The following is a 43,077-nucleotide window of genomic DNA, read 5'->3' as shown; positions in this document are numbered from 1 at the left end:
CTATCCCGGCAACACCACGAGAGCGGAGCAGGCCGGAGGAATAATCCAGCCCGCTCACAGCGTCCTCGCTGTGTGTGTTTCTTCAAAGGAACCTCGTCCGATCAGCCACACTGGGCCGACCGTACGGGGTATCAACATATCTGGCGTTGACTTTTGGCACACTGTTGAGTTCTCAAGGAACGGACGCTTCCTTCGAAACCGTTTCACCGGTTTCTCCGGGCGCTTCCCTTCGGTGTCTCCGACTTTATCAGAATTCTCTGGGCCGGATTCCCACCCGCCTTCCGGGCTCACCCGGCACGCTGAGTGCTCGGGGTTCCCCTCTGGCGGAGCCGTAAACGTACTGGAGCGGGGCTCCTGGATGCAAATCGGGGAGCCCCGCTCGTGGCTCAGCGCCGGTCAGGCGCTGAGCCGGCGTCAGACCTCAACGACCACAGGGAGGATCATCGGGCGCCGGCGGTAGCTGTCGGACACCCACTTGCCCACCGAGCGGCGCACCAGCTGCTGCAGCTGGTGGGGCTCGGCGACGCCGTCCGAGGCCGATTTGGCCAGGGACTCCTCGATCTTCGGGATGACCGCGGCGAAGGCCGAGTCCTCGATGCCGGAGCCCCGCGCCTGGATGTGCGGGCCGCCCACGATCTTGCCGGTCGTGCTGTCGACGACCACGAAGACCGAGATGATGCCCTCCTCGCCGAGGATGCGGCGGTCCTTGAGCGAGGTCTCGGTGACGTCTCCGACCGAGAGGCCGTCGACGTACACATAGCCCGCCTGCACCTTGCCGACGATCCTCGCGACGCCGTCGACCAGGTCGACCACCACCCCGTCCTCGGCGATGACGCAGCGGTTCTTGGGCACGCCGGTCAGCGCGCCCAGTTCGGCGTTGGCGCGCAGATGCCGCCATTCGCCGTGCACCGGCATCAGGTTCCGGGGCTTGCAGATGTTGTAGAAGTACAGCAGCTCCCCGGCCGAGGCGTGCCCGGAGACATGGACCTTGGCGTTGCCCTTGTGGACGACGTTGGCGCCCCACCGGCTCAGGCCGTTGATCACGCGGTAGACGGCGTTCTCATTGCCCGGGATGAGGGAGGACGCGAGGATCACCGTGTCGCCCTGGACGATGCGGATCTGGTGATCGCGGTTGGCCATCCTGGACAGCGCGGCCATCGGCTCGCCCTGGGAGCCCGTGCAGACGAGGACGATCTCGTCGTCGGGCAGGTCGTCGAGGGCCTTCACATCGACGACGAGCCCGGCCGGGACCCGCAGATAGCCCAGGTCGCGGGCGATGCCCATGTTGCGGACCATCGAGCGGCCGACGAAGGCGACTCGCCTCCCGTACTCGTGGGCCGCGTCGAGGATCTGCTGGATGCGGTGGACGTGGCTGGCGAAGCTCGCGACGATGATCCGCTTCTGGGCGTCCGCGAAGACCTGGCGCAGCACGCCGGAGATGTCGCGCTCGGGCGGGACGAAGCCGGGGACCTCGGCGTTCGTGGAGTCGGAGAGCAGGAGGTCGATGCCTTCCTCTCCCAGCTTCGCGAAGGCGGGCAGGTCCGTGAGGCGGCCGTCGAGCGGCAGCTGGTCCATCTTGAAGTCGCCGGTGTGCACGGCCATGCCGGCCGGGGTGCGGATGGCGACGGCGAGGGCGTCGGGGATGGAGTGGTTCACCGCCACGAACTCGCAGTCGAAGGGGCCGATGCGCTCGCGCCGGCCCTCCTCCACCTCGAGCGTGTACGGGCGGATGCGGTGCTCCTGGAGCTTCGCCTCGATCAGGGCGAGGGTCAGCTTGGAGCCGATCAGCGGGATGTCCGGCTTCTCGCGGAGCAGGAACGGGACGCCGCCGATGTGATCCTCGTGGCCGTGCGTGAGCACGATGCCGTCGATGTCGTCGAGCCGGTCCCGGATGCAGGTGAAGTCCGGCAGGATCAAGTCGACTCCGGGCTGCTCCTCCTCGGGGAAGAGCACTCCGCAGTCGACGATCAGCAGCCGGCCGCCGTACTCGAAGACCGTCATGTTGCGGCCGATCTCGCCGAGCCCGCCGAGCGGGATGACGCGCAGTCCCCCCTGGGGGAGCTTCGGCGGAGGGCCGAGTTCAGGATGCGGATGGCTCAAAAGACTCTCCTCACCACACACGCCACGTGCCCCCCTGGGGCACATGGCGCGCGTGACATTCGTGCACTTGCTTGATGTGTCTGTATGTAGTTGTGAAGTACGAAGGTGTGAAAAGCGCGCGTCTGGTTACAGCTGTACCCCGCCGGCAGCCAGATCGCGCTTGAGCTGTTCCGTTTCCTCGGCGGTGAGCTCGACGAGCGGCAGCCGCAGCGGCCCGGCCGGCAGGCCCTGGAGGGCGAGCGCGGCCTTCGTCGTGATGACGCCCTGGGTGCGGAACATCCCGGTGAAGACCGGGAGGAGCTTCTGGTGGATTTCGGTGGCCTTGGCGACATCGCCCGCCAGATGGGCCTCGAGCAGCGCGCGCAGCTCCGGGGTGACGAGGTGGCCGACCACGGAGACGAAGCCGATGGCGCCGACGGACAGCAGCGGCAGGTTGAGCATGTCGTCGCCGGAGTACCAGGCCAGGCCGGACCGGGCGATGGCCCAGCTCGCGCGGCCGAGGTCGCCCTTGGCGTCCTTGTTGGCGATGATGCGCGGGTGCTCGGCGAGCCGGACGATGGTCTCGGTGCTGATCGGCACGCCGCTGCGGCCGGGGATGTCGTAGAGCATGACCGGCAGCTCGGTGGCGTCGGCGATGGCCGTGAAGTGCCGCAGGAGCCCCTCCTGCGGAGGCTTGCTGTAGTACGGCGTGACCGCCAGGAGGCCATGGGCGCCGGCCTGCTCGGCGGCGCGGGCGAGTTCGACGCTGTGCCGGGTGTCGTTGGTGCCCGCTCCGGCCACGACGTGGGCACGGTCGCCGACCGCTTCCACCACGGCTCGTACGAGCTCGGCTTTCTCCGCATCGCTGGTGGTGGGGGACTCGCCGGTGGTGCCGTTGACGACCAGGCCGTCATTGCCGGCGTCCACCAGATGGGCGGCGAGTCGCTGAGCGCCGTCGAGGTCGAGCGCGCCGTCAGCGGTGAATGGCGTGACCATGGCGGTCAGCACCCGCCCGAAAGGGGTCTGCGATGTGGATGTCGGTGCCATGGGTCCCACGCTACTCGTAGCGCGCCTCGCGGTGCTCGCTCGGGGCGGCGACCGGGGCGGCGGCATGGGACCCGGCACTGCCTGCTCGGGGGTTCAGGCAGTGCCGGATCCGTTTGTTCAGCCTAGATGAACTTCACGAAACGTCGCAATACGGACACCTCGGGGGCGTGACCCGTCCGGGGAGTGTCCGGTTTCCGCCCCGAGGAACGGCGCGAACGGCGCTACGGGGCGACGCGCCCATTGGCGTTGAAGGCGGCGTAGGTGAGCGGCATCAGCTCGGCCCAGATCGCCTCCATCTTCTCGCCGACCATCTCGATCTCCCGCTGCGGGAAGGAGGGCACGGCGGCCTGCTCATGCTGGGTGCGCAGGCCGAGGAAGTGCATCAGCGACCGCGCGTTGCACGTGGCGTACATGGAGGAGAACAGGCCGACGGGCAGGACCGAGCGGGCCACCTCTCGGGCCACGCCGGCCGCCAGCATCTCCTGGTACGCCTCGTAGGCGTGGCGGTAGGCGTCCTCCATCACCCGGCCGGTCAGCTCCTGCTGCGCCTGGGTGCCCTCCACGAACTCGTACTTGCCCGGGCGGCCCCGCTGGACCAGCTTGCGGGCCTCCCCGGGGACGTAGAAGACCGGCTGGAGCTCGCGGTAGCGGCCGGACTCCTCGTTGTACGACCAGCCCACGCGGTGCCGCATGAACTCCCGGAAGACGAAGATCGGGGCGTTGATGAAGAAGGTCATCGAGTTGTGCTCGAAGGGGCTGCCGTGCCGGTCCCGCATCAGGAAGTTGATCAGCCCCTTGGAACGCTCCGGGTCCTTGGTGAGCTCCTCGAGGGACTGCTCACCGGCCGTGGACACCCGGGCGGCCCACAGGACGTCGGAGTCGGCCGCGCTGTGCTTGACCAGCTCGACGGTCACATCGCTGCGGAAGCTGGCCTTCTCGCTCTCGGCGGGGGTCTCGGTCACCGGCGGGTCCTTCCATCTCTCATCGCTCGGGGCGCGCCCAGCTTACGGGCCCCCACCGACATCCCCTCCGGCCAGGTGGCAGCGGCGAAAATGTTGACTGAAGTCGCCGAAATAGGGCACCTCGCCCCTCGTTCACACGTCCTACTGACAGAAGCACAGAAGTGCCCACGTTCGAGGTTCCAAGGAGAAGCCCCCATATGTTCCGCCGGCGCGAGCCCGTGCCCTTCGCCTTCATCGCCGAAGCCGACCGGTTCCGCAGCAACGTCACCCCGCCGCCCCGCCCCCGCGCCACCCCGTCGCAGATAGCGGGCCGCACCCTCATCGGCCTGACGATCATCGCCGGGTTCGTGGGGTCGCTGCTGTTCGGGCTGCCCGCGCTCGAGACCGGGCCGCGGACCACCCACCAGGTGCAGCAGTCGGAGGCGTCCAACGGGCACTGAGCCCCTGGGATAGCCTCACCCACCACAGGCCCATCCGGACGTGTGTGTGAGTGAGGACCATCCGTGCCCCTGCCCTTCCTGACAGCGGACCGCGCCCTTGACGAAGACGGACCGGCGGCCGCCGCGGCCCCCCTCCCGTACGAGGACCCCGGCCGCCGGCGCCGCCCGTACCGGCCGGGCCCCTGGAGGGTCGGCGGAGCCGCGCTCCTGCTGCTGCTCGCCTCGTATGTGCTGTTCTCCGCGATGATCATCGCGTTCGCGGGGTCGGTCCCCGCCGCGGGTATCTGCGTGGCGGCCGCCGTGCTGGTGATCCTGGGCGCCGTCCGGCTTGTGCGGACGGGGGTGTGGATGGACGAGGAGGGGCTCCGGCTGACGGGCCTGCTCTCGGCCACGACGGTGCGCTGGCCGGAGGTCGCGGCGATACGCACCGTCCAGCAGCCGGTGCGGTGGCTGGGACTGCCGCGCAGCGTCCAGGGCCAGGCGGTGCTCGTCGAGCGGGCGGGCGGCGGGGCCCCGACGGTGGCCCTCACCGACCACAGCGCCGACTTCCTCGGCCGTCCCGAGGCCTTCCGCATGGCGGCCGACGCGATCGAGGGCTGGGCGGACCGGTACCGCTGAGACCGGACCGCTCTCGCCCACTGCGCCGCCCGCCCGCTGCCCCGCTCGCCGTCCGGGCCCGCGGGTCAGGGGGCCGGCGGTTCGCCCCCGGCGCGGCGGTCCCGGCGCGGCGGTCCCGGTCAGCCCCGGGACCGCACCGGCCGTCCGTCGTGCAGGGCGATGGCGCGCTGCATCGCCTTGCGGGCGCGCGCCGTGTCCCGCGCGTCGTGATACGCGACGGCCAGCCGGAACCACGAGCGCCAGTCGTCCGGCGACTCCTCCGTCTCGGCCCGCCGCTTGGCGAACACCGCGTCCGCCGAGTCCCGGTCGATCCGCCCGCCGGGCGTCCGTACCAGCTCGTCGACCGGAAGGCCGCCCTCGGCCTCCAGCTCCCGGGCCAGCCGGTCCGCGCTGCGCGCGAAGACCGTCGTCTTCCACAGGAACCAGAAGCCGATGAGCGGCAGCACCAGCACGGCCACGCCGAAGGCCACGGTCACCGGTGTGCCCTGCTCGATGAGCATGAGGCCCCGGCTGCCGACCAGGACGAAGTACACGACCAGGACGGCCGCGAGGACGAAATACGTGATCTTTGCGCGCACCGCTGTGTCTCAGTCCAGATCGAGGAAGTGTTCCAGCCCGAGCGTCAGGCCGGGGGCGGACACCACGCGCCGCACCCCCAGCAGCACGCCGGGCATGAAGCTGCTGTGATGCGTCGAGTCGTGCCGGATGGTGAGGGTCTCGCCCTCGCCGCCGAGCAGCACCTCCTGGTGGGCCAGGAGCCCGCGCAGCCGCACCGAGTGCACCGGCACCCCGTCCACATCGGCGCCGCGCGCGCCGTCCAGGGCCGTGCTCGTGGCGTCCGGCTGCGGGGCGCAGCCCGCCTGCTCCCGGGCCTCCGCGATCAGCTGCGCGGTGCGCGTGGCGGTACCCGAGGGGGCGTCCGCCTTGTTCGGGTGGTGCAGCTCGATGACCTCGACCGACTCGAAGAAGCGGGCGGCCTGCCGGGCGAACCGCATGGTCAGCACGGCGCCGATGGAGAAGTTCGGCGCGATGAGGGCGCCGGTGCCGGGGACGGCGTCCAGCCATCCGCGCAGCCGCGCCAGCCGCTCGTCCGTCCAGCCGGTGGTGCCCACGACGCCGTGGATGCCGTGGCGGACGCAGAAGTCGAGATTGCCCATGACCGACTCGGGGTCGGTCAGCTCCACCGCGACCTCGGCGCCGGCCTCGACCATCGTCTCCAGCTTGTCGCCCCGGCCGAGCGCGGCGACCAGCTCCATGTCCTCGGCGGCCTCCACGGCTCGTACGGCCTCGGAACCGATCCGGCCCTTGGCGCCGAGAACGGCCACGCGCAGCTTGCTCATCGTTCGAATCCCTCGTGTCGTCCGCTGGTGTGCGGCGGGCCCGGCCGGTCGGCGGGCCCGGCTAGGCGACTGCCTCGTGCAGGCGCGCCGCCTGCTTGTCCTTCAGCGGTCCGATGACGGACAGCGAAGGACGCTGTCCCAGTACATCGCGGGCCACCTCGCGCACCTCGTCCGGGGTGACGGCGGCCATGCGGGCGAGCATGTCGTCCACCGACATCTGGTCGCCCCAGCACAGCTCGCTCTTGCCGATGCGGTTCATCAGCGCGCCGGTGTCCTCCAGGCCCAGCACCGTGGAGCCCCTCAGCTGGCCCACCGCGCGCCGCAGCTCCTCGTCGGTGAGCCCGTGCTCGGCGACGTGGCCCAGTTCGTCGCGGCAGATCTTCAGGACGTCCGCCGCCTGGCTCGGGCGGCAGCCCGCGTACACCCCGAACAGACCGCAGTCGGCGAAGGACGAGGTGTAGGAGTAGACGCTGTAGGCGAGCCCGCGCTTCTCGCGGACCTCCTGGAACAGGCGGGAGCTCATGCCACCGCCGAGCGCCGTGTTGAGGACGCCGAGCGCCCAGCGCCGGTCGTCGGTGCGCGCGATCCCGGGCATGCCGAGGACGACATGGGCCTGCTCGGTCTTGCGCCCCTGCACCTCGACGCGCCCGGCCGCGCGGATGGTGCGGGAGCCGTCGCGCGGGGCGACGGGCACCGCGTCCGTACGGGACAGCGCGCCCGCCTTGTCGAACGCCTTGCGCACCTGCCGGACGACCGCGGCGTGGTCCACATTGCCCGCGGCGGCGACCACCAGGTGGGTGGGGTCGTAGTGCTTCTTGTAGAAGCGCGCGATCTGGTCGCGGCCGAGGCCGTTGACGGTGTCGACGGTGCCGAGGACCGGGCGGCCGAGGGGGGTGTCGCCGAGCATGGTGTGCGCGAACAGGTCGTGCACACAGTCACCCGGGTCGTCCTCGGTCATGGCGATCTCTTCCAGGACGACGCCGCGCTCGGCCTCCACGTCCGCGGCGTCGATCAGCGAGCCGGTCAGCATGTCGCAGACGACGTCGATGGCCAGCGGCAGATCGGTGTCGAGCACCCGCGCGTAGTAGCAGGTGTACTCCTTCGCGGTGAAGGCGTTCATCTCGCCGCCGACCGCGTCGATGGCGGAGGAGATGTCGAGCGCGCTGCGCCGCCGGGTGCCCTTGAAGAGCAGGTGCTCCAGGTAGTGGGTGGCGCCGTTGAGCGCCGGGGTCTCGTCGCGGGATCCGACGTGCGCCCAGATGCCGAAGGTGGCCGAGCGCACCGACGGCAGCGTTTCGGTGACGACGCGCAGGCCCCCGGGGAGCGTGGTCCTGCGGACCGTGCCGATTCCGTTCTCACCCTTGAGAAGCGTTTGGGTACGGGCTACGGCCCGCCCCTCCGAGGAGGGGCGGGCCGTAGCCGCGTGAGCACGGGACGTCACTGGGAAGCTTCGTCCTTCGACTCGTCCTTGGCGTCGTCCTTCGCCGCGTCCGCGCCCTCCTCGTCCTCGATGACGGGGATGAGCGAGAGCTTGCCGCGCTGGTCGATCTCGGCGATCTCGACCTGGACCTTGGCGCCGACCTTGAGCACGTCCTCCACGTTCTCCACGCGCTTGCCGCCGGCGAGCTTGCGGATCTGCGAGATGTGCAGCAGGCCGTCCTTGCCCGGGAGCAGGGACACGAAGGCACCGAAGGTGGTGGTCTTCACCACCGTGCCCAGGTAGCGCTCGCCGACCTCGGGCATCGTCGGGTTGGCGATGCCGTTGATGGTGGCGCGGGCGGCCTCGGCGGCCGGGCCGTCGGCGGCACCGATGTAGATGGTGCCGTCGTCCTCGATGGTGATCTCGGCGCCGGTGTCCTCCTGGATCTGGTTGATCATCTTGCCCTTGGGGCCGATGACCTCACCGATCTTGTCCACCGGGATCTTGACCGTGATGATCCGCGGCGCGTTCGGCGACATCTCGTCCGGCCGGTCGATGGCCTCCATCATCACGTCGAGGATGTGCAGCCGGGCGTCGCGGGCCTGCTTGAGGGCCGCGGCCAGCACGGACGCCGGGATGCCGTCCAGCTTGGTGTCCAGCTGGAGGGCGGTCACGAACTCCTTGGTGCCGGCGACCTTGAAGTCCATGTCGCCGAAGGCGTCCTCCGCACCGAGGATGTCGGTGAGGGTGACGTAGTGGGTCTCGCCGTCGATCTCCTGGGAGATCAGGCCCATGGCGATGCCGGCGACCGGGGCCTTCAGCGGCACACCGGCGTTCAGCAGCGACATGGTCGAGGCGCAGACCGACCCCATGGAGGTCGAGCCGTTGGAGCCGAGCGCCTCGGAGACCTGGCGGATGGCGTACGGGAACTCCTCGCGGGACGGCAGCACCGGGATCAGCGCCCGCTCGGCCAGCGCGCCGTGGCCGATCTCGCGGCGCTTCGGGGAGCCGACGCGGCCGGTCTCACCGGTGGAGTACGGCGGGAAGTTGTAGTTGTGCATGTAGCGCTTGCGGGTCTCCGGCGACAGCGTGTCCAGCTGCTGCTCCATGCGGAGCATGTTCAGCGTGGTGACGCCCAGGATCTGGGTCTCGCCGCGCTCGAACAGCGCCGAGCCGTGGACCCGCGGGATCGCCTCGACCTCGGCGGCCAGCGTACGGATGTCCGTGACGCCGCGGCCGTCGATGCGCTTCTTCTCCTTGATGACGCGCTCGCGCACCAGGGCCTTGGTCAGCGACCGGTACGCGGCGGAGATCTCCTTCTCGCGCCCTTCGAACTGCGGCAGCAGCTTCTCGGCGGCCAGGCCCTTGACGCGGTCCAGCTCGGCCTCGCGCTCCTGCTTGCCCGCGATGGTCAGCGCCTGGGCGAGTTCGTCGCGGACGGCGGCGGTGAGCGCCTCCAGGACGTCGTCCTGGTAGTCGAGGAAGATCGGGAACTCGGCCGTGGGCTTGGCGGCCTTGGCGGCCAGGTCCGACTGGGCCTTGCAGAGCACCTTGATGAAGGGCTTCGCGGCCTCGAGGCCGGCGGCCACGACCTCCTCGGTCGGCGCCTCGACGCCGTCCTTGACCAGCTGGATGGTCTTCTCGGTGGCCTCGGCCTCGACCATCATGATCGCGACGTCGCCGTCCTCGAGGACACGGCCGGCCACGACCATGTCGAAGACGGCGTCCTCCAGCTCGGAGTGGGTCGGGAAGGCCACCCACTGGCCCTTGATCAGGGCGACCCGGGTGCCGCCGATCGGCCCGGAGAAGGGCAGGCCGGCCAGCTGCGTGGAGCAGGAGGCGGCGTTGATCGCGACCACGTCGTAGAGGTGGTCGGGGTTGAGCGCCATGATCGTCTCGACGATCTGGATCTCGTTGCGCAGGCCCTTCTTGAAGGACGGGCGCAGCGGGCGGTCGATCAGCCGGCAGGTGAGGATCGCGTCCTCGGAGGGGCGGCCCTCACGGCGGAAGAACGAGCCGGGGATGCGCCCGGCGGCGTACATCCGCTCTTCGACGTCGACGGTCAGCGGGAAGAAGTCCAGCTGGTCCTTGGGGTTCTTGGATGCGGTGGTGGCCGACAGCACCATGGTGTCGTCGTCCAGGTAGGCCACGGCGGAGCCGGCGGCCTGACGGGCCAGGCGGCCCGTCTCGAAGCGGATGGTGCGGGTGCCGAAGGCGCCGTTGTCGATGACGGCCTCGGCGTAGTGGGTCTCGTTCTCCACCAGGAAAATCTCCTCTTCTGCGTCCCTCGTCCGTGTGACGGGGGACGGTGGTGGAGCAGCGCCCCTGGCGTTGAGCCGGCGGCCGGGCCGGTCTTCGATCGAAGCCACCGGAATTGCCAGTTCCGGGAGCCACTACCGAGGACCGGCTCTCAGGGCGCCGGCGCCACGGGAATGAGGCGCTCCTCCTCGTTCGTTATGACGTTGTTGGGACCAGACTACAAAGCTTCGCCCGTCCTCACGACGGCTGTGGATTCCGGTGGGGACGGCGCGCGGGGCGCGCTAGCCGCGGTCGGTCCCGGTGGCGTAGCGCGCCGCGCGGGTTCGGCGGCACGTACGGCAAAGGGAGCGGTCCCCTGTCCCGGGAACCGCTCCCTACCACGGCGTCTTACTTGGCGCCCGCCGCACCGCGGCGGATGCCCAGGCGCTCGACGAGCGCACGGAAGCGCGTGATGTCCTTCTTCGCCAGGTACTGCAGCAGGCGGCGGCGCTGGCCGACCAGGAGCAGCAGACCACGGCGGGAGTGGTGGTCGTGCTTGTGGGTCTTGAGGTGCTCGGTCAGGTCGGAGATGCGGCGCGAGAGCAGCGCGACCTGGACCTCGGGGGAACCGGTGTCGCCCTCCTTGGTGGCGAACTCGGCCATGATCTGCTTCTTCGTAGCGGCGTCGAGCGACACGCGGTACTCCTTCAGGGTTCTTCGGCCACCGAGTGCCCCTGGTCTGTGTCTCAGGGGAGCTTCCATGACTCGGGAGGCGGGGTCCGCTGGGCGCTGTCTCCAGAGTGCTCGTACGAGACTCCGGGGGCGCGTACACAAACGGCCGTCACACAGCGTACCAGCCGTCGGCCACCCTCCTGACCGGCTGGTCGGGCCGCGCCGGTCGAGGGGCGCGTCACCCGCTGGTCAGGCTGCGCTTCCTCCGCGGATCAGGCCGCTGGGCACGCTGGCCAGGCCTCGCGTCAGCCGCCGGTCTGGCCTCGCGTCATCCGCTGGTCAGGCTGCGCGCGGAGCTGTAGACGTCCAGCACGGCCAGGGTCAGCGGGACCAGGGAGAGCAGCAGCGCGCTCTCGGCCAGGTCGGAGAAGCGGCCCCAGAACGGGGACAGCCCCTTCTTGGGAATGATCAGCGCGATGCCGGTGATCAGCGCGGCTCCCGCCGTGACCGAGGCGGCCAGCCAGATCGTACGGACGTCCAGCGGGCCACTGTCGTGCTGGACCAGCAGCTTGAACATGGCGTCGCCGGGCGGGTTCAGGGACAGCCCGAGGACGAGCAGGCCCAGCGCGATCAGGCCCGCGGCCAGGACGGAGGCGACCTGGGCGGTGTAGCGGAAGAGCCGGGCGCGCAGCAGCATCGCGAGGCCGGAGGTCAGGGCGAGCACCTGGCCCCAGACGTTGTCGGAGAAGCCGAGCACGGCCGCGGCGCCCACGACGACGGCGGAGCAGCCGCCGACCAGGCCGAGCAGCATCTCGTGGCCGCGGCGGGCCTGGGCGGCGATGCGGTCGGCGTCCACGGGCTCCGGGGCGGGCCCGGACCCGGGGTCGAGGTCGTCGTCCTCGGCCGCCGAGCGCGGCGCGGCGTAGCCGATGGGCAGCCGGGCGACGCGCGCCGACAGGCCCGGCAGGAACGCGACGGCGCCGATCGCGACGGCGGCGCAGACCGCGGCGGTCTCGGTGGGGCTGACCTCGGTGAGGATCGCGCAGAAGGTGGCGAGGGTGCCGACCGTGGAGGCGAAGACCGCGGCGACGAACGGGGCGTCGCCGGTCGGCATGGCGACCACCAGGGCGACCGAGACGACGAGGACGGCCACGCAGCCGAGCAGGAACTGGAGTCGGCCGACGCCCTCGCCCCGGTCGAGGGCGAGCAGCCCCGAGCCCGCGATCATGGCGTGCGGGAGGGCGGCCAGGCCCAGCGCGATCGCGGAGGCGCGGTCCTCGTAGACCCGTGCCCGCACCCCCGACAGGGCCGTCAGCAGCACCGCGACGGCGGCGGCGATGATGCCCGGCAGACCGTGCATGTCGTGCTTGAGGGGGTCGGCGAACCAGAGCACGAAGCCCATGAGGATCAGCAGCAGCGAGCCGCCGAACAGCCCGAACGCGCGCAGGAACCGGTCGCTCCACAGGGTCCGGTCGCGGGTGACGGCCGAGGCGATCGCGTCCGACACGTCGTCGTAGACGGCGGGCGGCAGCGATTCGGCGAAGGGGCGCAGGGACAGCAGCTCGCCGTCGAGCACCTGCTGGGCGGCCAGCGTCAGCGCGCCGTCCAGGACGGTGCCGTCGCGGCGTACGAGGTGGTAACCGGTCGGGGCGCCCACGGGCTGGGTCTGGCCGGTCAGACGGAGGATCTCGGGGTAGACGTCGGCGACCGCGATGTCCTCCGGAAGAGCCACATCGATCCGACTGTCAGGTGCGACCACGGTCACCCTGCAGAAGCCGGTCGTGGCGGACGTACTCACCTTTAAGGCCCCCTGTTCGCTTCGCTGCGGCGCCGGTACCAGGCGTGCGGCGGCCACCCTACCGGGGCCTGACAGCTCATACGTCGGTAGGATCGCCGTCTCGCAGAGGGAGTCCGTCGCCACGGGGGTGCCGGAGAGGAACTGTTCATCTGCGACGAGGGGTTGAGGGAACCGGTGAGCCAGGTCGTCGTCAAGCGCCAACCGCGGGCTCTCCCGCCCGAGGTGCCGAGCGAGGAACTCCGCCTCGAAGCGCCCCCTGAGCTGCCGCGAGGCCAGCAAGAGGGCGTGCTGATGCAGCTGCTGCCGACGCTGGGCATGGCCTCCTCGATGGTCTACTTCTTCATGCCCGGCGCCGCGCCCATGATGAAGATCATGGGCGTGATGATGATGTTCTCCACGCTCGGCATGACGGTGGCGATGTTCATCCGGCACCGGCAGGGCTCGCAGGGCCAGATGGCCGACATGCGCCGCGACTACCTCAAGTACCTGGCACAGACCCGGCGCACGGTACGGCGCACGGCGCGGGCCCAGCGCGACGCGCAGTTCTATCTGCACCCCTCCCCCGACCAGCTGTGGTCGATCGTGGCCGAGGGCAGCCGGGTGTGGGAACGGCGGACGAGCGACAACGACTTCGGGCAGATCCGGATCGGGCTCGGCTCCCAGCAGCTGTCCACCCCGCTGATCGCCCCCGACACGGCCGCGGTCGACGAGCTGGAGCCGCTGACGGCGGGCGCGATGCAGAAGTTCCTGGCGACCCAGGGGTCGCTGGACCACATGCCGATGGCCGTGTCGCTGCGCGCCTTCTACCACGTGACGATCTCCGGGGAGCCGGATTCCGTACGGGGCGCGGCGCGCGCGCTCGTCGCCCAGCTGGTCACCCTCCACTCGCCCGAGGACCTGGTCATCGCGGTGGTCGCGCCGCGCAGCGCGACGCCCTACTGGGACTGGACGAAGTGGCTGCCGCATCTGCAGGTGCCCGGCGCGATCGACGGTGCGGGCGCGCGGCGGCTGTTCAGCGACTCCCTCGCGGAGCTGGAGGAGCTGCTCAAGGGTCGGCTGGAGGGCCGGTCCCGGTTCAGCAAGGACGCCCAGCCGCTGCTCGACCAGCCGCATGTGGTGGTCGTGCTGGACGGCGGGATGGTGCCCCCGGAGTCGGCGTTCGCGGCGCAGGAGGGCCTGCAGGGCGTCACCGTCATCGAGGTGGTGCCGGGCGACCTCGACGAGCTGCGCGGCGGCCTCTCGGTGATCGTACGGCCGGGCAAGCTGGAGCTGCTGTCGCAGGTCGCGGTGTACGACGGGGTCCCGGACGTGCTGTCGCTCGAGGCCGCGGACGCGCTCGCCCGGCAGCTGGCGCCGCTGCGCATGGGTGGGGGCGACGACGACGAACCGCTGCTGGCCAACCTGGACTTCACCGACCTGCTCGGGCTCGGCGACGCGGCCTCGGTGGACGTCTCGCGGACCTGGCGGCCGCGGTCGCTGGCCGAGCGGCTGCGGGTGCCGATCGGGGTCGGCGAGGACGGCTCGCCGGTGATGCTGGACCTCAAGGAGGCGGCGCAGGACGGCATGGGCCCGCACGGTCTGTGCGTCGGCGCCACCGGCTCGGGCAAGTCCGAGCTGCTGCGCACCCTGGTGCTGGGGCTCGCGGTCACCCACTCCTCCGAGACGCTGAACTTCGTCCTGGCGGACTTCAAGGGTGGCGCGACCTTCGCGGGGATGTCGCAGTTGCCGCATGTCGCGGCGGTCATCACCAACCTCGCGGACGACCTCACGCTGGTCGACCGCATGCGCGACTCGATCACCGGTGAGCTGCAGCGCCGTCAGGAGCTGCTGCGCGCGGCCGGCAATTACGCCAACATCCACGACTACGAGAAGGCGCGGGCGGCCGGCGCCCCGCTGGAGCCCGTGGCCTCCCTCGTCCTGGTGATCGACGAGTTCAGCGAGCTGCTGACGGCCAAGCCCGACTTCATCGACATGTTCATCCAGATCGGCCGCATCGGCCGCTCCCTGGGCGTGCACCTGCTGCTGGCCTCGCAGCGGCTGGAGGAGGGCCGGCTGCGCGGCCTGGAGACGTACCTCTCGTACCGGATCGGTCTGCGGACCTTCTCGGCCGCCGAGTCCCGTACGGCGCTGGGCGTGCCGGACGCGTACCACCTCCCGTCCGTCCCCGGCTCCGGCTACCTGAAGTTCGGCACGGACGAGATGACCCGCTTCAAGGCGGCCTACGTGTCGGGCGTGTACCGGACCGGCGCTGCCCCCGCCGACTTCGACGGCACCTCGCTGCCCATCGAGCGCCGGCCGGTGCTCTTCACCGCCGCGCCCGTCCCGGTGACGTACACCACCCCGGACCCGGCCGCGCTGACCACCCCGGCCCGCCAGGAGGACGACGCGCTCGCCGACACGGTCCTGGACGTCATCGTCCGCCGCCTGGAGGGCCAGGGCGCCCCGGCCCACCAGGTCTGGCTGCCGCCGCTGGACGAGGCCCCCTCGCTGGACCAGCTGCTGCCGCCGCTGTCCCCGGTCGAGGGCCGCGGCCTCACCGCGCCCGAATACCCGCGCCTGGGCAACCTCGTCGTCCCGCTCGGCCTCATCGACAAGCCCTTCGAGCAGCGGCGTGACGTGCTCTACCGCGACTTCTCGGGCGCCGCGGGCCACATGCTGGTGGTCGGCGGCCCGCAGTCCGGCAAGTCCACGCTGATGCGCACCCTCATCTCGGCCTTCGCGCTCACCCACACCCCGGCCGAGGTCCAGTTCTACGGCCTGGACTTCGGCGGCGGCGGCATGAGCGCCATCGCCGACCTGCCGCACGTCGGCGGCGTCGCCTCCCGGCTCGACCCCGAGCGGGTGCGGCGCACCATCGCCGAGGTGGCCGGCATCCTGGCCCGGCGCGAGGAGTACTTCCGCGCCAAGAACATCGACTCGATCGCCACCTACCGGCGCCAGCGGTCCCGCGGCGAGCACGCGGACCAGGGCTGGGGCGACGTCTTCCTGATCATCGACGGCTGGGCCAACTTCCGGCAGGAGTACGACATGCTGGAAGGGGTCGTGGCCGACATCGCCAGCCGCGGCCTCGGCTACGGCATCCACGTCGTGGTCACGGCCTCCCGCAACATGGAGGTCCGCGCCGCGCTGAAGGACCAGCTCCTCAACCGCCTCGAGCTGCGCCTCGGCGACACCATGGACTCCGAGTTCGACCGCAAGGTCGCCGCGAACGTGCCCGTGGGCGTCCCCGGCCGCGGCCAGCTCCCCGAGAAGCTGCACTTCATGGGCGCCCAGCCGCGTATCGACTCGGGCAGCGACCCCGACGAGATGACCGACGCCAGCGGCGAGCTGATCCGCGCGGTCCGCACCAACTGGAACGGCCCCCACGCCCCTCGCGTCCGGCTCCTCCCCCGTCGGCTGCGCGCCGAGGACCTGCCCAAGGGCTTCGAATTCCCCCAGCAGGGCATCGCGATCGGCATCGACGAGACCAACCTCGAACCGGTCTTCGTCGACTTCGAGTCCGACCCCTTCTTCCTCATCTTCGGCGAGAGCGAATCCGGCAAGACCTCCCTGCTGCGGCTCATCGCCAAGCAGATCACCGAACGGTACGGCCCGGACGAGGCGAAGATCGTGGTCGGCGACTACCGCCGCTCACTGCTCGACGTCATCCCGGACACCCACCTCCTGGAGTACGCGCCGATCGCCTCGGCCCTCCAGGTCCACACCACCGCCCTCAACGGCCTCATGGAACGCCGCGCCCCCAAGCCGGACATCACCCCCCAGCAGCTGCGCGACCGCAGCTGGTGGAGCGGCCCCCAGTTCTTCGTCATCATCGACGACTACGAACTCGTCTCCACCAGCAGCGGCAACCCCATGGCCGTCCTCACCGACAACCTCCCCTTCGCCCGCGACGTCGGCATGCGCTTCATCATCGCCCGCAACTCCGCCGGCGCCTCCCGCTCGATGTTCGAGTCCTTCATGCAGCGCATCAAGGAACTCGGCGCCCAGGGCGTCATGCTCTCCGGCGACCCCACAGAAGGCGACCTCCTCGGCGGCGTCCGCCCCCGCCCCATGCCCCCGGGCCGCGGCTTCTTCGTCTCCCGCAAGCGGGGGACGCCGCTGGTGCAGCTGGGCTGGCTGCCGGACCAGTAGGCCGGCCTCTCCGACCACCCACAGACCTCTGCCCCGGGCCGCCCGGCCCGGGGCAGAGGTCTTTTTGTTCGGCGACACGCTCCTTCGACTGCCTCCACTCTCAGTCAACTACCTTATGCTGCTGGTTACTTACGACTTTGATACAACACGCATGCCTGGGGAGAGAAGCGTGTCTTTTGAACAAGAGTGGAAGGGACTTCGGGCCGAAGCGACGACGCGCATGCGTCTCAATGAAGCCGGCAAGACATCACCCGCCACTGCGTCCGGCGACCTCATCGTGTACCGAGACGATCTCGGACGGGTCGGCCACGAGGCGTTCTTACTCCATGACCGCTTGAAGAAGGCCGGAGACATGACCCGGGGGGCCAAGGACGACGGCTCGACGGCCAAGGCAGCGAGCGTGCTGACCACGCACCACTTCACCTTGGGCGGTGCTCTCACCACCATGACCATGATCTGGAACGACCAGCTCAAGACGCTCCTCCAGGCCTGTGCCCATATCTCCAACCACCTCGACTACTCGAAGAAGTCGCAGGCGCATACGGACGCGAAGATCGCCGCCGACATGGCGCGCCGGGACGGAGCCGCCATGCCGGTCTCCGAGATCTCCAAGTACTACGAGTAGGAAGGGCGGGGACCGGAGATGGGGCGCCTGACTTTCGACGACCTGTACCAGGTCTCCTTAACCAGCCTCGGCTCGGCAGCCGACGACTGGAAGGAGATGGTCGACCAACTCGAGACCCTGGCCACGGATGCCAGGAATGGCATGGTGAAGCAATCCGAGGCCGCCCGCTGGGCCGGCGTCAACGCCGATGTCACCAGACCCTTCGTACGCAAGACCGCCAAAGAATTCAGCGACGCCCACACCGAGGCCAAAGCCATCTGGGCCATGCTCCGCGACGCCCACGCGGATCTGGTGGCGGTCCAGTCGGCTCTGAAGGAGGCCGTGGATGTGGAAGCCAAGAAGCAGCACATTCAGGTCACAGGCCTCCCTGACGGCACGGTGTCATGCGTCTATCTGCATCAGCGCGACAGCAATGACACGCAGACGCAGGAGCAACTCGACTACAAGGACCGCCTGGAAAGCCGAATCAACAATCTCATTGCTCAGGCCGATGAGATCGACAACTCGGCATCACGAGCTCTGAAGAAGATCCACGGTAACGACAGCCACAACTTCGGTCATGCGAAGTACGACTCCCTGGACGACGTCCAGTCCGAGCGGGCAGTCCAACTCGCCAGGAAGAGTCTTGCGAAGTATCGGGATGGTGGTGAGCTCAGCATCACGGAACTCACCGAACTCAGGCAGCTTTTGGCGTACAACTCCAAGGACCGCGAGTTCACTGTCGATTTCTATAAGGCTCTGGGCCCGAAGGACGCCCTGCGCTTCCAGGCACAGATCGCACTCGACGCCTCGGCGGAAGGCGACAAGACGCAGTTCAAGCTCGCCCACAGCATCCAGACAAGCATGGGCAAGGCACTCGCCACGGCGACCCGGCCTCCCACCGGGAAGGACGACCCCAGTACAGCGTTCCGGGAGGACAGGGATTATCTCGGGAAGGCGTGGCAAACCGAACTCAAGCGGGTGGGCCGTGCACCTCTCACATTCGAAAAGAACAACGCCCGGGTCGAAATTCGAGGCTACCAAGTTCTCGGAACGCTTTTACGGCATGGTAGCTACGACAAGTCGTTCCTCACTCCCATCGCAGAGGACATGGTCACCTTCGAGCGCAAGCAGCCGTGGGCCTGGCCGGAGCCGCACAACTCGTACTCGGGCCTCGGAGTGGACAGGTTCGGCCTCAACCTCGACAAGGACGGCGGTCCCGGTTGGGATCCCATGACCGGCCTCTTGGAAGGTCTCTCGCACAGCCCTGAAGCGTCGACAGCGTTCTTCAACGGCTCTACAGGTGAGGGCGAGCACGACGGACTCAAGAAGATCAGCAACCTCGACTACTTCCTCGGCGACAAGGACGGAAAGGGCGCACGTGAGTGGGCGTACGGCGCCGCAGGCATCAAAGTCTCCGACACCGAGAATTTCGGCAAGGAAGCACTCGGACACGCCCTCGAGTCCGCCACGTCCGGGCGTCCGTACGACAGCGACGCACCCTCCAAGCCTCACACGGAGGAGCAAGCCAACGTCTTCGGCTCAGTGGTGAAAAAAGTGGCTGCGAACCCCGATCTCTTCAAGGGCGACGGCGAACTCGCGCCGATTGCGGGCAGCCTTGGCAATATGTCCGCAGAGTACATGCACGATATCCAGCGAGTTTACGCAGGTGGGGACGAAAGTGGCTACATCAGAGACACTGGCGCTGAACCGAATCTCTCAAGGCCGGAGGACAAACATGCTCTAGATCTGTTCCTGAAGACGACCACAGCAGACCCCAATGCATACGCAACCATCACACAAGCTCAGGAAGCAGTGACCAGCGAAACACTCCGCAATGCAATAACTCATCGCGGGGACAAGGTAGATGTCGGGGATCTGGCCGAGCTTGCCGTGGTTCCCGGCGCAAGGGTCGAAGGAAACACGGCCGAGGGCCGGGCCGATGCAATAGCAGCTGCTGACAACAGCGTACAGAAGGCCAAAGAATACAACGATTCACTGGAAGCTGGAGACGGATGGCTGGGTCGATTGGTGGATCTGGGGATTGGCACCATCGACAATATTCCCGTGGCCGGCGATGTCGCCGGATGGGTGGTCGAGGACGTACGAGAGGCTGTCCTCGACCACAAAGCAGCGGACCCGGACGCTGCAGCGAAAGAGGTTCAAGAAAACCGAGATGCATATCTGACAACCGAACGCGTCAAGAGGGCCCAAAGGGCAAAGCAAGCTTTTTATGATGCCGTAGCCGAAGCGGGCATGGACAAGACCCAAAGCGTCAAAAACGCCGCGCAGAGGGCATATGATGCAGCATACCAGGCCAACGCCGTCGAGGCTTCATAAGGAAGCAGGTGCCTCTCGCACATGAGGCTGAAACCACTACTCACGACTCGACGCAAGGGGATCGTCGCCACCTTGACCCTGGCACTCGGCCCCGGGATATGGTGGGCAACACACGAGCTGAGGTCGGATACCCAGGTCGCCAATATCCCTCAACGGATCTGCCATAACCGCATTTCCAGCGAAAAGGCGGCACCCCTCCTGCCCACCAAGGGATCGAAATACACGGAGGACGCCGACACCTTTGGCGGCTGGTCATCCCTGGGAACTTGCGAAGTCAAGGCAGACGATAGTGCGATTTACGTCGCATACCAGGATGCTCTCGGCCATAAGCGCAATTATCATCCCAAAGGCATTCCCGTCTCCTTAGGCAAGGCGCACGGATCCCTAACCACAGAAGGGGCCATTAACCTATACGTCTCATGCATCAATACCCCTAGAACTGTCACAAAGTGGCTGCTAATAGGCGCAAACGCCACCGTCGTGGATCGCGAAGTCGAAGCCGGCAAGAAGCTGAATAGGTCGACCAGAGGGCTGCGTGCTCTCACAGAGTTCACCGCCCAAGCAGTGCGCGACCTGACCCAGGACTGGTTCAAGTGCCCCGGCGCGGATCAACTGCCAGATGGCCCTGTCACCATCCACTGGGACAAGCCAGCGGTTCCCTGAGCCCACCCACCATCGCGTCGCCAGCAGATCAAGACCCGCATGGTGGCCGTCAGCATGCCCGCGCAGCCCTACCACCTGAGGTGGTAGGGCTGAGGCTGTAGGGTTGTTGATCAATCAGCCAGGCGAGGGTCCCTCTCTGCTGAGCGCGGAGGCACGTGAGACCGCGAACACGGGGGTTGCAAAGTGACGGGCCATGACGAGGGAACGTCTTCAGGCGGTCCGAAGCCGGGCGACGGCTACAAGATTGAGATTGCCTCGGTACGCAGGGTTTTGACTCCGTTGGAGGAGTCAGTGGTCGCCGCACGCAAGATCAAAGGCGACTGGAAGAACCTGGCCGATCACATCCAGAATTCGGCTGACTTCAATGTCTATGACGCGGCAGAGAAGATGCTCTCGTCCTGGGGGTTCGGGATGGGGCGGGTGGCAGAGCACACGGACGCGGTGGTGGAGACGCTACGGGAAGTGATCGCCGCCTACGTGTTGGCGGATTTGTTGCGGATCAAGGATTTCGCGCCGACCGCGGACAACATCGCCAAGCTGCCGTTTGGAGAGCACGGGCTGAGGGCGTGGCAGAACGGGTCCCGGCCGAAGTTCGACCCGCCACCGGAGATCTATCAGGAGCCCTGGCTCGATGATGACGGGTCCGGTGGCGCCCATGACGTGCCGACCAATCCCCGTAAGCGTTATGACAGCGGCTGGGAGGTCGACGGGGGCTCGAAGGGGACGATCGCATGACCCAGCGTGATGCGATGGAGGGTGGTTCCCAGGAGCGAATACCGCCGGGCGCGAAGCCCTCTGAGGTGATCTACGGCAATCCGTCCGATATCGATGACCTGGCCGTCAAGCTGCGCGCCTACGCGGGGGCGTTCAAGGACGGGCGTGACCAGCTCGATGCCCTGATGCTGATGAACTGGACCGGGGCCGGTTCGGAGGGGTTCGAGAGGGCGACGGAGAAGCTACCCCGGGAGCTGGAGTCCGCGAAGACGTACTTCACCGCCGCCGCGAGTGCCCTGGACTCGTACGCGGACAAGCTGCGTTCCGTCCAGAAGCGGGTCGAGCCGATCATCGAGGACGCGGACGCGGCGCGGGCGGCCTCCAAGAAGTACTGGAAGGACTACAACGACTACATCGCCGCGGAGGACCGCGGCGACGATCCGCTACCCGAGCGTCCGCCCGAGGACGATCCGGGGATCGCGGCGCTGGAGGGCTGTTACCGGCGGCTGGACAAGCTGGAGAGCGAGCTGCGGCCCGTCGTCGACGCGGCGAAGAAGAAACTCGCCAAGGCGGCGGAGAAGGCGCCGGACAAGCCGCCGACGCCCAGGGGCTGGGACAAGGTCAAGAAGGGGTTCGGAGACTTCGTCGGCGGCGCGGGCGACACCCTGTACGACTGGTACGAGGGCTTCGACGACCTCGTCAAGGACGGCCCCCAGGGCCTGGGCCTGCACTTGGCGGGGGCCCAGGACGGTATCGCCTATGCCGTCGCTCATCCGAAGGAGTTCGCGAAGGCGGTCACGAACTGGGAGGAGTGGCAGCGCAACCCCGCCCGCGCCGCCGGGCAGCTCACTCCGGAATTGCTTCTCGCCCTGGCCACCGGTGGCTCGGGTGCGGTGCGCCGTGGTGGTTCGGTGGCCAAGAATGCCGCGCAGCGTCTGCTGAGCCGTGAGCGGGGGCTGCGGCGGGACGGGAGTGCGCGCCGGCGGGTGGACGGTGACCCGAAGCGGAGCTGTACGCCCGGCGGGGACAAGTGCACGACCGGTGAGCCGATTGATGTGGCGACCGGTGAGATGGTGATGTCCGCCACCGATGTCAGCCTGCCCGGCGCGCTGCCGCTGGTGCTGGAGCGGCATTATGTGTCGGGGCATCCGTGCGGGGGCTGGTTCGGCCGCACCTGGGCCGGCACGCTCGACCAGCGCCTGGAGATCGACGACGCCGGCGTCGTCTACATCACCGACGACGGCATGCTCCTGACCTACCCGGTGCCCGAGCGCGATGTGCCCGTGCTGCCCACGAACGGTCCGCGCTGGCCACTGCGCTGGGACGGCAAGCCCGACGGGGCGTTCACCATCACCGTCCCCGAGCACAACCGCACCCTGCACTTCGCTCCCCTGCCGCTGGGCGGCCGGGAACTGGCGCTGACAGCGATCACCGACCGCTCCGGTGAGGGCGACCGCATCGACATCACGTACAACACACAGGGCGCACCGACAGAGGTCACTCACTCCGGTGGCTACCGCATCGCCATCGACACCGACCCGACCCGGCTGCGGATCACGGGCCTGCGCCTGTTGCACGGCGACGGCCACGAGCGCAGCACGACCCTGATCTCTTTCGGCTACGACGAAGCGGGCGACCTGACAGAGGTCATCAACTCCACTGGTCTGCCGCTGCGGTACCAGTACGACGATCAGCACCGGATCACCTCGTGGACGGACCGCAACGGCACCACCTACGCCTACGTCTACGATCATCGGGGTCGGGTGCTGCGCGGGATCGGTCCGGACGGCGTCCTCTCGGGCCGTCTGCACTACGACAGCGAGGCCCGCACCACCCGCTACACCGACTCGCAGGGCCACACCACCACCTACGTCTGCAACGAGGCGTACAAGGTCATCGCACAGACAGATCCGCTGGGGAACACCACCCGGACCGAGTGGGACGAGACCAACCGCCACCCCATTGCTGTGACCGACCCCCTCGGCCACACCACGCACTACCGCTACGACGAGCAGGGCCGGCTGGCAGCCGTCGAACAGCCTGACGGCACCGTCACCGAGGCCGTCTACGACGACCGGGGCCTGCCGCTGGAGATCCAGGAGCCGGACGGCGCAATATGGCGCCACACCTACGATGCGCGTGGGGCGCGCACGTCCACCACCGACCCCAGCGGCGCCATCACCCACTACACCTACGACAGCTCGGGTCACCTGTCCTCCATCACCAACCCGCTGGGCCACACCACCCAGGTGCTCACGGATGCGGCGGGGCTGCCGGTGGCGGTGACCGATCCGCTGGGCCACACCACCCGGATCCGGCGGGGTCCGCACGGCCGGATCACGGCCGTCACCGATCCCCTGGGGCGCACGACCCGTTATGGCTGGACGATCGAGGGCAGGCCCGCGTGGCGTGAGAGCCCGGACGGGGCCCGTGAGGTGTGGCAGTGGGACACCGAGGGCAATCTGGCCCGGCACACGGATGCGGCCGGGAACACCACCACCTACACCCACACCCATTTCGACCTGCCCGCCATCCGCACCGACCCCGACGGTGCCACCTACACCTTTGAACACGACACCGAGCTGCGTCTGACCCAGGTCACCAACCCCCAGGGCGACCGGTGGGTGTACGAGTACGACGCGGCGGGTCGTCTGATCGCGGAAACCGACTTCAACGGCGCCACCCACACCTACCAGCGCGACGCGGCGGGCCGCCTGACCGCGCGTACCAATCCGCTGGGCGAAACCCTGCGCTACACCCTCGACTCGGTCGGCCGTGTGACCGCCCAGCACGACCAGGCCACCGGCGAGGTGACGACCTACGCCTATGACGCGCGCGGCAATCTGCGCCACGCGGCGAACGCCGGGGCAGAGCTGAGCTGGGAGCGTGACGGGGCGGGCCGCGTCATATCGGAGGTGTCGGGCGGCCGGGTGACGACGTACGCGTACGACGCGGCGGGCAATCGCACCCGTCGCACGACACCCTCGGGTCTGACCTCCATCTGGAGCTACGACGCGGCCGACCGGCCCGCCAGGCTCACCACGGCCGGCCACACCCTCGCCTTCACCCACGACGCCGCAGGCCGCGAGACCCAGCGCACCACGGGAGAGATCACCCTCTCGCAGGCGTGGGACACAGCGGGCCGTCTGGCGGCCCAGAGCATCTCCAGTTCGTCCGTGGACCTGCTGCAACACCGCACGTACACCTACCGTCCCGACGGCTACGTCACCGAGATCCGTGAACTGACCACCGGGACCCGCGAATTCGCGCTGGACCGCGTGGGTCGGGTGACAGGGGTGCGGGCTCACGGCTGGACGGAGAAGTACGCCTACGACCCGGCCGGCAACCAGACCCACGCCACCGCCCCCGGCCACCCGGCGGAGGGCGACCGCGCCTACCGGGGCACCCTCATCCGTCACGCGGGCCGCACAACCTACGAACACGACGTCGCAGGCCGCCTGATCCGCAGGACCCGCAAACTCCTCAACGGCCAGACCCGCACCTGGACCTACACCTGGAACGCGGAAGACCGCCTCACCAAAGCCACCACCCCCCACGGCGAGGAGTGGACCTACACCTACGACCCCCTGGGCCGCCGCATATCCAAGACCGGCCCCCACGGCACCACCCTCACCTTCGCCTGGGACGGCACCCGCCTGGCGGAACAAACGACCCCGGATGGCACAGCAACGACGTGGGAGTACGCGCCGGGCACCCACCGCCCGGTATCCCAGTCCACACACCAGATACTCGAGGCTGTCCCCGGCACCGACCGCCCGCTGGCCCCCCTGACCGGGACCGCCTCGCAGTCCGAGTACGACGCCCGCTTCCACGCGATCGTCACGGGCCTGATGGGCACACCGACCGAGTTGGTCACCCCCGACGGGACCCTCGCCTGGCAACCTCGCGCCACGGTGTGGGGCACTCCCCTTCCCTCTCAACCAGGCGAGACGGACTGCCCCCTCCGCTTCCCCGGCCAATACGCGGACCCGGAAACCGGCCTCAACTACAACCTCTTCCGCTACTACGACCCCGAGACCGCCCGCTACCTCACCCCCGACCCACTTGGCCTTGCCCCGGCCGACAATGCCCATCTCTACATCGCCAACCCCTTCGCCTGGGCCGATCCACTCGGTCTAGAGGGCTGCAAATCAAGCCCTCGATTTGTCGACGGTGATATCTGGGACGACTCGTTCGAGCTGTCCGGCCAGACAATTGAGACCATGGCGACCGTGCGTGCCGCCGGCGACACTCTGCATCTCGAGGGTTTCATGGTATTCCCGAAGGGCACGGAGGGACTCGCCCGGGCGCCCATCGGACCGGATGCGCTGAGGGAGATGAAGCATGCCCTGGCAGCACAAGCGCGCGCCGAGGGATACAGTACCGTTGTCCTCAACTATGAGCGCCACATCCCAAAGCCGGATGGGACAATATTCAAGCGTCCTAGCTCCATGACCTTGGATGTCGATAAGATATTGGGAGGAGGGTGAGTATGGATCGGCCACTCTTGGACGCGCTCGCGTCACAGTTCACCCACGATGGCCTGGTTGATCAGGAAGAGGTTTTCCAGAAATTGCGCGATCTTGGGAAATCTCCGATCGAGACGATTTACGTGGCATCCCAAGTCCTCGGCCTGTCATTGCCGGAAGCGAAAACGGCCCTCTACCGGAGCGCTGCCTGGCAAGACCAGCATGAGGCCTGGCAGAGCGTTCAATCCTCCCTCGGCGACAGCTAAGGCCACCCACGATCTCCTCTGGGCGCTCGTTTCATACGCGACAGTGCACGGAGACTCCGCCAGCGGCTTCCCTGCAGAGCCTCCGTGTCACCTGACAGGCGGGAGGGCCGGCTGTCGCCGCCCGCCGCTCGGCCTCGTCCCGGCCGCCCACGTCCTGGAACAGGCGGCGAGCGATCGCCTCGGCCTCAGGCCCACCCCCGCCCTCAAGCGACGTCGGCCTGGTTCCGCCCTGCCCACAGCTCCACCTGCGCCTCCCGCCCCCCTGAAACGGGACCTGGACAGCAGAGGGCGCGCGGTCGGGCCGCATTCCCTCAACCCTTTAAGACAACAGCAACCATGGCCAGTAGATCCGCCCGGCTAGCCGGCTTCCTCGCCGGTGCCGAAATACTGCTGGCCCTGCTCTGCCGACGCTGGTGCAAGCCGACTTCGGTCACCGACGGTTCGATGACCAGATTGCTCACGCAGTTCCCAACTCCCTTGTTTTGCCGTTAAGTTGATCGCACAACCATTTAGGATGAGTTGCCTCCGCCCGCCACAGCGGACCCCTCCTCTGCACTCCAGAACAAGAACCGGTCTCAACTTAACGTTGCGCTAACACAAAGCGCTGACGAGACACCCTTGAACCCGGACCTATCGAACCGGGGGTAACAGGGAACTCTTGACCTGTGATTGAAGCGCGCCATGGAACCCGCCGAGTCACCCACACGTCTATCTCCGTAAGTTTCCTTTCCGGACACCACTGGTTCGAGCTTCCGGCACGCCGCGTAGTCACGGCGTCATTCTCCGCGACGAGAACCCTCGCCTTCGAGGGGCGAAGCACACAAAACGGCCCACCGCTCGAGCAGTGCGTCCGGAAAGGGGTGAATAACAAGGCACCAGCGTGCTAACTTCGGAAGGCTAATTTCCGTATGCGACGTGCCACTTGATGCCTAGCCATGGGGGAATCATGACCTTTGAGGACGAGTGGTCCAAGCTCCGCACCGACGCTGCCGCGGGGCAGAAGTCCACCCACATGCAGCTCAACCAGACGGACCCCCCTGGCCCGGGACTGCCCGGAGTGCTCACGTTCAAGTCGAGCTCCTCCAGGAAGAAGAGCGCCGTCAAGGCGTTGGAAGACACTGTCCAGCCGGACACCAAGACGGCCGGCGAGTGCGTCGACGAATCGACCGAGAAGGCCCAGAAGGAGTTCAAGGACTGGGCGACGGGGAGTGGGCTCAGCGAAGCCCTTAAAGGGTGGCATGCGTCGGTGAAGGCGCTCCAGGCCCGTCTCTCGCAGGAGAAGTCGGCGCTGAGCGGGGCCAACACGTATTTCCTCAACAATGACTACATGGTGGGGACGGGGCTCTCGGCGGTTGTCCCGCCCAGTCAGTACCCGGAGGACATCCCGTACCCGTCCCGTATCTCGAAGTACCAGTAGAGGGGGGCTCGTGCTCACGTACCACCAGGTCATGACCATCGATCTGTCCCTCCTCGAGACCGCCGCCAAGCAGTGGGACGAGGCCGCCAAGAAGTTCGAGGCGGTCCAGAAGGTCTACGACAGCCAGGTCAAATCGGTGGGGCTCGACGGTACTTGGTCCGGTCAGGCGCTCTTCGTAGCGCGCCCCGACATGCAAAAGACCGGCGAGCAGTTCACCGCGGCCCCGAAGGAGGCGCGTGCGATCGCGTCGGTGCTGCGGGACGCGCACAGCCAGTTCGTGGAGCTGCGCGGGAAGGTCAAGTCCGCGGTCGCGGACGCGGTGAAGGCCGGGATGAAGGTCTCGGAGGACGGGAGGGCGAGTTACGACTTCTCCAAGGTCAGCCAGGACGATGCCTTCACCATCAAGCACGACCCGGATCTGCACAGTACCGAGCTGTCGTGGACCCGGTACATCGAGGCAGCGGTCCAGGCGGTCGACGACGCAGACCAGGGTGTGAAGCTCGCGCTCAAGGCGGCCGCGCAGGATCCCGACCTCTTCGATGGGGTCGTCAACGGGTTCAACGGCAAGGCGGAAGGGGACATCGAGAAGGTCGAGGGCAAGGAGGCCAAGGAGCTCGCGAGCAAGGTCAAGTCCGGTGAGAAGCTCAGCGACAAGGAGATGGCCGAGTTCCAGCGGCTGTTCCGGGACAACGAGCACAACAAGGAGTTCAGCCAGACGTTCCTCGCCGGCCTGGGCCCCAACGACACCATTGAGTTGAACCTCAAGCTCAACGATCTGGCCAAGGGCGACGACAAGAAGGACTTCCGCGCCCTCCAGGAAGGCGTGGCCACTTCCCTGGCGACCGCCACGAAGTCGCCCTCCGACCCCTTCTACCAGAAGTGGCGCGAGGGGCTGCGCAAGGCGGGCGCGAAGGACTTCGACGGGGGGACGGTGCCGCTCTACGGCTACCAGTCGTTCGTCGAACTGATGACACATGGAAAGAACTACGGCAAGCAGTTCCTGACCGACGTCGGTAACGACATCATCGCCCTGGAGAAGAGCGACAAATACGGGACCGGCAGGTGGACCATGTGGCAGGGCCTTGGCTTGGCCCCCCACAAGAACATTGCGACCGACCCGCTCGATGGCCTGCTCGGCATCATGAGCAAGCAGCCGAACGTCGCGACATCGTTCCTCGACCCCGGCGCGGACGGCAAGAACGATCACCTGAAATACCTGCTCAAGGACCGTGACTGGCCGAAGGTTGCCACGCCCAGCAACATATCGGTCCACACCAGCGACTTCTTTGACACCCGGGTGGGCCTCGGTGCGGCGTTGGAGGCGGCCGCCACCGGGAATCTTCCGGGCGCGGACCACACGCTCGGCTATCACACCGAGGCCGAGTCCCGGGTGATGCACGACACCATCAAGATCCTCGACGAGGGCCGGAAGGGCGCCGATATACCCGACAACCTGCGGGGAAACCTTGGCCGTATGCTCGTCGACTACACGCCCGAGACCCATGAAATCCTGAGTGGTACGGGTCCATACATGGACAAGGACGGGGTGTGGCACGACGGGGCGGGTGACAAGAACGGTCATATGTCCGTTCCCAAGGAGAGCCTCACCCGCATCATGCGTGGCGTGGCGGAGGACGGTAAGGCGTTCGGCGAGATGTATGAAGCCGAGAAATACTACGCCGCGGGGACGCTGTCCGCGACGGACTTCCGCGACCCCAACAACCGTGCCGCGGCCATCGAAGGAGCGTCGCACGTCTTCGGTTTCTACGACGGCATCAGCTCCGACATCGCCCGCGACAAGAAAGACCATGCGGTGTCCTGGGCCAATCACGCGCAGACGGCCGAATTCGTCGTCACCGGAAGCATGCAAGCCGCTGCGAGCGCCCTCAAAGGCCAGCCCACCGGATTCATCACGGATGCCGTCTACCGCATTCTTTACGCAGGTGCCTACGACTGGAAGGAAGACCAGATCGCCCAGGCGAACGCCGCGGCGGCCCAGCAGACCGAGTACCACTTCACCACCGGCCAGAAGCAGGTGAACCATATGGTCGCGGGATGGGCCCAGACGAACGGCTACGGCGTCGACACTGGGCTGTCCCGGCACCTCGTCGGCTCCGGGCAGGAACGCTACGACAGCGCGCGGACGGAGGCCCTTATTTATCTGGACTGATGAGCCGATGAGCCGGGCTATCACTCGGCTCACTGACTCGAATGGCTAAGTTTGTCTGTCAGCCGCCGGCGGAGGGCCTGCCTCCCCGGCGGCTTTCGCATGCGATGGGGTGGGCGGCGAAGCCGCTGGTCCGTACGTCGGCGGAGTCGGTCGGAATGCCGATGGGGCGGGCGGCGGTGTGAACCGCCGCCCGCCCCATCGAGGAGGCGAATCGCTCAGTAGCCCAGGCTGAACAGCTTCGACGCCTTCACGTCGGTGGCGTGGTACGCGTCCTTGCCCGACTCGACCAGCGCCGCGACCTTCGTCACGAGACCCTGGATGTGGTCGGCCCGGGCCTGGAACTGCTTCTCGGCCGCGAGCATCGCCTGGTGGGCCTCACCCTCCCAGCCCTCGGTGACCTTCTTCACGGCCGCCTGGATGTCGTTCATCTCCTTGCGGACGTTGCCGGCCGCCGTGCGGAGCTGATTGGCGAGCTGCTGAATCGACTCGTAATCGGCGAGCAATTCGTCTGACAGTGTGGACACTTGTCCCCCAACTCAATCGTTCTGTCTGCGTCGTTGTCAGGCGTCGCAGGGGTGCCACGGTGCGACCAGGCACCCCTTTCCGCATGGGTCTGGCTTAGAAGCCGTCGACCTTCGAGTACGAGGCGATCGGGGCGTCGGTGCCGGCGCCGAGGCCGCCCACGCTGCTGCCCGGGGTGATGTGTCCGCCCGCGTGGTCGGCGCCGTTGACGTCGATGCCCCTCAGCTGGCCGGCGATGTCGTCGTCGTTCGCGCCACTGGCCCGGTGGGTCAGGGCCACGGCCTCGCGGATGCCGTCGACCAGGCGGCGGACGGCGTCGTGGTCCTGCTCCAGGTCCATCTGCGCCTTCTTGAAGGCGCCAGCGCCTCCACCCCGCCAACCCGAGTCCACCGTGGCCAGGATGTCCGCCATGAGCTTCATGTTGCTGGCGAAGCCCTGGATGGACTGGTCCAGCTCATTCGTGAATGCCTGGAACGCAGAATCGCTAACCTTCTGCCTGTTCATTTTCCACCTTCCCCCATGAGTTGTTGGCGAGTTGATCTGGGGTTGCACTCTTCAACTCACCGCTGTGCGTGAATCCATCCGGATTCAGCGTACTGTTACTAGGTGTACTACACATTATGGCAAACGTCGGCAACACCTCGCTCTTCGTTCACAGTTGTTACATTTGTTGAACGAGAGCTCGGTGCCCGGCGGCACCCCTGCTCCCCGGGGGTGTCTCGGCAGAGTACTCGGTCCGGCACTCGGCAGTGGCAGCTGGTCATTGGCCGGCCTACGCCCTGCCGCGACGGCGTACGAGCGCGAAGGCGATGGCGGCTCCTAGGAGAACGGCACCTGCACCAAGCGCAATCCAGAGAGTACTGCTATTGTCGTCGTTTTTCTCGGGTTCCGCGACGGTTTTCTTGTCGCCTTTTTTGTCGTCGGTGGCCGTGGGCGTCGCCTGTTGGTCGGTGTTCGGCGACTTGGAGGCGGAAGCCGATGCCGAGGAGTCTGGCTTCGTCGCGCCCTCGCGAGCCAGGAGAGGGTTGACGTTGGCTGGGCCGGGGTCTCCCTCGCCGTCCAGGAGGACCTTGCGGGGGCGGATGGAGCCGTAGCCGAGGTAGGAGCTGGGGATCACATCGCCCTCGGGCGGCGAGGCGGTCTGCATCATGACGCGGAGGACTTGGTTGTTGGTCCACTTGGGGTGCTTGGACCAGATGAGGGCGGCGGAGGCCGAGGCGATGGCGCTCGCTTGGCTGGTGCCATAGGAGATGCAGACGCGATCAGGGTTCTTCAGGCAGTGTGTGGTGATGTCCTGTCCTACCGCCACCAAGGCTACTTGGCTACCGGTGGTCGAGAATTTGGCCACCTTGCCCGTTCGATCGAGTGCGCCCACACCAACCACGCCACGCAGCGCTGCTGGATATTCGATCGAGTTTTCCTTGTTCCCGGTATTTCCTACGGCGGAGAAGACAAGCGCTCCTTTCTTAAGCGCGTAATTCACAGCACTCTGAGTCTCGGTGAAAGAGTCAGGAGTCCCTGACGATCCGATCGAAATATTAAGGATTCGGGCCCCGTGGTCAACCGCATAACGAATGGCCCTTGCCATTATCGGGCCAGGAGCGTCCGTCTGGGGATCGACCATCGCTTTCACGGGCAGGATCTTCGCTTGCGGCGCCAGCCCTTGAATGCCCCCGCCAGTTCCCGTACCGGCAATGAGCGCAGCCATATTCGTCCCGTGGCCATTCTCATCTCGATGAGCATCCGTCGGTTTACGGGAAACGTCTGCCCCCTTCATTACCTGACCCCGCAATTCGGAGACCGAGGCGTTCACTCCTGTATCAATGACAGCAACGGTAAGGCCCTTCCCTGTGCTCACCCTCCATATATCTTCAGCCTGCATCTTGTTCAGATACCACTGCTGGGAGCGAATGTCCCGTGCTACCGCCGCAGGTGCAGAGCCGATAAGCACCATGAGCCCGGCCCCCAAGAGGGCAAGAGTCGACACGGCGCATCGGCGCCCTCTGCGGTTTTGAAATAGCATGTCGCAGTGGTCTCCTCAATGTTCCACCATGCGGAATGAACTACTCGATAACTGGTGGTACCGTGTCACGCCGTCCCCCGGACCAGGTGTCTTTGTCCTCTTCCGGACAGTCCGGCCTGGAGCCGTGGATGCGCTGGCCGCCACTAGCCGACAACGCATTGGAGTGGGGGGTCGCCCCAGGGCCGGGGGTCCCGCGCACGAGCCCCGATCCGCCCTGAGTGAACTCGGAGCGCCCTTCACGCGCGACGCGGGGCCCTCCCGTGACACCTCCAGGTTCCGACGCCAACCGCCGACCCGAGCCCGCGCCGCTGGGAGCGTGGGCGCCGTCGACCGGGTGAACCGCTCCTACGGGACCGCGGGGGAGAACACCTCGCTCCTCCCCCACAACCATGCTGCGCGGCAGACTCCGCGCAGCCGGATTAGTTCCCTTCGGGCGGTCAACCACTCCCCCCGGCTCCGACCCGAGTCGTCGCCCAGGACCACTGGAGCCGTTTGTGTTCGGACCGTGCCCGAAGTAGGTACCCGGCCCGACCGGGCCTCGTGTCATCGGGGAGTGCGGCTCTTCGCCGACCACCATGCCGCGCGGCAACCGCGGAACGTTGGTCTGCCCGACACTTCGCTTTCCACCGATGATCCCTTCATTGGTCGGAATACGCGGTGGCACACTCGACGGCCGCGGTGTACTTGGTGCGGTCGGTGGCAGCTTGCCCAACTGCCCAGGTCCGGGGATCGGCGCAGTTCGGCCAACAGGCGGAGCCGTGACCGGCCTCGGTCCCGGGAGACCGGTGACCGGGGGCAGCGTGGGGCCAGTGGATGGGACGTTGGGAACGTCCTGCAGCGGAGGCAGGGTACTGGGCCTGTTGATCGTGTCCGGCGCCGGTGGGGCCTTGACGGAGTCGATAGCCGTGTTGGTCCGGTCCGGGAGTTCCGGGACACCCACCCCGGAGATCGCACCGCCGCCGTCCGGGATTACAGGCGTGTGGGGGCTCACTTCAGCAGGGAGTACAGGTGCGGCCTTCGACTCTACGGCGGCGTGGTCAGCGACCGACAACGGCGTAGCATGGGCAGCGCTTGCACCACTGCTGGTTCCAGCGGCGTACGACGTCGTTTGAACGGGCGTTTCCCATTCGCCCCCATCATTCGGCACGAAGGCATTGGGCAATGCAGGAAAGTTCGGTGCTTCAAGCTTTGCGATATCCGAGCTCGCCGTCCAGTAATACGAGTCGAGCTTCTCTATCTGCTTGATCGCCTCCTGGCGGTTGGGTTCCGCGTTCTTGAGGCGAGCCTTCTCCTTTTCTTCATCCGCGTAGCACATCATATCGGGCTTGGGCATGGCACCTTTGACATCGCTGGCCCCCTGGCCGGCGATGACCATGCTCGCGCCGGCGCTTGCGCTGTAGTTGGCCAGGACGTAGGTCTGCTTGGAGAGTTCGGCCATCCAGTTACGGAATGCGTCAGCCCCCTCGCCTTTCCACTTCACACGCTCTGCATGCGCCTTCATCTCGTCCGCAAGCTCGTAGAGGTCGATGAAGGCCCTCATCAGCGCGCCACCTGCATCACTCAAGTGGCGCGGCTTCGCACCCTCCACCATTGCGTAGAGCTCATAGTGACTGGCATCGTCGAACTTACCGCCCATATGCTTCTACCCCCTAGTAAGCGTCGGAGCCGACGGTGTCACTACCGTGCTGCGAGCCACTGACCGGCAGCCCGGTCTTCGGGTCGCGGTAGTGCTTGAGTGCTTGCGCCTGGATCGCTTGCAGGCGGCGTGCTTGCTCGGCGTCGATTCCGTCGATCCCTTTCTCGGCGATCAGCGCGGAGTAGCCGGATCCCTCAAGCAGGTCCCGCAAGAGTTGAGAGAGGATCACCAGGTTGCCATGGACGTTGTTGTACGCGGCGTACAGAGCCGAGGCTGAGTCAAGGCTGCCACCGTAAGCATCGCGGGTAATGGTTTGCTGTTCAAGCTTCTGCTTGGAAGCAGGTGACTTCTGAAGATCCGTCAAAATCTTGTCGATCCGGCCCTTGAACTTCGCCAAGGTCTCCGCTTCCTTGGCCATGCCCTTGCCGAACGGCGACAGTGGATCAGAACCACCTGGTTCGACTGGTTTCCCCACCGCATCCTCCCCGTATGACACCAACGATGCCCTAAGCCACTCTAGCGACCGTGCCTTCGTGGCCCAACTACCATATGGTCAAACTAGCTCGACGACTCTGTAACAGGCGTCATCCCTTGAGACTCACAAGTCGTCAAGCGTGCTCCGTGGCTGCGCCGCGGCGTCGTCTGTGTTCGTGGAGTACGGCGGCCGCGCCCGTGATCATCGCGACGAGGAGGGCTGCGCCGCCCAGGATGTAGGTGGCGAAGCGCTCTTTGCGTTCCTGGGGGGTTTCGCCGAGGGCGAGCGGGGCGGGGGTGGGGGCGTCGACGTTGCGGGCGGGGCTTTTGTCGAGGGTGACGTGGTCGATGGGGTGGTCGTCCTCGGTGAGGGCGCGGACGGGGTCCACGACGCCCCAGCCGACGTACGCGTCGTGGGCGTTGACGGCGCGTTCGGCGGTCTGCTCGATCTGGGCGACGACCTGGTACTGCTTCCAGTCGGGGTGCTTGGCGCGGATGAGGGCGGCGACGCCCGCGACGTAGGGGGCGGAGAAGCTGGTGCCGTTGTCGACGCACTGGCCGCCGCCGGGGACGGTGGAGACCATGTCGACGCCGGGGGCGGCGACGCCGACGAAGTCGCCCGCTTGGGAGAAGGGGGCGCGCTCGTTGTTGCGGTCGGAGGAGCCGACGGCGAGGACGCCCTTGTAGGCGGCGGGGTAGGTCTTCTTGACCTTGCCGTCGAGGCCGTCGTTTCCGGCGGAGGCGACGACGACGACGTCGTGCTCGAGAGCGTTGTTGATGGCGCGTTCGAGGTTGTTGTTGGCTTGCAGCGGTTTGACGGTGTCCTGGGAGATGTTGATGACCCGGGCGCCCCTCGTGACGGCCTTGTCGATGGCCTCGGCCATGGTGTCGGTGGTGCCGGAGCCCTTTTCGTCGTTCTGCCGGATCGGGATGATCTTGGCCTCGGGGGCGAGGCCGACGAAGCCCGTGCCCGGGTGGGGGCGGGCGGCGATGATGCCGGCGACCTTGGTGCCGTGGCCGACCAGGTCGTCCGTGCCGTCGCCCTTCTTGCCCTTTTCCAGGGCGTTTTTGCCGGACTTGCGGACCTCGAAGCCCAGCTTGGTGTCGACCGCGTCGGTGAGCTGCGGGTTCTTGATGTCGACGCCGGTGTCGATGACGGCGACGAGGACGGGGCGGCCGGTCTTCTTGTCGATGCCCTTGGTGTGCTGCCACAGCTGGTCGAACAGGACCCGCTGCAGGGACCAGGGGGTGCCCTTGATCTGCTTGGCCGGGTAGGTGCACTCCCCCGCGCCCGTCAGGGTGAGCCCCGGGTCGGCGAGGGCGGGGGTCATGGGGCCGTGGGCGGCGGAGAGGGACGTGAGGGCGATCGCCGTGGAGAGGAAGATCGCCTTCTTCGCGGTCCGCCGTGGCTGCCGGCGCTTCGTGTCGCTCATGGCCTACGACCCCTGCGGCTGCTTGGCGCTGTTGGTGTCCAGGCGCGGTCCCCTGGGCAGGAACTCCGACCAGTTGGCGGGTACCGGCACCGGGATGACGTCCTGGTAACCGAGCCTGATCTGGGCCTTGTTGACGTCCTGCTGCGCGGCGTTGGTTCCGGACTGGCCGGAGTCCTCGTCGCCGATCTTCGACTTGTCCGTACCGCTGTCGTTGTTGGACTGGACGACGTAGCGGAGGCCGGTGTCCGTGACCAGGAAGATGGAGCCGTTGCTGGTCTGGCGGCCGGTGACCTGGCGGTAGAGGAGGCCGGAGCCCGGGGTGACGTAGGCGCTGGTGGCCCCGTCCGGGATGGTGGCGGGGAAGTCGGTGCCCGCCCAGGTGGCCAGCCTGGGGGTGCGCTTGGAGGTCATTCCGCTCATGATGCTGCAGACGGTGTCCCGCTCGGCGCTGCCCTGGGTCTCCTGCTGCTCGATGGAGTTGGCCTGCTCGGGGATCCGCGTCGGCCAGTCGTAGTCGCCGTAGAAGTTCCCCTCCGGGGTGAAGGAGGCGGTGGCCACCTGCTCGGCCGTGCTCTTCTGGCCGAGGCCGGCGAGCTGCTTGCTGCGGAGGAGGAGGGTGGCGACGAACTCCGAGACGCGCTGCACCTTGCCCTTCAGTACGACGTAGTTCTGGGTGCCGGTGCCGGTCCCCGCTTCGAGGACCATGCCGACGTGGTTGGCCCGGTCGGGGAGGGTGTCCACTCCGGCGTTGTCGCCGATCCGGCCCGGGAGTTCGGGGAAGACGATGGGCTGGCCGTCCTGGAAGGTGGCCAGCCAGTCATCGGTCACGCGCTGCGGCTTGGCGCCGTCGCGGAAGAGGGCGCGGAGCAGGAGGTCGTAGTCCGCCGGGGCCAGCTGCTTCCACTTGGTGCCGCCGATGAGGTACTTGGTGCCCTGGGGGTCGACGAGGTAGCGGGCGCCGTTGCGCCCCTGGACGTAGAGGGCCTGGGCGCCGCTCAGCCGCTGGCTGCCGCGGAGCTTCTTGCCCTTGGGGTCGCGGTCGGAGAAGAGGAAGACCGCCTTCTGGGTGGTTTTCCCGTTGCCGCCGGGCTGTTCGCAGACGGCCCATTCCTTCTGCTTCTTGGCCTCCTCCGCGCTGGGCAGGCGGTCGGGGGCGTACGGGATGCCGATCGTCGGGCCGCGCGGGATGTGGCCGCTGTCGAGCTCGGACTCCTTCACCTTGATGACGCTGGACTTGTCGCCGGAGAGGACGAGCTTGGCGGAGGCGAAGTTGAGGACGGGGTGCAGCTGCACCTTGCCGTCGGTCTTGAGGATCACATAGCGCGTGGTCGAGTCGCTGCCGACGATGACATGGGCGCCCACCTCGTCCCAGCCCTTGGGAGCGGTCGGTTTGAACATGCCCCAGGCGCCGAACCCGGCGAGGATCAGGGCGCCTATGACGACACCGGGGAGGACCGTGCGCAGCGGGCGCGGGGCGCCCTCCTCCGTACCGCTGGGTGAGGGTTGCAAGAACGCGGCGACTGTCCGCTTCTTCGCGAATGTGTAGGCGTTGAGCTCATCCCGCCGTGATGCCATCTTTAGCCGTTTCTCCCCGCTTTTCGGCCTCGGTCGTCGGGCACTGCCCTCGGTCCGGGTGTCTACCGACCCTCTACTATGCCGGGAAGGAATTGGCTCGTGTCGCTCGGGGACGATCCGGCCACGGACGTCCGCCGGGTCTTTCGGGTGTGTTTCGGACTTTAAGGGGCTGACGGGGATGGCTGCCGCCACGCGCGCACGCACCGCGGGGAGCGGGTCCGGCCGGAGGAGGTCGGGCGAGTCCCGCTCGCGGACGCCCTCCGGCTCCGCGCCCGGCCCCGCGCCGACCCCCGCCGCGGGCGGCGCCGCCGGAGTCACGCCGCGGCCGGCGTCCCGGCCGGGCAGCTTCGGGCCGGTGCGGCTGCAGCAGTTCGTGCTGATCGAGGTGGCCGCGGCGGTGGTGCTGGTCGCCTGGGTCGTGGACGAGCTGCTGCTGGTGCCCGCCGCGGTGGTGGGGCTGGTGCTGGTGCTGCTGGCCGTGGTGCGCCGCCGGCAGCAGCCCATATCGGAGTGGCTGAGCACCGCGGCGGCGCTGCGGCGGCGCAGGCGGCTGGCGGCGAAGCCGCTCGACGCGGGCACGGATCCCGGCTTCGCGATCGCCGTGGAGTGCGAACCGGCCCTGCGGACCCTGACGTTCATCGACCGTGACCGGCGTGCGGTGGGGATGGTCGGGGACGGCACCTTCCTGACGGCGGTGCTGCAGGTGGAGGCGGTGGACGCGCCGCTGCGGCCGCAGCGGGCCCAGCAGCCGCTGCCGCTGGCCCTGCTGCGGGACGCCATGGAGGTGGACGGGATCCTGCTGGAGTCGGCGCAGGTCGTCCAGCACACGCTGCCCGCGCCCGCGCACCACCTGCCGCCCCAGTCGCTGGCCCTGCGCAACTACGCGCCGCTGCAGGCGCAGACCGGCGCTCCGGCGGTCCGTATGACGTGGGTGGCGCTGAAGTTCGACCCGGAGCTGTGCCCGGAGGCCGTGGCCGCGCGGGGCGGCGGTCTGGGCGGTGCGCAGCGGTGCCTGCTGCGGGCGGCGGACCAGTTGGCCAGCCGGCTGCAGGGGGCCGGCTTCGGCGTGACGGTGCTGTCCGAGGAGTCGCTGACCGCCGCGATCGCGACGGCGGCGAGCGCCAACCAGCGGGCCACGGCGCAGGCCGGGCGGCGGGACACGCCGAACCGCCGCACCCTGGAGAGCGCCCGGGCCTGGCGGTGCGACGACCGCTGGCACACGGCTTACTGGATCGGCCGCTGGCCGCAGTTGGACCCGGTGGCGGCGCCGCTGCCGCAGTTGGCCGCGCTGCTGACCTCGCTGCCCGCGCTGTCGACCACCCTGAGTCTCACGCTGCGCCGCGGCGGCACGCTGGGCGGGCGGCACGCGCCGACGATCAGCGGCCATGTGCGGATCACCGGCCGCAGCGCCGACGAGCTGGTCACCATCCGCAAGGAGCTGGAGCGTACGGCGCGCGGGGTGCGGATCGGGCTGGTGCGGCTGGACCGCGAGCAGGTGCCCGGTGTGCTCGCCACGCTGCCTTTGGGAGGGACCCGCTGATGGCCACGCCCGCGACCGCCCCGAACGGGGGCGTGTTCCCCGGCCCGGGAGTTCCCGGCCAGGGTTTCCCCAACTCCGGCCTCCCCGGCTCCGGCCTGCCCACGGCCGGCGGCCCCGGGCAGCTGCCCGAGCCGGAGCCCGCGCCCGTGCCGCCGCCGCGCAAGCAGTGGTACGGCTTCGGGTTGCTCGGCCCGCGCCGGCAGCGGCATGAGGTGCCGCCCGAGCAGTTCGAGTCGCTCGCGCTGCCCATCGGCGACGACGGCATCGTGATCGGCGCGGACGGGCAGGGACAGCCCGCGGTGCTGGGGCTGCACCGCCCGACCCCGTTCAACGTCCTGCTGGTCGGCGGCCTGTGGACGGCGCAGGTGATCGGCCTGCGCGCGGTCGCCACGGGCGCCCGGGTCACCGTGGAGACCGGCCGTCAGCAGATGTGGTCGACGCTGGCCCAGGCCGCCAACAACAACCAGCAGTGCATCACCCTGCACGACGTGGGGCGGGTGCCGCCGCAGGGCGCCTCGGTCAGCAGCCCGGTACTGGTCATCCGGGACGCCGGGATGCGGCCGCCGCGCGGGCGGGTGACCGCGGCGCCCTGGCAGTCCGTGCTGACCCTCCTGCCGTATCTGAGCCCCGTCGCCCCGCGGTTGATGGAGAACGCCGGCCTGGTCGGCGTCCAGCGGGTGTCCCCGGACGAGGCGCAGCAGATCGGCCGGATCATGGGGCTGCCGGAGGTGGACGTGTCCGCGCTGTCCACGCTGGCGGACGGGGTCACCCTCTGGTGCACCCGCCATGCGCGGCTGTACGTGGCGACGCAGCCGACCGACGCCGAGTCGGGCCTGCTGGGCGCGCCGCGCCGGATGGACTGACTCCGCATCCGGCGTCGGCTGTCAAGTCGGATTGCCTCGGCGCGCCCGGCGGACGACACTGTCCGCGACAGTGTCCACCCGCTCCGCCACCGTGGGCACGTTGGTTTCCGCTGTTTCCGAAGGGACGTACGAACCGATGGCCGACGCCCACGAGAAGGCCGAGCTGTACGCGCTCGACATCTCCGATGCCGAGTGGCTCAGCGCGCCCGGCAGCGCCTCCGAAGAGCGAGTGGAGATCGCCTATTTGCCGGGCGGCGCGGTCGCCATGAGGAATTCCTCCGATCCAGAGACGGTGCTGCGCTACACGGAGGCGGAATGGCGCGCCTTTGTGCTCGGTGCGCGGGACGGCGAGTTCGATCTGCAATAACGTTGTTCGCCGCTCAGGGCGTTCGCGCGCCCGTCTGCCCCTGGGGGTGGCGGGCGCGGTTCCGCTCCCCGCCTGGGGTGAGCGGACCGGCGGTGGTCAGGGGCGGAAGGCCATGATCATCGCTTCGTCCGCTCCGGAACCCGCGAGCCGGTCCGAGGCGATGTAGAAGGTGCCCTTCCGGTAGATCCGGGACGCCGAGGCGAGCCCGACCTCCGCGGCCCTGGTGGCCTTCGGCAGCCGCAGCAGGGTCTTCGGCCGGCCGCCGTTCACGCCGACGCCGACGACGGAGCCGGGCGCCTTCTCCGTCGGCTGCTCGTAGGCGATCAGGCCCTCGCCGCGCACGCTCAGCGGAAGCAGCACCCGGCCGGGCACCCTGGACGTCCACTTCCGCTGTCCCGTCCGCAGGTCGAAGGCGTGGATCTCGTTGGTCGGGCCCTGGCCGCCGTCGGGGCTCAGCTCGGTCGGGAGGTAGAAGGTGTCGGAGGACGCCGCGACGCCCCGGCAGCCGCCCGTCCTGGTGCCGAAGAGGTCCTGGCCGCACTCCGGTTGATAGGACCGCTCGCCCAGGTCGAGGGTGGAGCGCCGCGTCCCGCGATCCGAGAGCGCCACGATTCCGCCCGACTTGTGGTGGTCGTCGGCGAGGGAGACCACGACGGGGCCGGTGGAGTAGATGTTGCTGACCTTGTAGCCCTCGCGGACGCGGTACGTCCAGGACACCTGGCCGGAGGCCGTGTCGAGCCTCTGCAGGCCGGCGGTGTCGTCGTCGCAGGAGTAGGCGCGCAGCAAGGACCGGCCGCCCGCGAAGCCGTCCACGCGGCAGCCCCGGGGCAGGGCGCGGGCCGGGGCCCGGCGGCCGTCGCCGACCGCGACGACGGCCGAGCCGCCGTACCAGGACAGGCCGGCCAGGTCACCGCTCTGGGCCAGGCCCATGCCGAGGTGGTCGCCGCGGGGGGCGCGCGCCGCCGGGGCGCGCCGGTCCCAGAGCTTGGCGCCGTGGTCGAGGTCGATGAGCGCCAGCCGGCCGCACTCGTCCTTCCCCGGGCCTCCGTAGGCGATGACCACCTTGCCCCCGGTGGGGGATTCGGGGGCCGCGCACACCGCCCCGCGCAGGGTGACGGTCCACTTCCGTTCGCCGTGGTCGCCGTAGGCGATGACCTTGTCCCGGACGGCCTTGACGACATGACCGTCCCTCACCCAGAAACCGGGGATGTCGGCGCCGTTTCCGGGGGCACCGGGCGCGGGTTCCCGGAACAGCACCTCGGCCTCGCCCGGTCGGCGTGCGTCGCCGGGCGCGCGCTCGTCTCCGCGGCGGCCACTGGTGGTCCCGGGCCGGCCGGTGGGCCCGGCCGGGAGCGGGTCCGTGTGCGTCCCCGCCCGGGCGTGACCCGGCGCGGGGGCGCGAGGCTCGCCGCCGCCCGCCGCGGCCCATACGCCCGCTCCCGCGGCGAGGAGGGCGCCCACGGCCGCGCCGATGACGAGGGTTCTCCGCCGTCTGCCGGGCTCTCGCCCACCGCCCGTGGGACGGGTTGGCGGCCGGTCGGGGGGCTGGGGCGGCTGCGACATCGCGCTCACCTCTTACGCGGGTCCGCGGACCGATCGGCCTCCCCCCGCGTTCCAGAAGGCCGTTCCTCCCGGAAAGGAGCGATTCGGTCGGGGATCCCGCTGTGCCAACGGCATTCGAGCGGGGAATCTTTCTATCACCCGGCGCCGGGGCGCACCGACGGTCGCGCGGCCTTCCGCCCGCGCCGCCCGCGCTTTCCGTGCGCTGCGGCGTGAGCCTCCCCGAGGGGCGGCGGGCGTTTCGAAGACGCCGGAAGGAGAGGGAAAGTGTGTGCGCGCGGCATACGCGGCGTTGCCGTCAGGCGTGCGTGAGGTACCGGACAGCGGCGGGGGCGGGACGGGCCTGCCCCTGTGGCGCGCATGGTGATTAGTCTTGGTGTGCACGAGGGAGAACCTGATCTCGGGTGCCCGCGTCGCAACGGGGAAAGCCGAGCGGTCGGACGACAGTAACGATCGGCAACGATCGGCCTCGCCAAGATTTTCAAAGGTGCTCGACCACACCAGGAGGCATTGTGAGTAGCGATCGGGACGAGATCCGCGCGGGCGGAACCACACCCGGCGATGATCGGTCCGACGCGGAGACCGAGCACACGGGCGAATTCACCATCGATTACACCCCGCCTGCCTGGTACACGCAGAACGCTTCCCCCTCGTCGGCGACATCGGGCGGTACGGCCTTCGGCGGCGGCGGTACGGGCGCCGGGAGCGGCGGGGGCGCGGCGACGCCTCCTCCGCCCCCGACGGGCGAGCCGGTGGCCGTCCCCGGCCTGCCGGAGCCGAACGGCTCCGCCCCCGCGTGGCCGGTGCCCGGCGCGCCCGGCGCCGGGACTCCCGCGGAGGAGGCCGCGCGGGGCGAGGCCGCGTCCCCGGAGGGCGCGCGGGAGTTCGGCGCCGAGCGCCCCGAAGGGCCGGGGGCGCCGTCGGGTTCGTCCGATTCCTCCGACTTCACGTTGCAGCCGAGTGCGCCGGCCGCCGCGGCTGACGCACCGTCAACTGATTCCGCGTCGGCTGCCGGCCCGGGTGAGGGCGGTCCGGCCGACGCTCCCGAGCGGCGGGGGACCGTGGCGCCGCAGGCCGCCGACGGCGTCCGGGAACCCGCTGAAGCTTCCGGAGGCGGATCCGGTGACGCCGGGTCCGGTGACCCCGGGAACGACGCGGCGTCGCGGGGCGACGGATCCGCCTCCGGCGATCTGGCCGCCCACGCCACGATGCGCTTCTCCCCCGCCGCCCTGCACCGCGAGATCGCGGACCGGGCCGGCGGGGCCGACAGCGCGGGGGGAGCCGGAGGGCCTGGTGGATCCGCTGGATCCGGCGCAGGCGAGCCGTCAGGAGCCGTTCCCGCCGACGCGCCTCCCGCCCCCACGGACGCCGCACCGCCCGCCGACGAGGCCCGCAGCGGCGATGTGCGCAGCGAGGGCACCCTGCGGTTCTCCACGGCCTCGCTGCGTCGCGACATCGCCGAACGCAGGGCCGAGGGCGCCGAAACGGCGGACGCCGTGCCGCCGGTGGCCCCCGACGCCGAAGCCGGGCCCCAGGCGGCCCCGCCCGCCGCACAGCCGCCGCAGGCCCCGCAGCCGCCCGCCGCGTGGGCCCCGCCGGCCGCCCCCCAGGCCGGACTGCCCCCGCTCCCCCCGGACTTCCAGCCCGCCGCGCCGCAGGGCGCGCCCGAGGCACCGGGCGGCGGCGCCGCGCAGCC

At 68.6% G+C, this 43,077-nt stretch carries 31 protein-coding genes; 15 read left to right on the top strand and 16 right to left on the bottom strand.

What is annotated here, in order from left to right; all coding sequences use genetic code 11:
• Positions 1–414: 414 nt before the first annotated feature.
• From ABFY07_RS38950 to thyX, 3 genes are all read right to left on the bottom strand, one after another.
• Positions 415–2,100: a ribonuclease J gene (locus ABFY07_RS38950; RefSeq protein ID WP_065965300.1), complete on the bottom strand. Its 1,686-nt coding sequence runs from the start codon at positions 2,098–2,100 to the stop codon at positions 415–417.
• 126 nt (positions 2,101–2,226) lie between these two features.
• Entirely contained in the window at positions 2,227–3,126 is a 900-nt protein-coding gene (dapA, locus tag ABFY07_RS38945; RefSeq protein ID WP_346179006.1) for a 4-hydroxy-tetrahydrodipicolinate synthase, read from the bottom strand.
• Positions 3,127–3,347: 221 nt separating this feature from the next.
• Positions 3,348–4,088 carry an FAD-dependent thymidylate synthase gene (thyX, locus tag ABFY07_RS38940; protein ID WP_346179005.1) on the bottom strand — a complete coding sequence of 247 codons (741 nt, stop codon included), beginning with the start codon at positions 4,086–4,088 and terminating at the stop codon, positions 3,348–3,350.
• Between the two features lie 197 nt (positions 4,089–4,285).
• Between thyX and ABFY07_RS38935 the strand changes: the two genes are divergently transcribed.
• Together ABFY07_RS38935 and ABFY07_RS38930 are read left to right on the top strand one after the other, a co-directional pair.
• Positions 4,286–4,528, top strand: a complete 243-nt coding sequence (locus ABFY07_RS38935) for a hypothetical protein (RefSeq protein WP_346179004.1) — start codon at positions 4,286–4,288, stop codon at positions 4,526–4,528.
• Positions 4,529–4,591: 63 nt separating this feature from the next.
• Positions 4,592–5,146 carry a hypothetical protein gene (locus ABFY07_RS38930; protein WP_346179003.1) on the top strand — a complete coding sequence of 185 codons (555 nt, stop codon included), beginning with the start codon at positions 4,592–4,594 and terminating at the stop codon, positions 5,144–5,146.
• 119 nt (positions 5,147–5,265) lie between these two features.
• On the opposite strand, the gene ABFY07_RS38925 is transcribed toward ABFY07_RS38930, so the two are convergent.
• From ABFY07_RS38925 to eccD, 6 genes are all read right to left on the bottom strand, one after another.
• A complete protein-coding gene (locus ABFY07_RS38925; protein WP_346179002.1) occupies positions 5,266–5,724 on the bottom strand; it encodes a tetratricopeptide repeat protein in 459 nt (152 codons plus the stop codon).
• 9 nt (positions 5,725–5,733) lie between these two features.
• Positions 5,734–6,486: a 4-hydroxy-tetrahydrodipicolinate reductase gene (dapB, locus tag ABFY07_RS38920; protein WP_346179001.1), complete on the bottom strand. Its 753-nt coding sequence runs from the start codon at positions 6,484–6,486 to the stop codon at positions 5,734–5,736.
• A gap of 61 nt (positions 6,487–6,547) precedes the next feature.
• Positions 6,548–7,927: a M16 family metallopeptidase gene (locus tag ABFY07_RS38915; protein WP_346179000.1), complete on the bottom strand. Its 1,380-nt coding sequence runs from the start codon at positions 7,925–7,927 to the stop codon at positions 6,548–6,550.
• Positions 7,924–10,167: a polyribonucleotide nucleotidyltransferase gene (locus ABFY07_RS38910; RefSeq protein WP_346178999.1), complete on the bottom strand. Its 2,244-nt coding sequence runs from the start codon at positions 10,165–10,167 to the stop codon at positions 7,924–7,926. The genes ABFY07_RS38915 and ABFY07_RS38910 overlap by 4 nt, the downstream gene beginning before the upstream one ends.
• Before the next feature lie 385 nt (positions 10,168–10,552).
• Positions 10,553–10,840 (bottom strand): 30S ribosomal protein S15, encoded by a 288-nt coding sequence (gene rpsO / locus ABFY07_RS38905; RefSeq protein ID WP_030414166.1) that lies wholly within the window; start codon positions 10,838–10,840, stop codon positions 10,553–10,555.
• Positions 10,841–11,144: 304 nt separating this feature from the next.
• A complete protein-coding gene (gene eccD, locus ABFY07_RS38900) occupies positions 11,145–12,614 on the bottom strand; it encodes a type VII secretion integral membrane protein EccD (RefSeq protein ID WP_346178998.1) in 1,470 nt (489 codons plus the stop codon).
• Between the two features lie 174 nt (positions 12,615–12,788).
• On the opposite strand from eccD, the gene eccCa reads away from it, so the two are divergent.
• The 9 genes from eccCa to ABFY07_RS38855 all read left to right on the top strand — a co-directional run bounded on the left by eccCa (position 12,789) and on the right by ABFY07_RS38855 (position 29,388).
• Positions 12,789–16,745 carry a type VII secretion protein EccCa gene (eccCa, locus tag ABFY07_RS38895; protein ID WP_346178997.1) on the top strand — a complete coding sequence of 1,319 codons (3,957 nt, stop codon included), beginning with the start codon at positions 12,789–12,791 and terminating at the stop codon, positions 16,743–16,745.
• Between the two features lie 352 nt (positions 16,746–17,097).
• Positions 17,098–17,370 carry a hypothetical protein gene (locus ABFY07_RS38890; protein WP_346178996.1) on the top strand — a complete coding sequence of 91 codons (273 nt, stop codon included), beginning with the start codon at positions 17,098–17,100 and terminating at the stop codon, positions 17,368–17,370.
• An 18-nt stretch (positions 17,371–17,388) separates the two neighbouring features.
• Positions 17,389–19,689, top strand: coding sequence for a hypothetical protein (locus ABFY07_RS38885; protein ID WP_346178995.1), 2,301 nt, complete (start codon positions 17,389–17,391; stop codon positions 19,687–19,689).
• 72 nt (positions 19,690–19,761) lie between these two features.
• Positions 19,762–20,352, top strand: a complete 591-nt coding sequence (locus ABFY07_RS38880; protein ID WP_346178994.1) for a hypothetical protein — start codon at positions 19,762–19,764, stop codon at positions 20,350–20,352.
• Between the two features lie 183 nt (positions 20,353–20,535).
• Positions 20,536–21,087: a hypothetical protein gene (locus ABFY07_RS38875; RefSeq protein ID WP_346178993.1), complete on the top strand. Its 552-nt coding sequence runs from the start codon at positions 20,536–20,538 to the stop codon at positions 21,085–21,087.
• Positions 21,084–25,556 carry a DUF6531 domain-containing protein gene (locus ABFY07_RS38870; RefSeq protein ID WP_346178992.1) on the top strand — a complete coding sequence of 1,491 codons (4,473 nt, stop codon included), beginning with the start codon at positions 21,084–21,086 and terminating at the stop codon, positions 25,554–25,556. Before ABFY07_RS38875 ends, ABFY07_RS38870 begins: the two co-directional genes overlap by 4 nt.
• A 2-nt stretch (positions 25,557–25,558) precedes the next feature.
• A complete protein-coding gene (locus ABFY07_RS38865; protein WP_346178991.1) occupies positions 25,559–25,801 on the top strand; it encodes a hypothetical protein in 243 nt (80 codons plus the stop codon).
• A gap of 946 nt (positions 25,802–26,747) precedes the next feature.
• Positions 26,748–27,218: a hypothetical protein gene (locus tag ABFY07_RS38860; protein WP_346178990.1), complete on the top strand. Its 471-nt coding sequence runs from the start codon at positions 26,748–26,750 to the stop codon at positions 27,216–27,218.
• Between the two features lie 31 nt (positions 27,219–27,249).
• On the top strand, positions 27,250–29,388 hold the full coding sequence (locus tag ABFY07_RS38855; protein ID WP_346178989.1) for a DUF6571 family protein: 2,139 nt from the start codon (positions 27,250–27,252) through the stop codon (positions 29,386–29,388).
• A 215-nt stretch (positions 29,389–29,603) separates the two neighbouring features.
• Here ABFY07_RS38855 and ABFY07_RS38850 read toward each other — a convergent pair whose 3' ends face one another.
• The 6 genes from ABFY07_RS38850 to eccB all read right to left on the bottom strand — a co-directional run bounded on the left by ABFY07_RS38850 (position 29,604) and on the right by eccB (position 37,051).
• The gene (locus ABFY07_RS38850) at positions 29,604–29,912 is read right to left on the bottom strand and encodes a WXG100 family type VII secretion target (protein WP_346178988.1); all 309 of its coding nucleotides are present in this window, start codon (positions 29,910–29,912) and stop codon (positions 29,604–29,606) included.
• A 94-nt stretch (positions 29,913–30,006) separates the two neighbouring features.
• Complete coding sequence (locus ABFY07_RS38845) at positions 30,007–30,414, bottom strand: WXG100 family type VII secretion target (protein ID WP_346178987.1); 408 nt, start codon at positions 30,412–30,414, stop codon at positions 30,007–30,009.
• A 268-nt stretch (positions 30,415–30,682) separates the two neighbouring features.
• The gene (locus ABFY07_RS38840) at positions 30,683–31,897 is read right to left on the bottom strand and encodes a S8 family serine peptidase (RefSeq protein ID WP_346178986.1); all 1,215 of its coding nucleotides are present in this window, start codon (positions 31,895–31,897) and stop codon (positions 30,683–30,685) included.
• Positions 31,898–33,582: 1,685 nt separating this feature from the next.
• Positions 33,583–34,044 carry a hypothetical protein gene (locus tag ABFY07_RS38835; protein WP_346178985.1) on the bottom strand — a complete coding sequence of 154 codons (462 nt, stop codon included), beginning with the start codon at positions 34,042–34,044 and terminating at the stop codon, positions 33,583–33,585.
• A 133-nt stretch (positions 34,045–34,177) separates the two neighbouring features.
• The gene (gene mycP / locus ABFY07_RS38830; protein WP_428837085.1) at positions 34,178–35,476 is read right to left on the bottom strand and encodes a type VII secretion-associated serine protease mycosin; all 1,299 of its coding nucleotides are present in this window, start codon (positions 35,474–35,476) and stop codon (positions 34,178–34,180) included.
• A 3-nt stretch (positions 35,477–35,479) separates the two neighbouring features.
• Entirely contained in the window at positions 35,480–37,051 is a 1,572-nt protein-coding gene (gene eccB, locus ABFY07_RS38825) for a type VII secretion protein EccB (RefSeq protein WP_346178984.1), read from the bottom strand.
• 178 nt (positions 37,052–37,229) lie between these two features.
• On the opposite strand from eccB, the gene eccE reads away from it, so the two are divergent.
• The 3 genes from eccE to ABFY07_RS38810 all read left to right on the top strand — a co-directional run bounded on the left by eccE (position 37,230) and on the right by ABFY07_RS38810 (position 39,821).
• Positions 37,230–38,591: a type VII secretion protein EccE gene (eccE, locus tag ABFY07_RS38820; RefSeq protein ID WP_428837084.1), complete on the top strand. Its 1,362-nt coding sequence runs from the start codon at positions 37,230–37,232 to the stop codon at positions 38,589–38,591.
• Positions 38,591–39,454: a hypothetical protein gene (locus ABFY07_RS38815; RefSeq protein ID WP_346178982.1), complete on the top strand. Its 864-nt coding sequence runs from the start codon at positions 38,591–38,593 to the stop codon at positions 39,452–39,454. The genes eccE and ABFY07_RS38815 overlap by 1 nt, the downstream gene beginning before the upstream one ends.
• 136 nt (positions 39,455–39,590) lie before the next feature.
• Positions 39,591–39,821 carry a DUF397 domain-containing protein gene (locus ABFY07_RS38810; protein WP_065965272.1) on the top strand — a complete coding sequence of 77 codons (231 nt, stop codon included), beginning with the start codon at positions 39,591–39,593 and terminating at the stop codon, positions 39,819–39,821.
• Positions 39,822–39,917: 96 nt separating this feature from the next.
• Here the strand turns inward: ABFY07_RS38810 and ABFY07_RS38805 are convergent, their stop codons facing one another.
• Entirely contained in the window at positions 39,918–41,282 is a 1,365-nt protein-coding gene (locus tag ABFY07_RS38805; protein WP_346178981.1) for a PQQ-binding-like beta-propeller repeat protein, read from the bottom strand.
• A gap of 611 nt (positions 41,283–41,893) precedes the next feature.
• On the opposite strand from ABFY07_RS38805, the gene ABFY07_RS38800 reads away from it, so the two are divergent.
• Positions 41,894–43,077, top strand: a 1,184-nt coding sequence (locus ABFY07_RS38800) for an SCO5717 family growth-regulating ATPase (protein WP_346178980.1), incomplete at its 3' end; no start/stop codon positions are given.

The organism is Streptomyces sparsogenes subsp. cuspidosporus, from assembly GCF_039532705.1.
In the GTDB taxonomy this organism is placed as follows: domain Bacteria; phylum Actinomycetota; class Actinomycetes; order Streptomycetales; family Streptomycetaceae; genus Streptomyces; species Streptomyces sparsogenes.
This window is presented reverse-complemented; position numbering and strand designations above follow the sequence as displayed.

Coding starts and splice junctions, on each gene's coding strand:
- ABFY07_RS38870 (WP_346178992.1), top strand. CDS start 21,084: ATGACCCAGCGTGATGCGATGGAGGGTGGTTCCCAGGAGCGAATACCG.
- ABFY07_RS38855 (WP_346178989.1), top strand. CDS start 27,250: ATGACCATCGATCTGTCCCTCCTCGAGACCGCCGCCAAGCAGTGGGAC.
- dapA (WP_346179006.1), bottom strand. CDS start 3,126: ATGGCACCGACATCCACATCGCAGACCCCTTTCGGGCGGGTGCTGACC.
- ABFY07_RS38810 (WP_065965272.1), top strand. CDS start 39,591: ATGGCCGACGCCCACGAGAAGGCCGAGCTGTACGCGCTCGACATCTCC.
- dapB (WP_346179001.1), bottom strand. CDS start 6,486: ATGAGCAAGCTGCGCGTGGCCGTTCTCGGCGCCAAGGGCCGGATCGGT.
- ABFY07_RS38885 (WP_346178995.1), top strand. CDS start 17,389: ATGGGGCGCCTGACTTTCGACGACCTGTACCAGGTCTCCTTAACCAGC.
- ABFY07_RS38890 (WP_346178996.1), top strand. CDS start 17,098: ATGACCCGGGGGGCCAAGGACGACGGCTCGACGGCCAAGGCAGCGAGC.
- ABFY07_RS38935 (WP_346179004.1), top strand. CDS start 4,286: ATGTTCCGCCGGCGCGAGCCCGTGCCCTTCGCCTTCATCGCCGAAGCC.
- ABFY07_RS38845 (WP_346178987.1), bottom strand. CDS start 30,414: ATGAACAGGCAGAAGGTTAGCGATTCTGCGTTCCAGGCATTCACGAAT.
- ABFY07_RS38860 (WP_346178990.1), top strand. CDS start 26,748: ATGACCTTTGAGGACGAGTGGTCCAAGCTCCGCACCGACGCTGCCGCG.
- eccB (WP_346178984.1), bottom strand. CDS start 37,051: ATGGCATCACGGCGGGATGAGCTCAACGCCTACACATTCGCGAAGAAG.
- ABFY07_RS38865 (WP_346178991.1), top strand. CDS start 25,559: ATGGATCGGCCACTCTTGGACGCGCTCGCGTCACAGTTCACCCACGAT.
- mycP (WP_428837085.1), bottom strand. CDS start 35,476: ATGAGCGACACGAAGCGCCGGCAGCCACGGCGGACCGCGAAGAAGGCG.
- eccE (WP_428837084.1), top strand. CDS start 37,230: ATGGCTGCCGCCACGCGCGCACGCACCGCGGGGAGCGGGTCCGGCCGG.
- ABFY07_RS38815 (WP_346178982.1), top strand. CDS start 38,591: ATGGCCACGCCCGCGACCGCCCCGAACGGGGGCGTGTTCCCCGGCCCG.